Annotated in this window: 59 protein-coding genes, 1 tRNA gene and 1 pseudogene; 37 read left to right on the top strand and 24 right to left on the bottom strand. The window is 67.8% G+C overall.

Features of this window, described 5'->3' with window-relative positions; genetic code table 11:
• The first annotated feature begins 87 nt into the window (after positions 1-87).
• Complete coding sequence (locus AB0B96_RS10045; protein WP_362897455.1) at positions 88-1,236, top strand: NAD(P)/FAD-dependent oxidoreductase; 1,149 nt, start codon at positions 88-90, stop codon at positions 1,234-1,236.
• Positions 1,237-1,242: 6 nt separating this feature from the next.
• On the opposite strand, the gene AB0B96_RS10040 is transcribed toward AB0B96_RS10045, so the two are convergent.
• The 5 genes from AB0B96_RS10040 to AB0B96_RS10020 all read right to left on the bottom strand — a co-directional run bounded on the left by AB0B96_RS10040 (position 1,243) and on the right by AB0B96_RS10020 (position 5,176).
• Positions 1,243-2,157, bottom strand: a complete 915-nt coding sequence (locus AB0B96_RS10040) for a sugar isomerase (protein WP_362897454.1) — start codon at positions 2,155-2,157, stop codon at positions 1,243-1,245.
• A gap of 52 nt (positions 2,158-2,209) precedes the next feature.
• The gene (locus AB0B96_RS10035; RefSeq protein ID WP_362897453.1) at positions 2,210-2,836 is read right to left on the bottom strand and encodes a methyltransferase domain-containing protein; all 627 of its coding nucleotides are present in this window, start codon (positions 2,834-2,836) and stop codon (positions 2,210-2,212) included.
• A gap of 296 nt (positions 2,837-3,132) precedes the next feature.
• Entirely contained in the window at positions 3,133-3,705 is a 573-nt protein-coding gene (locus AB0B96_RS10030) for a hypothetical protein (protein WP_362897452.1), read from the bottom strand.
• A gap of 193 nt (positions 3,706-3,898) precedes the next feature.
• On the bottom strand, positions 3,899-4,669 hold the full coding sequence (locus tag AB0B96_RS10025; RefSeq protein ID WP_362897451.1) for a neutral zinc metallopeptidase: 771 nt from the start codon (positions 4,667-4,669) through the stop codon (positions 3,899-3,901).
• Between the two features lie 168 nt (positions 4,670-4,837).
• Positions 4,838-5,176: a hypothetical protein gene (locus AB0B96_RS10020; RefSeq protein WP_362897450.1), complete on the bottom strand. Its 339-nt coding sequence runs from the start codon at positions 5,174-5,176 to the stop codon at positions 4,838-4,840.
• A gap of 436 nt (positions 5,177-5,612) precedes the next feature.
• Between AB0B96_RS10020 and AB0B96_RS10015 the strand changes: the two genes are divergently transcribed.
• From AB0B96_RS10015 to AB0B96_RS09990, 6 genes are read left to right on the top strand one after another with little or no spacing between them, the layout of a single operon-like run.
• Positions 5,613-6,779 carry a glycosyltransferase gene (locus tag AB0B96_RS10015; RefSeq protein WP_362897449.1) on the top strand — a complete coding sequence of 389 codons (1,167 nt, stop codon included), beginning with the start codon at positions 5,613-5,615 and terminating at the stop codon, positions 6,777-6,779.
• On the top strand, positions 6,776-8,095 hold the full coding sequence (locus AB0B96_RS10010) for an aromatic ring-hydroxylating dioxygenase subunit alpha (protein ID WP_362897448.1): 1,320 nt from the start codon (positions 6,776-6,778) through the stop codon (positions 8,093-8,095). Before AB0B96_RS10015 ends, AB0B96_RS10010 begins: the two co-directional genes overlap by 4 nt.
• Complete coding sequence (locus AB0B96_RS10005; protein WP_362897447.1) at positions 8,092-8,604, top strand: aromatic-ring-hydroxylating dioxygenase subunit beta; 513 nt, start codon at positions 8,092-8,094, stop codon at positions 8,602-8,604. Before AB0B96_RS10010 ends, AB0B96_RS10005 begins: the two co-directional genes overlap by 4 nt.
• Before the next feature lie 7 nt (positions 8,605-8,611).
• Positions 8,612-9,838, top strand: coding sequence for an MFS transporter (locus AB0B96_RS10000; protein ID WP_362897446.1), 1,227 nt, complete (start codon positions 8,612-8,614; stop codon positions 9,836-9,838).
• Positions 9,835-10,239: a carboxymuconolactone decarboxylase family protein gene (locus tag AB0B96_RS09995; protein WP_362897445.1), complete on the top strand. Its 405-nt coding sequence runs from the start codon at positions 9,835-9,837 to the stop codon at positions 10,237-10,239. The genes AB0B96_RS10000 and AB0B96_RS09995 overlap by 4 nt, the downstream gene beginning before the upstream one ends.
• On the top strand, positions 10,229-10,789 hold the full coding sequence (locus tag AB0B96_RS09990) for a hypothetical protein (RefSeq protein WP_362897444.1): 561 nt from the start codon (positions 10,229-10,231) through the stop codon (positions 10,787-10,789). Before AB0B96_RS09995 ends, AB0B96_RS09990 begins: the two co-directional genes overlap by 11 nt.
• On the opposite strand, the gene AB0B96_RS09985 is transcribed toward AB0B96_RS09990, so the two are convergent.
• Positions 10,732-11,388 carry an NAD(P)H-dependent oxidoreductase gene (locus tag AB0B96_RS09985; protein WP_362897443.1) on the bottom strand — a complete coding sequence of 219 codons (657 nt, stop codon included), beginning with the start codon at positions 11,386-11,388 and terminating at the stop codon, positions 10,732-10,734. The genes AB0B96_RS09990 and AB0B96_RS09985 overlap by 58 nt on opposite strands.
• A gap of 71 nt (positions 11,389-11,459) precedes the next feature.
• On the opposite strand from AB0B96_RS09985, the pseudogene AB0B96_RS09980 reads away from it, so the two are divergent.
• The 4 genes and pseudogenes from AB0B96_RS09980 to AB0B96_RS09965 form a co-directional block, all read left to right on the top strand.
• Positions 11,460-11,924 (top strand): annotated as a pseudogene (locus AB0B96_RS09980) (transposase); the annotation flags it as partial.
• A gap of 219 nt (positions 11,925-12,143) precedes the next feature.
• Positions 12,144-12,764, top strand: a complete 621-nt coding sequence (locus AB0B96_RS09975) for an SLATT domain-containing protein (RefSeq protein ID WP_362897442.1) — start codon at positions 12,144-12,146, stop codon at positions 12,762-12,764.
• Positions 12,754-14,175, top strand: a complete 1,422-nt coding sequence (locus tag AB0B96_RS09970) for a reverse transcriptase domain-containing protein (RefSeq protein ID WP_362897441.1) — start codon at positions 12,754-12,756, stop codon at positions 14,173-14,175. Before AB0B96_RS09975 ends, AB0B96_RS09970 begins: the two co-directional genes overlap by 11 nt.
• Before the next feature lie 306 nt (positions 14,176-14,481).
• Positions 14,482-15,315 (top strand): hypothetical protein, encoded by an 834-nt coding sequence (locus AB0B96_RS09965; protein ID WP_362897440.1) that lies wholly within the window; start codon positions 14,482-14,484, stop codon positions 15,313-15,315.
• A 57-nt stretch (positions 15,316-15,372) separates the two neighbouring features.
• Here AB0B96_RS09965 and AB0B96_RS09960 read toward each other — a convergent pair whose 3' ends face one another.
• Complete coding sequence (locus AB0B96_RS09960) at positions 15,373-16,041, bottom strand: GntR family transcriptional regulator (protein ID WP_362897439.1); 669 nt, start codon at positions 16,039-16,041, stop codon at positions 15,373-15,375.
• 389 nt (positions 16,042-16,430) lie between these two features.
• Here AB0B96_RS09960 and AB0B96_RS09955 point away from each other — a divergent pair, with 389 nt between their 5' ends.
• The 14 genes from AB0B96_RS09955 (at position 16,431) to AB0B96_RS09890 (ending at position 26,630) form a co-directional block, all read left to right on the top strand.
• On the top strand, positions 16,431-16,766 hold the full coding sequence (locus AB0B96_RS09955; protein WP_362897438.1) for a WhiB family transcriptional regulator: 336 nt from the start codon (positions 16,431-16,433) through the stop codon (positions 16,764-16,766).
• Entirely contained in the window at positions 16,766-16,936 is a 171-nt protein-coding gene (locus AB0B96_RS09950) for a hypothetical protein (protein ID WP_362897437.1), read from the top strand. The genes AB0B96_RS09955 and AB0B96_RS09950 overlap by 1 nt, the downstream gene beginning before the upstream one ends.
• Before the next feature lie 18 nt (positions 16,937-16,954).
• The gene (locus AB0B96_RS09945) at positions 16,955-17,407 is read left to right on the top strand and encodes a DUF3307 domain-containing protein (protein WP_362897436.1); all 453 of its coding nucleotides are present in this window, start codon (positions 16,955-16,957) and stop codon (positions 17,405-17,407) included.
• Between the two features lie 16 nt (positions 17,408-17,423).
• Positions 17,424-17,576, top strand: a complete 153-nt coding sequence (locus AB0B96_RS09940) for a hypothetical protein (protein ID WP_362897435.1) — start codon at positions 17,424-17,426, stop codon at positions 17,574-17,576.
• Entirely contained in the window at positions 17,573-17,962 is a 390-nt protein-coding gene (locus AB0B96_RS09935) for an RRQRL motif-containing zinc-binding protein (RefSeq protein ID WP_362897434.1), read from the top strand. Before AB0B96_RS09940 ends, AB0B96_RS09935 begins: the two co-directional genes overlap by 4 nt.
• The gene (locus tag AB0B96_RS09930; protein ID WP_362897433.1) at positions 17,959-18,915 is read left to right on the top strand and encodes a hypothetical protein; all 957 of its coding nucleotides are present in this window, start codon (positions 17,959-17,961) and stop codon (positions 18,913-18,915) included. Before AB0B96_RS09935 ends, AB0B96_RS09930 begins: the two co-directional genes overlap by 4 nt.
• An 18-nt stretch (positions 18,916-18,933) precedes the next feature.
• Positions 18,934-19,104: a hypothetical protein gene (locus AB0B96_RS09925; protein WP_362897432.1), complete on the top strand. Its 171-nt coding sequence runs from the start codon at positions 18,934-18,936 to the stop codon at positions 19,102-19,104.
• 127 nt (positions 19,105-19,231) lie between these two features.
• Positions 19,232-21,451, top strand: coding sequence for a hypothetical protein (locus tag AB0B96_RS09920; protein ID WP_362897431.1), 2,220 nt, complete (start codon positions 19,232-19,234; stop codon positions 21,449-21,451).
• A gap of 251 nt (positions 21,452-21,702) precedes the next feature.
• Positions 21,703-21,999 (top strand): hypothetical protein, encoded by a 297-nt coding sequence (locus AB0B96_RS09915; protein WP_362897430.1) that lies wholly within the window; start codon positions 21,703-21,705, stop codon positions 21,997-21,999.
• A gap of 24 nt (positions 22,000-22,023) precedes the next feature.
• Complete coding sequence (locus tag AB0B96_RS09910; protein ID WP_362897429.1) at positions 22,024-22,737, top strand: DNA cytosine methyltransferase; 714 nt, start codon at positions 22,024-22,026, stop codon at positions 22,735-22,737.
• Positions 22,734-23,633 carry a bifunctional DNA primase/polymerase gene (locus AB0B96_RS09905; RefSeq protein ID WP_362897428.1) on the top strand — a complete coding sequence of 300 codons (900 nt, stop codon included), beginning with the start codon at positions 22,734-22,736 and terminating at the stop codon, positions 23,631-23,633. The genes AB0B96_RS09910 and AB0B96_RS09905 overlap by 4 nt, the downstream gene beginning before the upstream one ends.
• A gap of 32 nt (positions 23,634-23,665) precedes the next feature.
• Positions 23,666-24,880 carry a DUF3631 domain-containing protein gene (locus tag AB0B96_RS09900; RefSeq protein ID WP_362897427.1) on the top strand — a complete coding sequence of 405 codons (1,215 nt, stop codon included), beginning with the start codon at positions 23,666-23,668 and terminating at the stop codon, positions 24,878-24,880.
• A gap of 172 nt (positions 24,881-25,052) precedes the next feature.
• Positions 25,053-25,247, top strand: coding sequence for a helix-turn-helix domain-containing protein (locus AB0B96_RS09895; protein ID WP_362897426.1), 195 nt, complete (start codon positions 25,053-25,055; stop codon positions 25,245-25,247).
• A 12-nt stretch (positions 25,248-25,259) separates the two neighbouring features.
• Entirely contained in the window at positions 25,260-26,630 is a 1,371-nt protein-coding gene (locus tag AB0B96_RS09890; RefSeq protein ID WP_362897425.1) for a site-specific integrase, read from the top strand.
• A gap of 131 nt (positions 26,631-26,761) precedes the next feature.
• Here the strand turns inward: AB0B96_RS09890 and AB0B96_RS09885 are convergent.
• Positions 26,762-26,833 (bottom strand) — tRNA-Arg (locus AB0B96_RS09885).
• A 241-nt stretch (positions 26,834-27,074) separates the two neighbouring features.
• Positions 27,075-27,494 (bottom strand): C40 family peptidase, encoded by a 420-nt coding sequence (locus AB0B96_RS09880; RefSeq protein ID WP_362897424.1) that lies wholly within the window; start codon positions 27,492-27,494, stop codon positions 27,075-27,077.
• Positions 27,495-28,712: 1,218 nt separating this feature from the next.
• Between AB0B96_RS09880 and AB0B96_RS09875 the strand changes: the two genes are divergently transcribed.
• The 3 genes from AB0B96_RS09875 to AB0B96_RS09865 are packed head-to-tail and all read left to right on the top strand — an operon-like array spanning position 28,713 to position 31,562.
• Positions 28,713-30,665 (top strand): hypothetical protein, encoded by a 1,953-nt coding sequence (locus AB0B96_RS09875; RefSeq protein WP_362897423.1) that lies wholly within the window; start codon positions 28,713-28,715, stop codon positions 30,663-30,665.
• Positions 30,662-31,255, top strand: coding sequence for a hypothetical protein (locus tag AB0B96_RS09870; RefSeq protein ID WP_362897422.1), 594 nt, complete (start codon positions 30,662-30,664; stop codon positions 31,253-31,255). Before AB0B96_RS09875 ends, AB0B96_RS09870 begins: the two co-directional genes overlap by 4 nt.
• Before the next feature lie 4 nt (positions 31,256-31,259).
• The gene (locus AB0B96_RS09865) at positions 31,260-31,562 is read left to right on the top strand and encodes a hypothetical protein (protein WP_362897421.1); all 303 of its coding nucleotides are present in this window, start codon (positions 31,260-31,262) and stop codon (positions 31,560-31,562) included.
• 168 nt (positions 31,563-31,730) lie between these two features.
• Here AB0B96_RS09865 and AB0B96_RS09860 read toward each other — a convergent pair whose 3' ends face one another.
• Positions 31,731-32,417: an SDR family oxidoreductase gene (locus AB0B96_RS09860; protein ID WP_362897420.1), complete on the bottom strand. Its 687-nt coding sequence runs from the start codon at positions 32,415-32,417 to the stop codon at positions 31,731-31,733.
• Positions 32,418-32,535: 118 nt separating this feature from the next.
• Between AB0B96_RS09860 and AB0B96_RS09855 the strand changes: the two genes are divergently transcribed.
• The gene (locus AB0B96_RS09855) at positions 32,536-33,081 is read left to right on the top strand and encodes a TetR/AcrR family transcriptional regulator (protein WP_362897419.1); all 546 of its coding nucleotides are present in this window, start codon (positions 32,536-32,538) and stop codon (positions 33,079-33,081) included.
• A gap of 89 nt (positions 33,082-33,170) precedes the next feature.
• Here the strand turns inward: AB0B96_RS09855 and AB0B96_RS09850 are convergent, their stop codons facing one another.
• Together AB0B96_RS09850 and AB0B96_RS09845 are read right to left on the bottom strand one after the other, a co-directional pair.
• Positions 33,171-34,409, bottom strand: coding sequence for a glycosyltransferase 87 family protein (locus tag AB0B96_RS09850; RefSeq protein WP_362897418.1), 1,239 nt, complete (start codon positions 34,407-34,409; stop codon positions 33,171-33,173).
• A 140-nt stretch (positions 34,410-34,549) separates the two neighbouring features.
• Positions 34,550-35,035 carry a DUF5946 family protein gene (locus AB0B96_RS09845; protein WP_362897417.1) on the bottom strand — a complete coding sequence of 162 codons (486 nt, stop codon included), beginning with the start codon at positions 35,033-35,035 and terminating at the stop codon, positions 34,550-34,552.
• Positions 35,036-35,124: 89 nt separating this feature from the next.
• On the opposite strand from AB0B96_RS09845, the gene AB0B96_RS09840 reads away from it, so the two are divergent.
• Positions 35,125-35,349 (top strand): hypothetical protein, encoded by a 225-nt coding sequence (locus AB0B96_RS09840; RefSeq protein ID WP_362897416.1) that lies wholly within the window; start codon positions 35,125-35,127, stop codon positions 35,347-35,349.
• Here the strand turns inward: AB0B96_RS09840 and AB0B96_RS09835 are convergent.
• The 4 genes from AB0B96_RS09835 to AB0B96_RS09820 form a co-directional block, all read right to left on the bottom strand.
• A complete protein-coding gene (locus AB0B96_RS09835) occupies positions 35,346-38,081 on the bottom strand; it encodes a PQQ-binding-like beta-propeller repeat protein (RefSeq protein ID WP_362897415.1) in 2,736 nt (911 codons plus the stop codon). The genes AB0B96_RS09840 and AB0B96_RS09835 overlap by 4 nt on opposite strands.
• Positions 38,075-38,719, bottom strand: coding sequence for a hypothetical protein (locus tag AB0B96_RS09830; protein ID WP_362897414.1), 645 nt, complete (start codon positions 38,717-38,719; stop codon positions 38,075-38,077). Before AB0B96_RS09830 ends, AB0B96_RS09835 begins: the two co-directional genes overlap by 7 nt.
• A gap of 682 nt (positions 38,720-39,401) precedes the next feature.
• On the bottom strand, positions 39,402-39,719 hold the full coding sequence (locus AB0B96_RS09825) for a hypothetical protein (protein WP_362897413.1): 318 nt from the start codon (positions 39,717-39,719) through the stop codon (positions 39,402-39,404).
• Positions 39,716-40,075 carry a hypothetical protein gene (locus AB0B96_RS09820; RefSeq protein ID WP_362897412.1) on the bottom strand — a complete coding sequence of 120 codons (360 nt, stop codon included), beginning with the start codon at positions 40,073-40,075 and terminating at the stop codon, positions 39,716-39,718. The genes AB0B96_RS09825 and AB0B96_RS09820 overlap by 4 nt, the downstream gene beginning before the upstream one ends.
• 864 nt (positions 40,076-40,939) lie before the next feature.
• Between AB0B96_RS09820 and AB0B96_RS09815 the strand changes: the two genes are divergently transcribed.
• From AB0B96_RS09815 to AB0B96_RS09805, 3 genes are all read left to right on the top strand, one after another.
• Positions 40,940-41,218, top strand: coding sequence for a winged helix-turn-helix domain-containing protein (locus AB0B96_RS09815; protein ID WP_362897411.1), 279 nt, complete (start codon positions 40,940-40,942; stop codon positions 41,216-41,218).
• Between the two features lie 167 nt (positions 41,219-41,385).
• Positions 41,386-42,231 (top strand): helix-turn-helix transcriptional regulator, encoded by an 846-nt coding sequence (locus tag AB0B96_RS09810; protein ID WP_362897410.1) that lies wholly within the window; start codon positions 41,386-41,388, stop codon positions 42,229-42,231.
• Positions 42,218-42,418: a DUF397 domain-containing protein gene (locus tag AB0B96_RS09805; protein ID WP_362897409.1), complete on the top strand. Its 201-nt coding sequence runs from the start codon at positions 42,218-42,220 to the stop codon at positions 42,416-42,418. Before AB0B96_RS09810 ends, AB0B96_RS09805 begins: the two co-directional genes overlap by 14 nt.
• A gap of 97 nt (positions 42,419-42,515) precedes the next feature.
• Here AB0B96_RS09805 and AB0B96_RS09800 read toward each other — a convergent pair whose 3' ends face one another.
• A complete protein-coding gene (locus AB0B96_RS09800) occupies positions 42,516-42,734 on the bottom strand; it encodes an RICIN domain-containing protein (RefSeq protein ID WP_362897408.1) in 219 nt (72 codons plus the stop codon).
• 71 nt (positions 42,735-42,805) lie between these two features.
• Here AB0B96_RS09800 and AB0B96_RS09795 point away from each other — a divergent pair, with 71 nt between their 5' ends.
• Positions 42,806-43,207, top strand: coding sequence for a response regulator (locus tag AB0B96_RS09795; protein ID WP_362897407.1), 402 nt, complete (start codon positions 42,806-42,808; stop codon positions 43,205-43,207).
• Between the two features lie 163 nt (positions 43,208-43,370).
• On the opposite strand, the gene AB0B96_RS09790 is transcribed toward AB0B96_RS09795, so the two are convergent.
• Entirely contained in the window at positions 43,371-46,169 is a 2,799-nt protein-coding gene (locus AB0B96_RS09790) for an AAA family ATPase (protein WP_362897406.1), read from the bottom strand.
• A gap of 144 nt (positions 46,170-46,313) precedes the next feature.
• On the opposite strand from AB0B96_RS09790, the gene AB0B96_RS09785 reads away from it, so the two are divergent.
• Positions 46,314-46,934, top strand: a complete 621-nt coding sequence (locus tag AB0B96_RS09785; protein ID WP_362897405.1) for a LysE family translocator — start codon at positions 46,314-46,316, stop codon at positions 46,932-46,934.
• Positions 46,935-47,003: 69 nt separating this feature from the next.
• On the opposite strand, the gene AB0B96_RS09780 is transcribed toward AB0B96_RS09785, so the two are convergent.
• Entirely contained in the window at positions 47,004-47,732 is a 729-nt protein-coding gene (locus AB0B96_RS09780) for an alpha/beta hydrolase (RefSeq protein WP_362897404.1), read from the bottom strand.
• 107 nt (positions 47,733-47,839) lie between these two features.
• Here AB0B96_RS09780 and AB0B96_RS09775 point away from each other — a divergent pair, with 107 nt between their 5' ends.
• Entirely contained in the window at positions 47,840-48,394 is a 555-nt protein-coding gene (locus AB0B96_RS09775) for a TetR/AcrR family transcriptional regulator (protein WP_362897403.1), read from the top strand.
• 205 nt (positions 48,395-48,599) lie between these two features.
• Here AB0B96_RS09775 and AB0B96_RS09770 read toward each other — a convergent pair whose 3' ends face one another.
• From AB0B96_RS09770 to AB0B96_RS09755, 4 genes are all read right to left on the bottom strand, one after another.
• Complete coding sequence (locus tag AB0B96_RS09770) at positions 48,600-49,811, bottom strand: hypothetical protein (protein ID WP_362897402.1); 1,212 nt, start codon at positions 49,809-49,811, stop codon at positions 48,600-48,602.
• 31 nt (positions 49,812-49,842) lie between these two features.
• Positions 49,843-50,229 (bottom strand): Rid family detoxifying hydrolase, encoded by a 387-nt coding sequence (locus AB0B96_RS09765; RefSeq protein ID WP_362504357.1) that lies wholly within the window; start codon positions 50,227-50,229, stop codon positions 49,843-49,845.
• Between the two features lie 25 nt (positions 50,230-50,254).
• Positions 50,255-51,361, bottom strand: a complete 1,107-nt coding sequence (locus tag AB0B96_RS09760; protein ID WP_362897401.1) for an alanine racemase — start codon at positions 51,359-51,361, stop codon at positions 50,255-50,257.
• Positions 51,362-51,572: 211 nt separating this feature from the next.
• Positions 51,573-53,096 carry an amidohydrolase family protein gene (locus tag AB0B96_RS09755; protein ID WP_362897400.1) on the bottom strand — a complete coding sequence of 508 codons (1,524 nt, stop codon included), beginning with the start codon at positions 53,094-53,096 and terminating at the stop codon, positions 51,573-51,575.
• Positions 53,097-53,299: 203 nt separating this feature from the next.
• Between AB0B96_RS09755 and AB0B96_RS09750 the strand changes: the two genes are divergently transcribed.
• On the top strand, positions 53,300-55,009 hold the full coding sequence (locus AB0B96_RS09750) for a glycosyl hydrolase family 8 (RefSeq protein ID WP_362897399.1): 1,710 nt from the start codon (positions 53,300-53,302) through the stop codon (positions 55,007-55,009).
• Between the two features lie 220 nt (positions 55,010-55,229).
• On the opposite strand, the gene AB0B96_RS09745 is transcribed toward AB0B96_RS09750, so the two are convergent.
• Entirely contained in the window at positions 55,230-55,439 is a 210-nt protein-coding gene (locus tag AB0B96_RS09745; RefSeq protein WP_362897398.1) for a hypothetical protein, read from the bottom strand.
• Positions 55,440-55,647 lie beyond the last annotated feature (208 nt).

Raw genomic sequence — 55,647 nt, 5'->3', positions numbered from 1 at the left:
TACCCGGGTGGGTCACGGTGGCGTGCGCCACCCGGAAGATCCACCGCGTGGAGGTTCCCCCCGGGCGTACGGGGAAGGCTCCCCGGGGTGGATGACGTCTGGGATCTGGTGGTCGTCGGCGGCGGGCCCGCGGGGGCGGCCGCGGCCCTGCGCGCGAGACAGCTCAGGCCCGAGGCGCGGGTCCTGCTGCTCGACAGGGCCGACTTCCCCCGCGACAAGGCCTGCGGTGACGGCATCGCCGCCCACGGACGCGACGAGCTCGCCCTGCTGGGCGTTCCCGACCTCATCGCCGACTACCGGCCCACACGGCGCCTGGCGGTGGTCTCCCCCGGCGGCGCCCGCGTCTCGGCCACCTCCGCCAGGTCCAACCACGTCGTGCCTCGCAAGGTCTTCGACGCCCGCCTCGTCGACGCCGCCCGCGCCCGCGGTGTCGAGGTCCGCCGCCACCAGGTCCGCGCGCTCGCCGCTCTCGGCGATCACGTGGTTCTCGACGGCACCGTCACCGCCCGCGCCGTGGTCGCCGCGGACGGGGCCAACTCGGCCGTACGGCGCCTCATCGGCGTTCCCCCCTCCCCCGAGAAGCACACCGCGATCGCCGTGCGCGGCTACGCCGACGTGCCCGCCGACGACGACGTCCAGTCGATCTTCATGCAGCAGGACGGGTGGCCCGCGTACGCGTGGTCGTTCCCGATCGGCGACGGGACCGCCAACGTCGGCTACGGCATGCTCCTGCCCCGGTTGCACGCCACCGGCCTGCCGGGCAAGGAGGTGCTGCACGGACGGCTCGCCGAGCTGCTGCCCCACGTGAACGCCCGCGACCTGCGCGCCCACCATCTTCCCCTCTCCCCCGGCCGTCCCGGGCCGGGTTCGGGGCGGGTGCTGCTCGCCGGTGACGCCGCGGGTCTCATCAACCCGCTCACCGGCGAGGGCATCTTCTACGCGCTGCTTTCCGGCCGGCTCGCCGGGGAGGCCGCCGTCCAGGCGGCGGACGACCCGCTGCCCGCCTACCGGCGCGGCCTGAGAAAGGCTCTCGGCCGGCACCTGCGTACCACCGACGTGCTCGCCCTCGCCTCCCAGTCACCCGGCTTCATCGACGCCGCGATCGACACCGCCGCCCGCCGCAAGGAGGTGTTCGACCTGCTGGTCGACGTGGGCCTGGGCGCGGGCACCGTGCCGCTGCCGCTGGCGCTGGCCGTGGTCCGCCGCTGGCTGCTGAACGCCGCCCGGCGCCGCTGAGGGCGACTACCCGAGGATCACCGAACGGGTCAGGTTGCGCGGGTTGTCCGGGTCGAGGCCGCGCGACCGGGCCAGTTCCACCGCGAGCCGCTGGGCCCGGATCAGGTCGGCCAGCGGGTCGAGGGTGGTGGCCGTGGTCAGGGCTCCGGTGCGGGCCACGTCGTCGAGCAGTCTCTCCTGACCGCCGAAGAACCACACCAGGCTGTTCTCGTCGGCGACGCTGATCGGCCCGTGCCGGTACTCCATCGCGGGGTAGGCCTCCGACCAGGCGAGAGCGGCCTCCCTGAGCTTCAGCGCCGCCTCCTGGGCGAGGCCGTTGGTCCAGCCGCTGCCGAGGAAGGTGAACTGCCGCCGCGAGATCGCCCCCTCGGGGAGCGGTGTGGTGAGCGCGGTCTCGGCCTGGGCCCCGAGGTCGGCGGGGGCCTCCCCGAGGTGCGCGCGGAGCAGGGCGAGAGCGCTGGTGGCGAACCGGGTCTGCACCACGGAACGCTCGTCGGCGAACTCCAGCGCGATCACCGTCTTGGCCAGGCCGGTGACCGGGGTCGCCGGGTCGGCGGTGACGGCGACCGTCGGGACGTCGCCCGCCGCGTCGAGGGCGCGCAGCACCTCGGTCGTGGTCCCGGACCTGGTGATCGCGACCAGCCGGTCGTAGCGGCGCGCCGGCAGCTCGGAGGCGGGGAACGCGTCGGTCTCCCCCTGCCCGGAACGCTCGCGCAGCACCGCGTACGCCTGCGCCATGTACAGCGAGGTGCCGCAGCCGATCACGGCGACGCGCTCACCCGTCTCCGGCAGCCCCGCCGGACTCGCCGCGCCGAGATCCAGCGCCTGCCGCCAGCACGCGGGCTGGTCGGCGATCTCCTTCAGGACGTACTCCACGGGTGCCTCCTCGTCGATGCCCGTTCCCTCTCGTACCCCGCTCATGAGGGTGCAGCGCCTCACCGGCACCGGAATCACGCGGGTGGAAGGCGGCGGGTCACGGCCGGACGGCGAGCACCCGGAAGTCGACGCCGCGTGTCATCCGGGACACCGACTCGATCCGGAACCCCGCCTGCTCCAGGAACGGCCGGGGGTCGCGGGTGAGGTGGTCGGCCGCGAACCGCACGAACAGCGGTTCCACCACCCGCATCCCAGTGCGGACGATCGGGTTGCTCGACGGCCCGTGCTCGGCCAGCACGAACCTGCCACCCGGTTTGAGCACGCGGTATGCCTCGCGCGCCGCGGCCGCCGGGTCCGGGATGGTGCACATCGTGAACGTGGACAGCACGGTGTCCGCGTGGCCGTCGGGCAGCTCCAGGCGCTGCACGTCGCCCTGCCGCAACTCCACCCGCTCGCCGAGCCCTTCCCGCGCCACCCGCCGCCGCGCCAGCTCCAGCATCCGCTCGGACAGCTCGATGCCGACCACCGTGACGTCGGCTCCGTACAGCGGCAGGTTGAGCCCGGTGCCGACCGCGATCTCCACCGTACGGCCGCGCGCCTGCCCGACGGCCCACTGTCTGCTCCCCGGAAACAGGCGCCGCTCCCAGACCCGCATCTGGTCGTCGTACCGATCCGCCATCCGGTCGAACACCCGCCGCACGTCGGCATCCGTGGTGGTACGCATCAAGCACCCCTTCTGGAACGGAACCCCCGCGAGATCACTTCGCCGCCGTGAAGCGGCGAAGGACCGCCTCTGTCCGGACGACGACCGTCATCCGGCCGAGACTCCGCCCGCCTGTCGTCACACCCCGTCGTCTCGGCCGGTCGCCTGGTTTCCCTGCCAACGAACCGGTCCCCGGCCCCGTTCCCGTGCCATTCGCCGCGAACCGGCCCCGTTCCTATGGCATCCGCCGCGAACCGCCTGCCGGACCCGGATCGGCGGCCCACGGCGATGCCCGAAATCGATGCCCGAAATGCGGTCTACTGCACCCTGAACTTCTCCCAGGGTCCGACCTTCGAGCCGCGGGCGCGCAGCATCCCGTACTTGTCGCCCTTGTTGCCGAGTTCCGCCGACACGTAGTTCTGGGAGGGGACGGCGAGGTTCCTGATCGACACACAGCCCGTCCCGCAGGAGGCGATGTGGAACCTCTCCCAGGTGCCGGCCGAGGACGCGCGGGCGCGCAGCATCCCGCGGTCGCCTCTTGACCAGCCGAACTCCGCGGACACGTACTTGCCGTTCGCCAGGGACTTGATCGTGTAGTTGCGGCCGTTGTAGCAGATCGAGAACCTCTCCCAGGGGCCGACCTTCGTGGCGCGGGCGCGCAGCATCCCGTACTTGTCGCCCGACCAGCCGAACTCCGCGGACACGTACCTGCCGTTCGCCGGCGACTTGAGGCTGCGGGTCTGACACTTCACGACGGCCGCCTCGCCTCCCGCCGTGACGAGCGACGACGCGGCCCCCGAGGTCGTCGACCGGGCCAGCACGGGCGCGGGCGCGGCCACCGTGCCGACACCGGCCAGGACGAGAGCCGTGGCGACCATGAGCTTCTTCACAAAACCCCCTATTGATCGGCAAATGCCGTCGATCATTATGGGGGTCGCCGGACAGGAGCCGCATGCGGTGCTCCGCCCACGCCCGGCACGACTGTCATGGCACCGCTGACAGGCGGGAGCGGAGCGACGAAGCTGCCCCCGGTCCCGATTCAGCGCCTCGCCGCCGGAAGAGGCGCGGGCGCCAAGACAGCGGTCAAGACACTCTGGACTTGGCGGCGAAGGTATTGCAGGCGTCGGGCCCCTTGGCCAGGAAGCCGCGGTTCAACCAGTAAGAGTAGTTCGCGGCCTTGCCATGAGTCGGAGAACTCTTCTCAAAGCGCCGCAGGTAGGAAAAATCCGAGTCCGGCCGCTCCAGGGAGGACCAGACGCTGCCGATGAAGGCGCCGCTCAGACAGTCGGCTTGCAATTCGAGGCGACGTGAGGCTGCGTTGTAGTCCTTCTTGGAGCGGTACCTGCGAGAGTCGAAGGTGGTCATGATTCCGGAGAGCTCTTGGACGTGGTGGCCGTACTCATGGCCAAGGACTGAGAATAGCCACAGGTCGCTTACGTCGGCCAAGGCTTTCTTGTCGAGATGAAAGACGATCGTCTTGTTCGCCGAGCAGTAGATCGCCTGGGCGCTCTCGGGAAATTCGGAGCAGCCGGTTTTCACACCGGCGTGGCGTATGACCCGCAGCTTCGGTGTGCTGAAGGGAAGTCTCGCTGTTGCGAACTGGCGCTTCCAACTGGTGTTGAGGCAACGGAGGAGACCGTTGAGGTAGTTGGTGGCGCCTTTGAAGTCGTCGTTGTCAACTGGCCGCTCCGGGCAGGTGTCCGGTTTCAGTTCGCCGGTCTCGTAGATCGGGTTGGCTGTGAGGGCGGCTGTGCCGGTGGGGATCGGCCGGAGTCGGTCGGCGTCGGCTGTGGCTGTACCGACCAGGAAAAGGCTCACCAGTGCGCCGGAGAGCATTGCGAGGAGGGGGCGCATAAGATCAACTTAGCAAAAGGGAAAGATGCAGCAAAAGGGAGTATTAGCCCAGCTCCCCTCGCGGGGGTCGAGATCGATGATCAGGGACTACCTCGGGAACCTCACGGCGCGGAACAGCGGAAACCCTTCACCTGAAACAAGGTGAGGGCCCCTTCAGACACAGCCGAACTACGCTTCGGGCAAGTCTCCCAGCCTGCGCCGAAGGGAACTCGCGTCGACTTTCGCGGCGACTATGCGCTCGTAGCGCTGGTCGGCATCGCAGTCGTTGACCCGGCCGATCGCGTGGAGGGCGTCGCAGAAGCGATCGGAGTGGTCAGCGAAGTCCGGGTCGAGGGGCAGCATGATCCGGGCGATGAGGTTCCCGCCCTCGACGAGCCGCCAGACCTCCTTGACCTGCCCCCTGTACTCAAGGTTCCAAGCGTTGGAGGCGAGGAACCGCGAGACGGTGGCGGGAGTCAGGGCGGTGGTGAGCTCAAGCAGTGAGGGCTCTTGGGTGGACCGGTTCACCGGTTGCCTCCCTCGCCAATGGTCTTCACGATGCCAAGAAGCTGCTTGACATCAAACCGCGTCAAGACGCTCAAGCGACAGATGTATGGCCTGGCCAACTCTGTTTTCCTGCGCAAGCGCATCCTCTTTGCCCGCTTAAACAGGTCGATATCATGAAATTAGCGTCAAATCCAGGATTTAGACGTCGTTGACATGATGTGTCCCCTCGGCGATGGTGGGGAATGCGTAGAGCTTCACAGCAGTGCCCAGACGTCGACGGCCCCTTTCGCCTGCCGGGCGTTTTCGCCTGTCCGGAGGCGGAGTCCCGTCGTTCGCCCGTCGCCGTCTCGACTCGTTTCCGAAGGCAGGAGGGTGTCGCGGTCGTAGCTGCTGTGGTGCACCCGGAGCCGGATTCTGAGTCGGCCTGGTCGTCTTCTTTCCATGAATCGGAGATTTGATGCGCGTTGCCCTCCTCACCACGACTCAGCATGGTCACCTGAACCCGTATATTCCGGTGGTCAATGCGCTCCGAACCGCCGGCAGTGAGGTCGCGCTGCTGTTGTTGTCCGCCGACGGTGGCACGCTCGACGAGCAGCGTCGCCAGGCCCTGGGTGAGACGCCGGTCCACGCGATCGGGAAGGTCGAGATGGCGCCGTGGAGCGGCGACCCGGCGAAGATCGGCCCGATGCTCCGGTCGTCGCCGGTGGCGGAGCAGACGGCCAAGGCGCTCCGTGAGACGGCGCCGGACTTCGTACTCGTCGATTCGCTGCCGGTCACGGCGTCGGCCATGGTCGGCGCGGAGGCGTCCGGCGTGCCGTACGGGATGATCTGGGCCAACCTGGGCGGAGTATGCCCGCGCGAGCATCGACGAGGTCGCTGGCCGTACGACGAGCAGGTCGGCGCCTATCTGACCGGGCACGGGGTGTTGTGGTCGACCCGGACCCATTCGGCGCGTTCGCCGATTCTCAACCTGATGCCGACGATTCCCGCCCTCGTCGGGGACGACGCGGTCACCGACGACGGTGTGCAGCTGGTCGGGTTGCCGGGTGCGGTGGGGACCCGCGGCGACGAGGTCGCCTTCTCCGGCCTGGATCGGATCGACCCCGACCGCCCGCTGGTGTACGTCTCCTTCGGCACGATCTTCTACCGGCGGCCGGACCTGCTGCGTACGGTGATCACCGGGGCGGCGGCGACCGGTGCGCAGGTGATCGCCGCGGTGGGAGATCTCGCCGAGGAGCTCGCGCTGCCCGACGAAGTGCTCACCGCCCCCTATCTACCGCAACGTGAGGTGCTCGAACGCGCCGACGTGTTCATCACCCACGGCGGCTACAACTCCGTGGCGGAGTCGATCCGGGCGGCGACACCGATGCTGGTGATCCCGCTGGCCGTGGACCAGCCCATCCAGGCGTACTTCGTGGACAGGGCGGGCTTCGGGACGGCGCTGGAGCCGGCCGGCGTCACCGAGCAGGCGGTCGCCGACGCCGTCACCGACCTGCTCGATCCCGCCCGGGACCACCGGGCCCGGCTGCGCGCCGCGCAGCCGGAGTGCGGCGATTCCGCCGTGCGCACGGCCGAGCTGGTCATCGGCGCGGTCGAGACGCTACAGCGAAAGAGGGAGCAGTGACGATCGAACCGCGGCGGCCGGTGGGCGACCCGATCGTGCTCGACGATCTTGAGCGCCTCTCGTTCCGGGTGGATCGCCGCGCCTACACCGACGACGACCTGGCCGCACAGGAGATGACCAGGATCTTCGATCGCTGCTGGTTGTACGTCGGGCACGAATCGGAGGTGCCGGGACCGGGCTCCTACGTGTCGCGCGACGTCGGCGGGCGCCCGGTGGTCATGGCGCGCGGGTCCGACGGGGTGATCCGGGTCTTCGCGAACAGCTGCACCCACCGCGGTGCCCTGATCTGCTCGCAGCCGGCCGGGCAGGCCAGATCGTTCCGGTGCCCGTACCACGACTGGACGTTCTCCAACCAGGGCGACCTGGTCGGGGTCCCGATCCCCGACGGGTACGGGCCGGGCTTTCGCAAGGCGGACTTCGGCCTGGCACAGCACCGCAGTGACGGCTACCGAGGTTTCGTGTTCGTCACCTTCGATGCGGAGCAGCCGCGCACCCTGACCGAGTACCTGGCGGGCGCGACGGAGTACCTCGACCTGATCGACGACCAGTCCGAGGTCGGGATGGAGGTGATCCAGGGGGCGCAACTCCACGGAGCTCGGGCCAACTGGAAGCTCATGATGGAGAACAGCGTCGACATCTACCACTTTCGTGCCCTGCACAAGCGCTACGTCGGCTACATGGAGTCGCTGGGGTCGGTGCCACCACGGCGACGAGGCGGCTTCGGCCGCGCCCTCGGACTGGGGCACGGAGCCAACGAGCTGCCACCGGCGGCGGCCCGCCCGCTCGCCTACTGGACGCCGATGTTCGGCCCTGAGGTCCGGCCGCGGATCGAGGCGACGGCCGCGCGGTTCGCCGACCGGTTCGGCGCCGAACGCGCCGAACGCATCACCGGCACCAATCGTGCGGTGCTGATCTTCCCCAACCTGATGATCATCGACGCGATCGCGATCACGATCCGCAAGATCGACCCGGTCGGCGCCGGCCAGATGGCCATCACCTCGGTCGCCCTCGCCCCCAAGGACGAGGATCCGGACATCCGGGAACTCCGCAAGAGTCACTACCTGACGTTCCTCGGCCCCGCAGGCTTCGCCACCCCCGACGACATCGAGATCGTCGAGTCGTGCCAGCGGGGTTATCTCAACCGCACGGTCCGCTACTCGGATCTGTCCCGCGGTATGAACAAGGAGGTCCCGGAGACGACCGACGAGCTTCCGGCCCGCGAGTTCTGGCGGCAGTGGGACCGGTTGATGCACGGCGACGACGGTCACCTCGAAATCGCCCACCGGGCCGAGATGCAAGGGGCGCAACCACAATGACCATCGAGCTGACGGTCGACGAAACGGCCCAGGTGCGGTTGTGGCACCGGGTGAGCCGGTTCCTGTTCCGTGAGGCGCGGCTGCTCGACGAGTGGCGCCTGCGCGAGTGGTACGACGAGATGCTGACCGACGACATCCGCTACTCGGTGCCTGCCACCGACGTCCGCGGCGAGACCGCCGACGCGCTCGGGCTCATCGACGACGACGCCGCCCGGCTGCGCCAGCGAATCGAACAGCTCCTCAACGGCGAGGTGTGGTGCGAGAACCCCCGGTCGCGGACGAATCGGATGATCGGCAACGTGGAGATCCTGACCGATCGGGGCACGCACCTCGACGTGGCGGCGAACGTCGTCGTGTACCGGTTCGGGCACGGACGCTCTGACGTCTACGTCGGAAAATACCGGTTCGAGCTCGTGGTCGAGAGCGAGTCGTTCCGGATCAGGAAACGGGTCGTGGTGCTCGACCACGAGACGTTGTACGAGCACGGAAAGCTCAGCATCATCCTGTGATCGGACAGTGACGGCGGCCGGCCCCGGCAGCGTCCCACCCGTTGCCACCGCCCAGCCGAGTCTCCCCCGCGAGGTCTACGTCCTCAGTGTCGTCGGTGGCTGCGTCATGCTGGGCCTGGGACTGGTGCTCCCGTTGCTCCCGGTGTACGCGGCGACGTTCGGGGCCGGGCCCACCCAGATCGGGGCGCTCGTCGCCCTGTTCGCGTTGACGCGGCTGGCCACCAGTCCGTTCTGCGGTCGGCTCGGAGTTCGTTTCGGGGAGCGGCGGGTCCTCGTCGCCGGCCTGCTGCTGTGCGCGGTCTCCTCGGCCCTGACCGCGTTCGCCGGGTCCTACGGGCAGTTGCTCGCCTTCCGCGGCCTCGGCGGCGTCGGCTCGGTGCTGTTCTCGGTGTCCGCACTGGCGACACTCCTGGCGATCGCGCCCGCCGACCAGCGGGGCCGGGCCGGCGCCGTGTTCGAAGCGGGCTTCCTGCTCGGCGGGATCTGCGGACCGGCGCTGGGCGGGCTGCTCGCTCTCATCAGCCTGTCCGCACCGTTCGTGGCGTACGCCGTGCTGTTGCTCGCCGCCGCGATGCTGGCATCGACGGTCCTCCACACCGGCCGAGGCGCCGGCGCGGAGCCCGGCCGCGACGTGGTCCGGCTACCGGTCCTGCTGCGGGACCGACGCTACGTGGTGGCCTGCCTCGCGGCGTTGGCGCAGGGATGGGTCCTGTTCGGGCTGCGCGGCGCACTGGTCCCCACGGTGATCGTGGCGTGGCGACATGACGTGACATGGGTCGGGTGGGCGTTCACGACATCCGCCGTCGTCCAGGCGCTGCTGATCATGCCGGCCGGCCGGGTCGTCGACCGGGCCGGCCGCCGGTTCGCCATGATCGCCGGCACCGGTGTGGCCGCGGCGGCGATCACGGCCCTGATGTTCGTGGACGGGTACGCCTGGCTCGTCGTCCTGCTCAGCGTGTACGCGGCGGGATCGGCGCTGCTCAACGCCGCACCGGCCGCGCTGATCGGTGACGTCGTCGTCGGCAGGGCCGGCAGTGGCGTCGCCGTCTTCTCGATGTGCACCGACGTCGGCGCCGTCGTCGGACCGGTCGTCGTGGGACTCATCGCCGAGCGGGTGAGTGTTCCGGCCGCCTTCGGCAGCGGCGCCGCGCTGCTGCTCGTCGCCTTCGTGGCGTCGTGGACGTTGACAACTGTTCGACCGGTGTTCGACCAACACGAGGGAGTTGATCGATGAATCAGCCGTCTGCCCGGCACGAGCGGGGCGAGGCCATGTTCCAGCAGGTCTTCGGCCGCGAACCACGCCCGGGCTCCTACCCGGAGTTCCTGCGGATCACCGTCGACCACCTGTTCGGCGAGATCTGGACCCGCCCGCACCTGAGCGTCGAGGAGCGCGAACTGGTCGCGCTGACCGCGGTCGCGCTGGCACGGACCGACTGGGAGTTGCGCGGCCACATCGGCGCGGCCCTGCACCTCGGGATGTCGCGAGAGAAGATCATCGAGGTCATCATTCAGCTCGCCTACTACGGTGGCTGGCCGGTCGCCAACAACGGGCTGCGCGTCGCCCAGGAGGTCTTCGCCGAACTGGACGACGCCGCCGGGGACGCCGCCGGGAAGGACGCGGACCATGACCGATGAACCGGCTCCTCTCGACCTGACTGAAACGTCTCCCCTCGACCCGGCCGAGAAGGTCGACCTGTGGCGCCAGCGGTTCTTCGAGGCCCAGGCGGCCGCGGAGGAGTTCATCCTGGGAGAGCACGGCGAAGAAGGGCTGACCGCGTGGATCCAGGCGAACTCCCGCATCACCGCGGAGCTGCTGCGGGCGCAACGGCCCGCCGGGGTGTCCGCCACCGATCACTTCATGACCCGGCTGCGGCGTCAGCTGCTGCTGTACGACTCGGCGGTGACCAGTGAGCCCCAGCCGTCGGGCACCGTCCTGCGCAACGCCGACTGCGGGATCCTCCGGTACCGCAAACGGGCCGCCCGCGACGGCGTCGTACTGACGTTCCCGTCACCGTGCCCGTACTGCCAGGAACTCAACACCGCCATCGCCGCCCGCTACGTGGAACCGGGCGTCACGGTCTCGTGCGAACAGGTGGGCGACGGGTGCACCTGGCGCGCGGAATCCCCTCACTCTCCGGAAGAGGACGCGGTCGGGTCGCCGCACCGCGGACGAGCCGGTGACTGAACCAACGGCAGTGCCGTGCGCTCGTCGGCCGGCGACCGGCCGCCGCCGAGCGTCATGCCGAGCTGCCGGCCCACGGCCACGCACAGGTCGGGCGCCGCGGTGCGGGTCAGGTCCTGGTGATCGTTCTGGGTGAAGCACGCCGACGCCACGTTCCTGTTCCGTAGGCGCAGGTACCACGGGAACAACGATCCCAGTGCGGGCTCGGTCAGCATCGTGCGCGAATGCACGATCGTCCCCACCAGCAGGTTGCCGAACGGGCGTTGCCCGGCGTTCATGAAGCTCTTCAGGCGTTCCTGGAAGATCTTCAGTATCGCGGGCACGTTCCCCGCGTACACCGGCATGGCGAGCAGCATCGCCTGCGCGCCCTCGGCCAGACCGACGACGTGCTCGAAGTCGTCGTCGAGCGTGCACCGGCCCACCTCGGGATCAAGGCAGGTGTCCTCGCCCTCGCACATCGCGATGCGATGGTCGATCAACCGAATCCGCTGGATCTCCGCGTCACCGACCTCCCGGAGGACGCCGGTGATCGCCGCCTCCAGCAACGCGTCGGTCAGCGACGGGAGACGCTTCTGCGTGCAGGACAACGCAACGACCTTCATCCGAAGGGCCTCCCCTGTCCGCTCAGCGCCATCCAGGACCGGCCACCTGACGAAGCACCCACGGCCGCACGCTGAGGCAGCCTCAAACTACCCACAATCGACCACCCCCCAAACGGGTTGAGCGCCGCTGGGCGAGGGCGAGACGGACGCCGCTGGAAGGACTCAGGAAAGCAAAAAAACGACCCGCGTCTCCGCGGGTCGTCTCCGGGTTTCCCCTTGATGGATCGCTGGTGCCCCCTGCAAGATTCGAACTTGCGCTCCCGGCTCCGGAGAGGATTGCAAATATACCTAGCGTTACTCGGTTGACCTGCGAAAACATCCTGGCAGCTCGTAGTGGGAACCTCTCTGGTCCACGATGGGTCCACGGGCAGGGCTGTGTCCCTCTCCAGGCCATGATCGAACGAGTGCTCGCGGTCGGCGTGCCGTTCGGCTGGGTGACCGCCGATGAGGCCTACGGCGACAATGGCCCGTTACGCCGCTACCTGGAAGGCCAGCAGACCAGCTACGTGTTCGCGGTCTCCCGCTCCCACCAGATCACCACCGGAGCAGGCAAGGTCCGCGCCGATGTGTAGGGTTAAATGCGGCTCGGCCACTTGCCCATGCGCCGCCGCTTCGGGGGACGTCTCGCATGGGTAGCAGTAGTAATAGGTCGTAATGCTCCGGCATTGCGGTCTACCCTAGAACTCAATCTAGGGTAGTGCTCGCGCCCATAGGGCGCGAGTGATTTTGACGAGAGGTCAGTGTAAGGGAGACCAGTGGCCGGGCTGCCAGACGACATCTCGCCAGCGATGGAACGGCTGGAGAGAAGAAGTTATAATACATACCTGAGTCGACTCAACGCCTACCGCCGTCTAGCGCACGCAAATATGGCCTGGAATGTTGCTCTTGTTGCATTGTCGACTTCGACGGTAATTGCTTCCGTTGGAATGCTCATCGAGAAAGAGATGTACGGCAAGGGTGGCGACGCCCTAATGGTCGCATTGGCAGTTTTTTCTCTATCAATCTCGCTCGTAGTTTCCAGTGTTGGGTACGGAACGAGAGCGAAGGCGATGGAAGAAAACTATAAAAGAATACAGCAAATTTCTGTCTCGGCAGAGAACTTGAAAGAATATGCTGGCCCGGATAGGCGCGAAAAATACCAGAAGTTACAAGATGAGTATGACGTAGCGATGACATCTTCCGAGAACCATACTGAGCATGATTATCGGAGGACGCAACCTATACCACCCTATTCCGGATTTGGCTTCTGGCGCCGCGTGCGTGGGTTCTTCGGCTGGCTAGGGCATTTCGCAGCCATGGCCTTTCCTTACGTAAGTTTGGTCGTTCCAGTTGCACTTCTAGTTCCGTTCGGCGTTTGGTTCGTCAATGGTCTTTGAACCGGCTAACGAAATCTCGACGGGTACTTCCGCTCCCCCGGCGTCGCATATAGAGTTGCCAAATCCCCTGTCAGCGCGAACGTCAGCTTCAACACTCTTTCGATCAGTAACGTCGCCATCCAATCTCAGGCGTCTTTATCATGATTATGTTGAGGACAAGGGAGCTCGCGGAAGGGACGGAATCCATCCCAAATCGCTTGCTACCGATCTTAACGAAGTCACGAAACTCATCTCGCGAAAAATGCGGGCGGGATCGTATCGGTTCACTGGGTATCGCGAAGTACTGGAACTCAAAGGCGCGGGCAAGGCGCCGCGGGTTCTTTCGATTCCGACCGCTCGTGACCGAATAGCACTTAGAGCGCTTGCTGACTGCCTGACCAGGTTGTTTCCGCAAACGCGAGGCGTTATACCCCATCAGCGAGTGTCCGAGGTAGCCACTGTGGTTGCCGCTGGCACGTACGACTCGTATGTCAAGCTTGATGTAGTAAACTTCTATCCATCAATTATGCATAGTCAAATTGAGCAGGAATTGCGGACCAAGATCCGAAAGAAGGAGATCCTTGGTGCTGTTCTAGGCGCTGTGAGAACGCCAACGGTCCCGATTGGTCAACGGAACCGCACGCCGAATAAGCGAGGAGTGCCGCAAGGGCTGGCTATCTCAAACATCCTCGCCGAGCTAGTAATGGGCAAAATTGACGCCGCCGCCTCGGCGTTAGATGACTGCGTATATTTTCGCTATGTAGACGACATCTTGATCCTTTGTAACGGTGCTTCAGTTAATCGAGTTCGAGATAGCATAGCTAGCCAATGCAAAGAAAGTGGTCTGAGGGTTCACTTGGCGACCGCCGGCGAAGCAAAGTCGAGTAGTGGCTCTATTTCGAACGGGTTCAGTTATCTCGGTTACACGTTTAGCAGCAAGAACGTTTCCGTCCGCAAGAAGAGTATCAGTAATATCGAAGGATCAATTGCGCGAATTTTCACTCGCTACAAGCACGACAGGAATCTCCAGCAGCTGCAGGACCGGATAAATATAATCGTCACTGGCTGCATTTATGAAGGCATCTCATATGGCTGGCTTAATTATTTCCGTCAGATGAATGACATCGCGCTACTTAAGCACCTAGATGTCACGATAGAAATTATGAAGCGCCGCCACAATGTGCCCACAACCTTTAGGAACAAGTGCTTCGTTCGGGCGTATTGGGCGATTAGGTATCCGTTCGGGAAAGATCAGAACTATGTGCCAAACTTCGACCTGGTAAATATGGCGCGGATGCGCCGGGTGTTGGAAACTCATCTCGGTGAAGAAGAAGTGGCCAAGATGCTCGACAGCGATGTGCCCACTACGTTCAAGCGCATAATGCGGAGAGTGATTATTGATCTGGAAAAGGACATCGGCCACATCTCCTGAGCTTTCCGTCACCGTGGTGACCGTCATCGCCGTTAGCGTCGAGGTGGCAGGATGAGCAACAGCGCTGCCAGCGATAGCCGAGCGGCCCATCTGGTTGTCACACGCGCCTAGCCGTACCACCAACGGTGCCACCACCGGGCAGGTCTCGCGAGCCTGTCGGAGGTGTGGGAGGGCTGTCGAGCATCGATCGCCATGTCTCACTCCTGCCATGGCCAGGGGTTCCTGTCCCGATTTGCCGCGTCTGAAGCTTCCCGTCTATCACAGGAAGCGTGGCGCGGGCGGGTTCAGTGCGAGAAACTCGTCTGCATGGCCCAGCTAGCAATGACAACAGCACGATGGAATGAACTCACTTCGCTGCTGAACGATGAGCGGCGACTTCAGGCCGAGTATCCCAAGGTGGCCGAGTACCTGGACATGGCAACAGGGCTATCGGGGACCGGTGACATTGAAGCCGACGGGGCGTTCGACTTGCGGTTTGTGCACTACATGACCGGCGGCAGTGCTGTGAGCCCGAACCCCTACTGGGACATCGTTGAGCCGTTCGTGTTCGAGCACGAGGGCCGCCGGGTGGTAAACGGTGGTCGGGCAGAAGGAAGCGCGCGACTCGCCTTTGCACAGATGATCCTGCAAGCGACCTACGCCTACGCGGTGCCTTCCCCGCAAACCATCGAATGGATGTCCAGCTTCTGCGCTGATCTCCCAATCGTGGAGCTAGGGGCAGGTCGAGGCTACTGGGCTGCACAGCTGGCCCGTTCAGGGCTGACTGTTGAGGCGTACGACCTGGAGCCGCCCAACAGGGCCGAGAACGCCTCATTCCTTGGAGTTGCCGGCCAAGCGGACGTGTGGCACCTCGTCGGCGATCTCGGCGAGTTCGAGGCACGTGCCCGAACAGCGGATCACGTGCTGTTCCTCTGCTGGCCGCCCGGATGGGGCGACACGATGTCGTCCGAGGCGCTGGCCTCGTTCGAGAACGCAGGAGGCGAACGACTCGTCTACATCGGAGAGCCGAAGGGCGGCAAGACCGGTAACGATGCCTTCTTTGATGCCCTTTCGGCCCGCTGGAAGTTGGACTCTGTAGATCCGCACTTCGTTTCGTGGTGGACGGAGACGGACGCCGCGCAGGGCTGGGTTCGGCGCTGAGAGCGCAGCAAAAAGGGGGTGCCGATCAGATCGGCACCCCCTTTTTTTGCTGCGCTCTTACTGCTTGAGAGCCATGCGGAACACGAACGCGTCGTAGCGGTCCCGCGGGTACGACACATCGGAAATCATGATGACTCGGTCATCGGCGGACAAGAATTGCTGGTGGATCGTCTTGACGAGATCGCCGGGAGGAGTGCGCAACCACTCGGCGTGCGGCGCTGTCGGGAGCTGGTCAGAGATGGTCTCTTCCAGGAAGGCCGCTCCCGACACATCGGCGACATCCACCGGATGGTAGGTGTCCGAGATCGAGATTGGCCGCCCGTCCTCGGTGGCTCGGGTGATGACGTAGGTGACCAGCTCGCCCTCTGAGAGCCCGAAAGCCTCCGCGAGTTCGCTGGTGGCAGGGACCTGCTCAACCTCCCGTTCTACCTGGATGTCTCGATCGGATTCGTTCCGGAACGAGCGCTCAGCGCTTTCCATCTGGCGCTCGGGAGAAACACGAACGAGGTTGGGCCGGTCGGCGACGAAGATGCCTCGCCGCCGTACGGATCGAACGAGCCCCTGGCTCAGGAGCAGTTCGAGGGCCTTCCGAACCACGATGTCCGACACGCCGTTCTTCTGGGCGATCTCGGCATAGCTCGGTAGTTGCACGCCGGGAGGAAGCTCCCCCCCGCGAATACGTCGGGCGTACTCGCCTGCGATGCGGACGTAGGCCGGTTCTGGCACTTGATGATCATCCCTTCAACTGCTCTTCGGTGATGCCTCCAACGTATACGCATCATCGTATACCGAGGTCTTGTGCGTATACGAAGTTACGTATACGCTCCTGCTTGTGACTCCTCCACACGGACGGGTCACCGGAAGCACTCGGAAGGCGGTCCGACGGGATCGCGCGCCGACGCTGACGAAGCCGCTTCGACCGACGGGCCGAACGCACTCGACGCCTGACAACTTCATGGGTTACCGCCTCCCGCGAAAAAGGCGGCCCGCGCAGGTCACGACCCTGCGCACTGATCTTTCGTTCACCGAATCCACCTGGGTCGGGGACGGCCCTGCCCGCCAAGACACGAGCCGCCCCCTCGACTCCCACCACTGCATGCAGAAGGAGCTTCACCATGGTTACCCGCTTGAACAGCCTGCGCCGCGCCTACCTCAAGCGGCGTGAGCAGCTGCGTACGGCGATGTTCGCCGCCGGACCGGCCTGTGACGACACCACCGCCGACCTGTTCACCGCCCCCGACGTCTTCGAGTCCGAGCCGGACACAGTCCGCCAGGAGCGCGAGGCCGCGGCCAAGCGGATATGCCGCACCTGCCCGGCCCGCCCGCAGTGCCTGGCCTACGCCCTGGACATCCGCCCCACCGAGGGCGTGTGGGCGGGGTTGTCGGTCGAGGAGATCCGCGCCCTGTCCCTGTTCGGGATCGCGCCCAACGTCGAGCAGGAGGTGGCGTGATGAGTCGCTTTCAGTGCATCGACTGCGAGCGCGAGCACGGCACCGCCACCAGCTGCCCGCGCTGCCGTACGCCGCGCGGCCAGGTGGAGCTGTGCCGCTCCCACGGCGCCCGGCACGTCTCCCGCTGCGGCACCTGCCGCACCTTGGCCCGCTCCCACTCCGGTTTCTAGCCCAAGCAGGTGAATCCCATGACCAGCAATCTCGCGACCTTCGCCGCGGTGTTCGCGGCCCTGTACGCCGCTCACTCGGTTGGTGACCACTGGGTGCAGACCCACGGCCAGGCATGCGCCAAGGGAGCCCCCACCACCGCCGGACGGCTGGCCTGCATCCGGCACGTGGCCACCCTCACCGCCACCAAGACCGCCGCCCTGGCCGCGCTCGCTCTGGTAACCGGCCTGGCGCTGTCCCCGCCGACGCTGCTGGCCGGACTTGCGGTGGACGCCATCAGCCACTACTGGGCCGACAGGCGGACCACCCTCGCCCGGCTCGCCGACCGGCTCGGCAAGCGCGGTTTCTACGAGCTGGGCGTACCCCGGCCCGGCACAACGGATGCCCCGCACCTGGGCACCGGCGCCTATGCCCTGGATCAGTCCTGGCACATCGGGTTCCTGTTCGTCGCCGCCCTCATCATCGCCGCCTGAAAGGCAGGTGCGCTCCATGCCCGTCTACAACCACCACGGCCCGGTCAAGGTCACCAAGAACGGCCGGATCATCATCGACGGCCGGCAGGTCGGCATCACCGCCCTCACCATCGACACCACTACCGACACCACCGATGACGACACCGAGACGGAGACGGAGGAGAAGTGAGCCGCATCCGCGCCGCCTTCTGGGACCCGGCCGGTACCCGGTACGGCATCCCCACCTACCCCTGGCGCATGTCGCCGCCGCACCTGCTCACCCGCCGCCAGCTCACCGCCGCCGGGCTGCGCCCCGCCGGACAGGGCGTACAGGCACAGGTGCTGTGGCGCTCGACTCGGCACGGCGCCCCCGGCGTACGCGCCGCCTACCTCTACGACATCCGGTTCGCGCTGCCCAAGCGCACCGCCACCCCCGCGCAGCTGGGCGCGCTGGCCAAGGCCAACGCCGCCCGCCGCACCTGCCCCGACTGCCGGCGCGACGCCGGTTACGTGCTGCCGCGCCACCTGGGCACCTGCCTGGACTGCGCGATCACGACAGGAGAGATAGCCGCATGAGCCTCACGACCCCCACCCCGGAGCCGACCCCCGACGACGTCGCGCGTGGCCTGGCCGAGTTTGAACGCCACCTGGCCGAGCAGATTCCTGCTCTGCCCGCGGTGCTGCCGGTGGAGACCGGCGGAGAGACCAAGCGCGTGCAGCGACTGCGCGCCGAGGTGGCCGAAGCGCACCTGCTGGCCGATCTCCAGGACGACGCCGCGCCGCTGTTGCTGGACACGGCCAAGGTTCGTAAGCGCCGCAAGGCCGCTCGCGAGGCCGCCCGGCTGCACGAGCTGGCCCAAGACCCGGCCATGCGCGCCTACCAGGCAGCGCGGATGCGGCGGCTGCTGGTCGCCGCGGGCATGGTGTCGCTGAGTCTGGCGCTGGCCTGGTCGACGGCCGGTGTGCAGACCTTCGCCGCCGACGGCGCCCCGGCCTGGTCGCCCTCGTGGGTGTTCGCCTGGCTGGTCGAGCCGTTCATGTCCCTGGCCCTGCTGGTCGTGGTCGGCGCCCGCGCCTACCTCGGCACCCACGGCCAGCCGATCCACTCGCCCACCCTGGTCCGCATCGAGTGGCTGTTCCTCGCGCTGACCCTCGGCATGAACGCCTGGCCCTACCTACCCGGCGTCGCCGAGACGTTCAGCGTCTCGCGGCTGGTGCTGCACATCCTCGGGCCGATCGTCGCCGTCGCCATCGTGACCGCGCTGCCGATCATCTTGGCCGCGTTCACCGGCCTGGACCACGGCGACGCCGGACGGCTTACCGGCCTTACGTACAGCGCAAACGCCCATGATCCGGTAAGGGCGCCCGGACCGGACGTGGCTCACCTGATCGACCGGGCGCGGACACTCATCGCCACCGGAGAGCTTCCGGAGGTCCCCAGCGCCTACCGCCTTCAGCGCGCGCTCCGGTGCGGCATGGACGACGCCCGCGCCGTCCGTGACGCCCTCAACCACCCCACCACCAACTAGGCCAAGGAGCCACCCGCCATGTTCACCTTCGCCCTCATCCTCAGCCTCGCGTGCCTGGCCGTCCCGGTGTCCATCTTCGCCCGCATGGTCATCACCCGCCGGCGCGTCGTTGCGCAGATTCACGCCCACATGTCCGAGCACCGCCGGACCTGCTGCGGCCACAGCGCCACCCGCGGCGCCGACCGATGAACCCGAGCAACGAGCCGAACCGCACACCGTCACCGACCATCACGCAGGGCGCGGCCCCAACTCCGCCAAGAACCGTGACCGCGCCCTGCAACCCCGCCCGCTCGATCGCACACGAGGTGACCCCATCATGACCGACATCCCGACCACCACCAACGGGCACCGCCCCACTCCGCCGGACCTGACCCTCCTGCCCGATCAGCAGGCTGACCCGACCTTGAACCTGACCGCCCCCACCCCTTCCCCTCTCGGCATCAACCGCGCCCCCTCGACCGGTCCCGCCGCCGACCGTACGGTGTCCGAGACCTCGTATGAGATCAACCTCGATGAGGAACCCTCCGCCCCGGCCTCGCCGGTCCCGGTGGACCTGCCCGGGGACGGCATCGTGCCCGGGAGCGTGCCGACCGAAGGGCGCCGGCCGATCATCCCGGCTGGTCTGCACCGAGGTAACCGGCTGGCCAGCGCGCAGGCCGCCGCGCACCGCTTCGGGTACGTGGCCGCCTTCCACGCCGTTCGTCTGCCCTGGTACGGGGTGCAGGCCGCGTGGTGGTCGGTGGTCGGCATGGCCCGGCTGATCAACCGTCAGTTGCGGTGGTGGTGGGTCAGCGAGCAGTACACGCTTCAGCAGCAGGCCGCCAACGACAACGACCCCGCGATGTGGCTCAAGCTGCACCGCGAGGGCAAGTCCACCCGCCGTTGGCGTGGCGTGGTGCTGGCCCTTCAGGTCATCGCGCTCATCATCGCCACCCTGATCGTCGCCGGGCTGCCACTGTGGATGCAGCTGCTCACCGTCGCTGCCCTGATTCCGTTGCTGGCCCACCGTGGACGCCCCGCCGGGCAGCCGATCATCGCGCCTGCGGTGGTGACCCGCCGCTACCGCAAACTCAACTCAGACGTGGTGCTGCGCGCCTACTACGCCGCTGGCCTGGGCCACCCGGACCGCGCCGATCAGCAGATCGAGTTCGGCGCGCAGATGGCCCGCGACGGCAACGGCTCCAAGGTGCTGATCAACCTGCCTTACGGCCGTACCTTCGCCGAAGCGGTCAAGGCCCGCGAGAAGATCGCCTCCGGCCTGGATGTCTCTATCGCTCAAGTCACCCTCAGCAGGGATCCGGCCAGCAACCGCAGCCACTGGCTGTGGGTGGCCGACGCCGACCCCCTTGCCTCCCCGGCAGGGCGTACGCCGCTGCTGGCGTGCAGGGAAACCGACATCTGGCAGCCCGCCCCGCTCGGCATCGATGAGCGCGGACGGCAGGTTTCCCTGTTCATGCTGTGGGTGTCCATCCTGGTCGGCGCACAACCCCGCCGCGGCAAGAGCTTCACTGCCCGCCTGCTCGCCCTGTACGCCGCCCTCGACCCCTACGTGCGGCTCGACGTGTTCGACGGCAAGGGCTCGCCCGACTGGCGCAAATTCGCGCTCGTCGCGCATTCGTGCTCGTTCGGGTTCGCCATGACCCGCGACGGCGACCCGCTGGAGATCTTCGTGCAGATGCTGCGCGACCTCAAAACCGACGTTCAGCACCGCTACCAGCGTCTGAGCGAACTGCCGGTGGAGGTCTGCCCCGAGGGCAAGCTGACCCGCGAGATCGCCCGCGATCCGAAGTACGGGATGCCGGTGCGGCTGGTGGTCATCGACGAGTGCCAGGAGTATTTCGACACCGGCGACAAGGAGCTGAACAAGGAGATTTCCAATCTGCTGGTCTACCTGGTCAAGGTGGCCCCGGCCGCCGGGGTGATCGTGCTGGACGCCACCCAGAAGCCCGGCGGGGTCGGCACCGGTGATGTCGCGACCGCCTTCACCAGCTTCCGCGACAACCACCAGGTGCGGTTCGCGCTGCGCACCGGTTCCTACACCGTCTCGGACATGGTGCTCGGCGCTGGCAGCTACGCCGAAGGCTTCGACTCTTCGGTGTTGCTGCCCAGCTACAAGGGCGTCGGCATCCTGCGCGGCGCCTCTGACGAGACGCCTACCGTGCGCTGCTACCTGGCCGATGCCGAGGACGCCGAGAAGATCCTGACCGCCGCCCGCGCCCTGCGCCAGAGGGCCGGAACCCTGTCCGGGCACGCCGCCGGACAGACCATGATCCGCGAAACCCGCGACGTACTGGCCGATGCCGCGAGCGTCTTCGCCTCCGGAGAGACCGGCCTGGACTGGGCACAGATGGCCACCCGGCTGGCCGAGCGGATCCCCGAGCACTACACCGACCTGACCGCGGAGACCATCTCCGCCCAGCTGCGCGCCCTCGGGGTGTCCAGCGTCAACATCAAGCGCGATGGCCAGGTGCTCAAGGGCGCCAAGCAGGCCGCCATCACCACCGCCCTGGCCCAGCGCCAGACCCCCGCCGCCTAACCCGCACCCCCGCGGCGAACCCCGCGCGAGCCCTGCCGGCCACCCGGCAACCGGCCCTCAAAACGGCCGGCAGGGCTCCCTCTCCGCCCCGGCCCGGTGGGGTCGGCAGGTAGCGGCGGCCCCGCTACCGGTAGCGGGCAGGCTACCGCCCCCGCTACCGCCCACATATCCCCTGAGCTGCCCGAATACCCGCAGGTAGCGGGTAGCGGGCCACCCTTCCCTCGCCCGAAACGCCCTCTGGAGACCCTGCCATGCCCTTCCTGGCCGCTACCGCTACCCACCCCGCCGCTACCGACCTCACCGCCTACGCCGCCCTGATCGGCTGGCTGATCCTCGCCGCCCTCGCCTGGCTCGCCTTCTACCTCCTGCGCTGCGCGCTGGCCCCGTTCGGCCCCTGCCGCCGCTGCGACGGCGAAGGCAAGCACGCCCCGCGCCTCGGCTCCAAGCGCCGCTACTGCCGTCGCTGCGACGGCACCGGCCTACGGCTACGCACCGGCCGCCGCGCCTGGAACTACACCCGGCGCCTGTATCGCGACGTCACCCGCTGACCCCTCGGATCGGAGGAACCTGCCATGACCACCCCGACCACCACCCGCCCGGCGCGAGCGGCCAACAGGCCGCGCCTGCTGGACCTGTTTTGCTGCCAGGGCGGTGCGGCCCGCGGCTACCAGCTCGCCGGCTTCCACGTCACCGGCATCGACCTCAACCCCCAGCCCCGCTACATCGGCGACGCCTTCCACCAGGGCGACGCGATCACCTTCCTGCACACCCACCGCGAGCAGATCCGCGCCGCGTTCGCCTTCATTCACGCCTCCCCGCCCTGCCAGCACGACAGCGACACCCAGCGCCTGCACGGCAACACCCACCCCGACCTGATCGGCCCCACCCGCCAGGCACTCAACGCCACCGGCCTGCCCTGGGTCATCGAGAACGTGGCCGGCGCCATCCCCAAGCTCAACAACCCCGTCATGCTCTGCGGCGCCATGTTCGGCCTGCACACCTACCGGCACCGCTACTTCGAAACCGGCGGCGGCTTCCACCTCACCACCCCCGCACACCCGCCCCACCACGCCCCGCAGGCCAAGATGGGCCGCCCGGTCCCGCCCGGCCACTACGGCCAATTCATCGGCAACTTCTCCGGCGTTCCCCTCGCCCGCACCGTCATGGGCATGCCTTGGGCCAGCCGCGACGGCTTGCGCGAGGCCATCCCGCCCGCCTACACCCACCACATCGGCCGCGCCCTCCTCACCGCCCTGCGATCTGTGCGAACGGAGCAGGCCGCATGAGCACCCCCGCGCAGCTGCGCTATGCCCTGGCCGCCGCCGCCCGCGGCTGGCACGTCTTCCCCGTCTCCATCGGCGACAAGCCCCCGCTCAAGCGCTTCACCGACTGGGAGACCAACGCCACCACCGACCCCGAGACCATCCGGCGCTGCTGGTCAAGCGCCCCTTACAACATCGGCATTGCCACCGGCCCCTCCAACCTGGTCGTGATCGACCTGGACACCCGAAAGGAGGGGCAAAGCCCCCCGCCTTCCTGGGACCTGCCGGGGGTCAACGAGGGCGCCGACGTGCTGGCCGTACTGTGCGAACGCGCCGGGCAACCCCTGCCGTTCGAGACCTTCACCGTCCGTACCCGGCGGGGAGGGCTGCACTTGTACTTCACCGCGCCGAACGGTTCGGCCCTGCGCAACACCGAAGGTGCCTGGGGTGGACTCGGCTGGCTAATCGACACCCGGGCAGGGGGCGGGTACGTTCTCGGCCCCGGTAGCTATGTGGATCTTCCGGACGGCACCGGCGCCTACGAGGTAGTTCACAACACGACCCCGGCCCCGCTGCCCCCCTGGTTGTTCCAGCAGCTCTCACCCCCGCCCCGACCGGCGCCGCAACCGGTACACCTGGCCCTGCCCGACACCCGGCACGGCGCCTACCTACACGCCGCGATCACCTGCGAACTGGACCGCGTCGCTACCGCCCCGCAGGGCCAACGCAACGGATCGCTCTACCTGGCCGCCATCGCCCTGGGCCAACTCGTCGCCGGGGGCGCGCTCGCCGAGAGCGAGGTGACAACCCTGCTGGAACAACAGGGGGTCGATGCCGGGCTGAGCCGCGCCGAGACCATCCACACCATCGCCTCCGGCCTGAAAGCCGGTGCCAAGCGGCCCCGGACGGTCGCCGCATGACCACCACACCCACTCGCACAGGAGCAGATCCCATGAACCAGACCGAACCCATCAGCCACGGCGCGATGTTGCTTGACGCCCTGCTGGCCGCCCTGACCCGCTACGTGATCCTGCCGACCCCGCAGGCCGCGGATGCGGTGGTGTTGTGGATCGCCGCCAGCCACGCCCAACCCGCCTGGGCGCACGCGCCCCGGCTGGTGATCCGCGCCCCGGAAAAGCGGTGTGGTAAGTCCCGGCTGCTGGACGTGGTCGAGGCGTGCTGTCATGACCCGTTCATCACCGTCAATTCCAGCAGCGCCGCAGTCTACCGCTCCATCAGCGAGGACCCACCCACGATGTTGGTCGATGAGGCTGACACGATCTTCGGGCCGAAGGCGGACGGGAATGAGGATCTGCGCGGGCTGCTGAACGCCGGACACCAGCGCAATCGGCCGGCCAAGCGCTACGACGCCAACACCGGCCGCGTGGAATCCATCCCGACCTTCGCCATGGCCGCACTCGCCGGAATCGGCGCGATGCCCGACACGATCGAAGACCGCGCCGTCGTGGTCCGCATGCGCCGGCGCGGTCCCGGTGAGAGCGTCGCTCCCTACCGGCACCGCAGGGACCGGCCTCTGCTGCGCCAGCTGGCCGAAGACCTGTCCGCGTGGCTGCGCGCCGACCTGCCCACCTTGGAGCAGGCCGAACCGCCCATGCCGGTGGAAGACCGCGCCGCCGACACCTGGGAACCCCTGGTCGCCGTCGCCGACCACGCCGGGGGCCACTGGCCCGAGCGCGCCCGCGCCGCGGTGCTCGCCCTCACCGCTGAGGCCGACGACCAGGGACAGCCCTCACCTCGGATTCGGCTGCTGGCCGACTGCCGCGCCGCGTTCGGTACCGATACCGCTCTGCCCACCGCGACCTTGCTGGAACGGCTCAAGGCCGACCCTGAAGCACCGTGGGCCGAGTACGGGCCGACCGGTCTAACCGCGATGAAGCTCGGCGCGATCCTGCGTGAGTACAACATCCGCTCGACCACCGCCCGCTTCCCCGACGGGCAGGCCAAGGGCTACCAGCGCGCCGACTTCCTCGACGCCTGGGCGCGCTACTGCCCCGCCATCGACCTGCCCGAGGACGGCGAAGTGCTCTCCTTCGGCAGGGGTAGCCGTACCAGCCGTACCAGCCTCAATTCCGCAGCTCAGGAGCGGTACGACTTGCCGCCTGGTACGGCTCAAGCCGTACCACTCCCCGATCTTGGTACGGCTTGAGCCGTACCACCGAAAAAGCCGTACCAGCCCTGACCAGCCAAAACGAGGCTGGTACGGCTGGTACGGCTACCCCTCCCCTGCTGCGTCTGAACATCCTCGACGGCAAGCCACCAAACACCCACCGAGGACTTCACACACCACCGATCACGACGCCCGAAAGGCAGCCACGACCATGGCGACGCGAGCCAAGAACATGCTCACCATCGCAGAGGTTCTTGACGAGATCGACGTACCCAAATCCACCTTTTACCGCTGGCTGCACACCGGCCGTGGCCCAAAGTCCCTCAAGCTTCCGAACGGCAAGCGCAAGATCCGACGCACCGACCTGGACACCTGGCTCAGCACCTTTGAGAACACTGCAGCGTAAGGAAGGGCATCCATGTTGACCCACGACGTGGTGGTGTGGAGCATCCGCAACCGAAAGGGGCGCGCCAAGCCCTACCAGCTTCGATGGAAGGTTGGCACGGAAGCGACGTCCAAGGCGTTCCTGACCAAGGCACTCGCCGACAACTTCCGTGCCGACCTACTCAAGGCCGCGAAGAAGGGCGAGCTGTTCGACACCGAGACCGGCCTGCCCGCCTCCATGCTGGCCCCGGAAGCCGAAGATCCGCCTATGAGCTGGTACGACTTCGCTGCCAAGTACACCGCCATGCGCTGGCCCGGCGCCGCGGCGAAGACCCGCGAGAGCATCGTGGACAGCTTGGCCGTGACCACGTTCGCAATGCTTGACGGCGAGGCGCTCGACCTGCCCCGTAAGGAGATCCGCGCCGCCATGCAATGGGCGCTGATCCCCCGCGAGGACGGCGAGGCCGTACCCGCTGAGTTGGCACCGACCGTGCGGATTCTCCGGAAGTCCACGCTCCCTCTCGCTGATATGGCCGACCCCATCGTTGCGCGCCGCGTGAGCGAGGCCCTCAGCCTCACCCTGGACCGGCGAACCGCCGCCGCCGACACCACGGCCCGCCGTCGCCGGGGGTTGAACACAGCGCTGGAATACGGCATTGATCTCGGCGAACTCAAGGAGAATCCGCTCAAGCGGATCAAACAGAAGAAGATCGCCAAAGACGATGCCGTAGACAGGCGCGCTGTCGTCAACCCCGAACAGGCTCGGGAACTGCTCGCCTCCGTGTCCTACGTTGGGAGCTGGCACCGTGCCCGGGGTCGCCGCCTGGTGGCCTTCTACGCCACGCTCTACTTCGCGGGTGTCCGGCCTGCCGAGGCCGTAGGGCTACGGCAAGACGACTGCCACCTTCCCGGGGAAGGGTGGGGTCTGCTCACCCTGGCCAAGACCCGTCCCAGCAGCGGAAAGCAGTGGACAGACACGGGCACGGTTCATGACCTGCGCGGCTTGAAGCAGCGTGACGTGAAAGCCGTCCGAGAGGTTCCCATCCCGCCTGCACTGGTCATCATGCTCCGCGCTCACCTGGACGAGTTCGGGGCCGCTTCCGACGGACGTCTGTTCCGCAACGAGCGTGACGGCGTGCTGGGCGCTTCCACCTACGCGCGGGTGTGGAGGGAGGCGCGTTATTTCGCCCTCACCCCTCAGCAGGTGGCCTCTCCCTTGGCCAGACGGCCCTACGACCTACGACACGCGGCGCTGTCCACCTGGCTCAACGCAGGGGTGGACGCCACCGAGGTAGCTGCCCGTGCGGGCAACAGCGTAGAAGTGCTCCTCAAGCGCTACGCCAAGTGCCTAGATGGCCGCCAAGATCAGAACAATCGTCGCATAGAGGCCGTGCTGACCCCGTGAGATCTGGTCCACAGCTGGTCCACAACTGGTGAGCGCCAATGAGAACGGGCGGGACTCCGTGAGACTGGAGTCCCGCCCGTTTCGGCGTTCTACCTGCAGGTCAACCCACATTCGGGCTGGCCTGGCTTGTGTGCCCCCTGCAAGATTCGAACTTGCGCTCCCGGCTCCGGAGGCCGGTGCTCTATCCCCTGAGCTAAGGGGGCCAACGCGTGATTACATTACCAGCATCCTGGGGGGAACCGACACTCGGTTGGGCGGGCGAGTGATCTCCGAGACGGAGGCGAATCGAGTGCGGCCTGGGCCGGACGGGGCGAGTCGGCTCGGAGTGGAGCGGACGAGGTCGGGCGAGCGGAGCAAGTCAGCGCGAGATGGGACGGATGGGGCAGGGCTGACGAGGTGAGTCGGCGCGGAATGGGGCAGATCAGGTAGGCCGGGCGGGGCGAGTCAGCGCGGGACAGGGCGGACGGCGCCTCGATAGCGGGAGAGGTAGTAGGGCGAGGCGGTGAAGTCGATCGTCCTGACGACATCGCCGGTCTTGGGGGCGTGGACCATGACGCCGCCCTTGACGTAGACGCCCACGTGGGTGGGGTCTCCGCCGCCTCCGCCGAAGAAGACCAGGTCTCCCGGGCGGAGCCGGGAGAAGGCCACCCGGCGGCCCTGTCTGAACTGGGTGCCGGTGTAGTGGGTGAGCCTGGCTCCCGCCCTGGCCCAGGCGTGCAGGGCGAGCCCGGAGCAGTCGAAGCCCCCGCCGGTCGGACCCGCGATCGAACCGCCACCCCAGACGTACGGCCTGCCGACCTGGCGGAGCGCGGCGGCGGCCGCGATCCGACCCCGCAGGCCCTGGACACCTTCGCGCGAGGACACCGCTCTCCCTCGCGCAGGTGCCATCCGCCCACCGGAGAGGGCCTTCCCTGGGGAGGACGCCACCCCGCGCGGGGGCGCCACCCCACGGGAAGACGCCGCTCCACGTGGAGGCACCGCCCTGCGATCGGAGGGCGTTTTTCGTCCCCCGGAAGGGCGCTGCGGCCGTTTGGCGCGCGCCCGCGAGGACTCCGGCCGAGAGGAGGCCCGGGGATCTCTCAGTCCCGCCCAAGTTTCCGAATTCATCCAGGAGGCCGAGGCGTCTCCCTTGTCACTTGAGTCGGCCGCCGGCTCCACTGCCCCTCCCGCCTCCGGACCAGAAGGGGCAGTGGAGCCGGTATCCGCTCCCGGCAACTCGGGCGGCCATTCGCCGACCGCACCCAGAACCGAGGCCAGGACCGGATTCGCAGCCGAGGCCGGGAAGGAGCCCTGCGGGGAGGCCGAGGCAGGGGAACCCTGTGAGAAGGAGCCCTGCGGGGATGTCGATCCGCCGCCACCCGCATCCGGCGAGAGCAGCGCCCAGGGCGCGCAGATGGCGGAGAGAGCGATGCGAATCTTCTCCGGCAGGAAATCCTCTTCCACCAGCAGGTGCTGGGTGCCGCCCGGCGGGGCGATCGGAGGAAAGGAGAGAAGGTGGCCCCAGGTCTCGCAGGCTTCCGGGGAAAGGCGGGGCGCGGGGAAGGGCGAGTTTCCCGCGAGGGCCGCCGAGAGGATGGTGACGGTGACGAGTGCCGTGATCACGCACGCCCTCCTTGGGCTCGATGAAGGATCGAGGCCCCAGGATCAGCGGGATGGAGCGATCGCCAACGAGCCGAACCCGATTCTGGGGATAACTCGTGAAGCACCACCTCCCCGAGCACGGCGAAACAGTCCGTCCGAGCGGCGACACAGGCCGAGGAGCTGTGAGCACTTACACCCGGCAAGCACCTATTTCAAAGCGACACAATTATCAATTATGTCCATTTTAGGAAATATCTTGGCGGGATAGGCGGATTGAAATTAATATGTCCGCTGGAGCTGTCACCTTCACGGACCAAGCCGGAGTCCAGCGCCCTCATGACCCATCCGTATCCCACACCCTCACCCTCTCCCCAGTCCGCCCCTGACCAGCGGTCTCCCTCTCCACCGACCGACACCGCCCAGCCGACCGGCACCGCTCAACCCGCTCCCGCTGTCCCCTCCCCCGCACCGCACAGAGCCCCGGCGACTCCGACTCCGAGCGTGAACGGCGAGTACTCGGGGATCGACCCCGAGCGGATGAACGACTTCGAGCGAGGGCTCGGCCGGGCGCAGGACGCACTCGGACGCAACGAACCGCAGATCCGCCGTACCCTGCAACGGTTCGACCTGGACGCCTCGGGACTGGGCGCGCTGCGCGAGATGCAGAGCTGGATCGAAACCAGTCGCCCCGACCTGCGACGTCGCAACGAGACGATCAGCACCAAGCTCACCGAGTGGGGTGCCGCCACCGAGGCGCCCAGCGGGCTGGCCGCCTTCGACGAGGCGCTGTACGGCAAGGCTAATCGGGACCCGAACGTCTACGCGGCGACCCTCGGTCTCGGCAAGACCGCCGAAGACGGTGAGATCGACGAGAAGCTCCTGAAAGGGCTGGAGAAGCGAACGGGCGACGCGACGTTCGCCGTCACGTTGATGACCGCGCTGGGCACGGCGAGGTTCCGCGAGCTGATGGTCGAGACCGCGAAGCGCAAGGACGACAAGAAGGCTGAGCGCCTGCAGGCCGCCCTCGGAAAAACCCTCGGTACGGCGACCCCCCGTCTGGGTGACGCCTGGCACAAGGAGCTCCTGTCCGACCTCGAAGTCGGCCGGACGACCGGCTACATCGGCTGGGAGAAGGGCTATGCCATGGCGGCGGCCCTCAAGCACGGCACCTTCAGCACCGCCTTCCTCCTCGCCACCGCCAAAAAGATCGAGGCCGCCGATCGCGGAAGGGTGATGTTGGATCCGCGTGTCATGGTGGCCCTGCTGGAAGGGCTCAGCCGTGATCCGGTGGCGGCCCAGGACTTCTTCGCAGGCGACCCGACCATGCTGAAACGCTTCCTGACCGAGCGACGCCTGGGCGACGACGGCGTGGCCCTGGGCAAGGCACTGGAAGCCGCGACGCTCACCTTCCGCGACCACGACGGCTCACCACAGAACCCATCACGCGGCTTCCTGTCGGCCAAGCTCGCCTCGGAGGCCATCCACCTGGAAGCCGTACGGATCAAGGAAAGCAAGCTCGCCGACTCCTTGGTGAACGCGGCCTCGACGGGGCGCATCCTGGCCGGTTACATCAGCGACATCAACTACATCGCTCAGCGCGGCCGCGACCCCGAATCGTTCGGAGTACGAAGTGCTGACAACCTCGCCACACCGGGACCTGACCCTTGGGGCGCAGAGTTCAAAATGGGGGAACTACGTCAGGTGATGAAGGAGACGTTCACAGATTCCAAGGCATTCGCCCCTGTTTTAGCTGCTCAGACGGCATTCACCAGCTTGCTCCTTAATCACGGCGCCACTGAGATGGCTGCTGGTCGGGGCGACAAAAAATTCCTGACCAATGCCATGGTGATTGGGACAGGTTTCGGAATGATCACCGATGCGGCGGGCCTCGCGAAGATCAAGGAAGGCAAGGATCTGGACGAGGCACAGCAGCGCAACATGAAAATTTTCCTGGCTGCGGTCAATACCGGTCTCGCCATCCCCCAACAGGGGGCCTGGCCAGTCGCCGCTGGTGTCATCGGAGCCTGGAGCGGGGTAGTGGAAGAAATAGCCAAGGGAAAGGCGCAGGATAATGCCACCATTGAGGCCAATGACGTTGTCAACAAGACCCGAAGGCTTGTACATGACCTCACCGTACAGGCCATGCTTAAAAACGGCCTCTTCGGCTCCGTCGAGCCCGCCGGCCAGAACCACCCCTGGGCCAGCCTGGAAGGGTTGAAGAAGGGGGATGACCCCCGCGACAACCCCAACAACTTCCTCAAGGACGACGGCCAGACCCTCATGACCAGGGACGAGATGACCGACAAAACAGCTACCAACATCACCGACAAGGACCGACGGATCAATGCCTACGAGCACTGGCTCGACCAGGGATTAGCAGGAAAACCCTGGGTGGATGTAAAGATTCGTCTGAATCAGGGATTCACTGACGGCTTCGCCCTGTACGGGTCGTGATGCGAAAAGCATTCGCCGTAACCAGTGCGCTGGCTTGCGCCCTGGCTACGTTGACGGCCTGCCAGAGCGATGAGATGCCGGTCGATCGCAGTCCGATGCCGACGGTGGCCGCCGCACCGTACCTCTGCGAGCACGTCCCGCTGAAGGCGGTGGAGTTGATGACCGGGGTGCGCAATCCACTGGTCCGTGGCTTCTTCGACCTCACGAGCGCAGGAGGACTTGGAGACGGAAGCTGTGCGATCTACCAGCGCGAGGGCGAGCAGCCGAAAGTGCTGCAGATCAGACTCACGCCGGCAGGAAACCCAGAGGCGGTTGAGGAGCAGATCGAAGATGGGGCTTTGCCGTTGCCGGAGATATTGCCTGGGGTTGTCGGCTCTTACTTCAAGCCCTTGGACAGCGAAACCAACGACGCATACGCGCTGCTGGTGCGTGGCGAAGCTGAGATAAGCATCCAAATGGAGATCGGCGCCGAGGGACGGGACAACGCCGCCGATGTGCTGGCGCTCATGAAGCTGATCGCTCCAAAACTGCTCACCGACGCCAGCGCACCGTCCCCGACACCGAAGACCTCCACTCCGAAGGAGGACTGATCTCATGGCCAAGCTGGTGCCCAATCCGCTCCACGCGGCGTTGGGAGAGGCCCTCCGAACGGTCGAGCCGCTGGTCCAGGAGATCGAGAGCGGCATCGACCCCCCGTACCGGGACTTTCACGAAGGCAGGGTGTGGACGGGACCGGCCGCCAAGAAGTTCGACGCCCAGCTCGTTCAGCACCGCACTCGGGTCCGGGGCGCGGGCGAGAAGATCATCTCCGACCTGCGAAGGACCTTGGCCGTCACCCCCCTCCAGGTGAGCGAGGAGGAGGCCAAAATGATCAAGCAGCGGTACGGCCTCCCCTGACGAGGCCCAGAGAGCTTCAGGTCCGGTTCCGCGACCCGCCGACTCCCCACCGCCGAACCAGACCGAGCAGGCTCGACATGGACTCCGGCCGTATCCGGTGAGAAGACGAGTTCCTAGTCGGGTCGACGCCACCGAAGGCAACGTGTGACGGGCGCCGCGGGCTGCGCCTCAGACCGGGGTCGGCGTCGCGGCCAGGTTCTGCTTGACCTGCCGGGTGATCTCGTCGGCGAGGATTTCGGGAAGGCCCTTCTCGATGGCATCCAGGGCCTGGGCCGCAACCTCGGCCGGGTCGGTCTTCCGCTCGGCGGGAACGTCGGCGGCCATGTCGGTGTTCATGTACCCGACGTGCAGTGCCGAGACGGAGATGCCGCGAGGTGCCAGTTCCTCGCGAATCGCGTTGCTCTGGGCCCACGCGGCGGACTTGGCCGCCGAATAGGCCCCGGAGCCGGCCGGGTGCAGCCAGGACAGCACGGACAGGACGTTGAGCACGGCGCCGCCGCCATTGCTCTCGATGATCGGAGCGAAGGCCCGCGTCACGGCGAGCGGCCCGAAGAAGTTCGTCTCCATCTCCAACCGCACCGAGTCCAGATCACCGGCGACCAGGGGGGTGCCGGTGAAGATCCCGGCATTGTTCACCAGCAGCGTCGCGTCGGAGGCGACGCCGGCCGCGGCTCGGATCGACTCCTCGTCGGTCACGTCCAGGCGGAGCGGGATGACACCGACCACGTCCACGCTCTCGGGGCGGCGGGCCGCCGCGTAGACCTTCGCTCCACGTTCCAGGAGCTGGATGGCCAGTTGGCGACCCAACCCCCGGTTGGCGCCGGTGACCACTGCGACCGCGTCCTTCAGTTCCATGCTTGCTCCCAGCGTCGTGGACGGTTCCGATGACCGAGTCCCGAATTTAGATTACATCCATAATCTAAACCGAAGGGTAAGATAGATGTCAACCGACATCCAACTTGGGAGGTGGCCGATGGGCCGCGTGTCGCAGGCGCAAGCGCAGGAGAACCGCAAGCGGGTCGTGGAAGCCGCCTCCCGGCTGTTCCGCGAACGAGGCACGCAGGTCAGCGTCGCCGACCTCATGAAGGAGTGCGGTCTGACCCACGGTGGTTTCTACAAGCAGTTCGCCTCCAAGGAGGCACTCGTCGACGAGGCCACCGCCCACGCCTTCGACGAGTTCGCCCGGCACCGCACGACAGGACCGGAGTCGCACGCCGCCCAGCAGGCGTTGATCGACACCTACCTCTCCGTCGAGCACCGCGACAACCCTGCGGACGGTTGCCCCGTCGCCGGGCTCGCCACCGACATGGCACGGGAGCTCGGTGATCGCGAAGCCCACCGCGTCTACGCCGAAGGCGTAAGCGACTTCGCCGAGCGGCTCGCCACCGAAGACCAGGACGGCCTCGTCCGGCTGTCCACGATGCTCGGCGCACTCGTCCTGGCTCGGGCCACCAAGGGCTCCCCTCTCTCCGAGGAGATCCTCACCGCCGCACGCGCGGCCTTGACGGCGAACAACTGATCCCGGATACAGCGCGGTATGCCGTGGCCATACAACCGATTGCCGACTCACGCCCAGGTCAGGCCGTATTCTCCTGCCCCTCGAAGGTCCTAGCCGTCGACCGACCCGTGCCTTCTTCGCCGCCAATCGCTTCGGCCGAAACGAACCGCAAGCGCCAGCAATATCGACAGTCCACCGAGCACGTAACTACCCGTCAGCGACATCAGCCACGTTCCGACGTGGGACGGATATATGAAAAGCGTCGCCAGGACGATATATCCGGGCAGCAGAAAGACGAACCACAAGAGCCCCACACCCACCTTCTCAAGCGTGGAGTCCACGCGCTGAGCACGCTGCGCCCAGAGCACCAGGAGCGGTACGCACCAGACCCAGTGGTGTGGCCAGGAGACGGGTGAGACAAGTAGTCCCACGATGGCGCAGGCGGTGATTCCGGCGAGCTCTCCCACCTCCTTCGCGGTCCGTGCGGCGACCCAAAGTCCACCCGCGCCGACCACCGCGCACAGGGCGAGCCAGAGGGGCACGGTGGGCCAGGAGCCGGACACGAGCATGAGCATGCCGCGAAGCGACTGATTGAAGAAATTCACCCCCTGCCCGGCGATCACCCGTTGCGTGTCGAGAAATTCACCACCCCAGTAATCACGTGAATCAGCCGGCAGCACCAGGAATCCGAGGGCCACCGTGCCGAGAAAACCGAGGCCCGCCATCAGGGCGGCCCGGAAGCGACGCGTGACGAGAAGGTAGGGGATGAATATCAGCGAGGTGAGTTTGACGCCGGCGGCGACTCCCGTTCCTATGCCCCGCCACTTCTCTTTGCCGTGCGTCAGGTCTACAACTATCACCAGTAGCAGGATGATACCTATCTGCCCATTCCACAACGTCAGCGTCACCGGATACAAGGGAAGCATCGCGACAACGACCAACAACGTACGGGCAGTCCGGCGGCTATGGCGCCCCACCGCAGCGCGACCGACGAGAATCCATATCAAAACCTCAAGGGCGAGTATGGAGATCAGCACCCATAGGGCGACGGCGGCCTCCATTCCCACCAACGCGAGAGGTGTGAACAGCATCGCCGCGAACGGCGAATAGCTGAACTTCAACCAATTGTCACCCACGATCAAGCTGTAGACAGAGGTACGCTGCAGTACCGCTGCTCCGCCTTCTCGATAAACCTCCAGATCGATCCAGCCCCTCGCGTAGATCGCGTTGAAGGCGAAGGCTGCCACCGCGCCAATCAACGCGATCAATACTCCGCATGCCATGTGGAAAGAGCTGCCATCTCCGCTGCCCAGACGAATTCGCGGACCGACTGGCGCTGAAGAAGGCATGGCGGCTCCCGACTTAGCTACGGTGCACGTTAGCCACGCCGGCTTGTCCAAAACTTGTCGTGCTGCGTCGACCGTCTACCGGTCAGGGCTCTGATGCGCTCGGCCGATGTCTACGCACCCCTCACGCCGACTTTCGAGCATCAGCTCTGAACGGATCTCCAGGACTCCACCGTCGCTTCGGCGATGGCTTTGATGTGATCCCCGTACGCCGGATGTCCGTCGAACACAAAACTGCCGTCCCTGAACGGCATCCCGCTGAACGAGGCGCGGAAGCCGGAAGGTTCACCCTTCGGGAGCGGCGCGTATGCCGCCAACAGTGTCATGTCATAGCCCAGGCGTGCCCGGTGGTTGTTCCGTGCCACCTGATGAGCCGACAGGCGGAGCCACGCGTCAAGGCCCTGATCCACGTAGAGCTGCAACTGGCGAAACTGGCCGTCGAGGTATTTCTCATGGGCTCTGGAAGGATGCTGCAGAAGATATGTCATGACCACGGGCCCGTGCCATTTGTACATCTGCGGATCCGACTGCTCCTCGGCCAGGATCCCGTGGTAATAATCCACGCACATGCCCAGTGGGCCGGCCGCCGCACCGCAGTCGCACCGATCCGTCATGGAGATATTTGCCATGGGCTGCAACATAGATGGCCGGTCCCGACCTTGGCGACATGTTATCGGCGTCGGCTCATGCTCTACCTACCGCCATGCTGGGATTCCCCATGAACGTGAACATCGATTTCAGGCGGCAGGCTTCGGGCTACCTGACCGAACAGAAGATCCGCTGCGGGGCCCACAAGAGCGTCCGGACCCGGGAGAAGGACATCCGGGCCTGGATCACCGACTGGAACGCCGGCCCCAAGCCGTTCGTATGGAAGGAGGCCGCTGACGAGATCCTCGACCCACTCGCCCGATGTCCACAGCGAATTTCTGGCGCGAGACACTAACCGCCTGCCGTGGGCAATGCGTACACGTTGCCGTTCGCGCTGCCGACGTACACGAAGTCACCTGTCACCACCGGTCTGGTTTCGATGGTGCCGCCGGTTTGGAAGCTCCATCGCACCGCGCCGGTGGCGGCGTCGAGCGCGTGAAGCGTTCCCCCGCTGTGTCCGACATAAATGCTCCCGCCTTCCGCCACGGGACCGGAGGTGAAGCCCTTGCCCACCGGGAAGCTCCATCGCGCCGCGCCGGTGGCGGCGTCGAGTGCGTACAGCCTGCTGTCGTCGCTGACGTATACGAGTCCCCGGGCCGCCGCGACATCCCACTTGAAGCTCGACCTATCGCCCTCGGTCTGGAAGCTCCATAACCGCGTGCCGGAGTCGGCGTCCAGTGCGTATGTCGCGCCGTCCTTGTTGTCGAGGTACACGGCCCCGTCGGCCACCACCATGCGGAAATCGACAAGACCGTCGATTCTTGAGCTCCATCGGACTTTCCCCGAGGAGCCTTCCAACGCGTGTACCTCGCCATCGGAACTCGCGGTATAGACGACCCCTCCGGCCCGCACCAGATAAGTGTGATCTCGTTCTCCGCCGACCCGGAAGCGCCACTTCCGGGCCCCCGAGCCGGCGTCCAGCGCGTACACCATGCCATGGTCGCTGCCGACATGGACGACTTCGCCGACCAGCACGGGATCGGGGTTGAGGACATAGCCCTCGGGCTGGAAGCTCCACAGCCTCTTGCCGGAGGCACCGTTCAGCGCGACGACCTCGGCGTTCGTCGAAAGGAAGGACTTCTTGGCCCAGACGTAGAGGCGACCGGCCGCGGCCACGAGGTCGCTGATCACATCGATCCTGCGGCTCCATCTCACGCGGCCGGTGGCGGCGTCCAACGCGACCAGCCTGCCGAAAGTGTTCGCCACGAACACAGTGCCATCCACCACCACGTGATCGACCACCAGGGAACCGCCTGTCTGGAAGCGCCACCGCATCACGCCGGTGGCGGCGTCCAGCGCGGACACCGTGCCATCGCCACTTGTGGCGTAGACGACACCGCCGACCACCACCGGTTCGGCATAGACGATCGCGTCGGTCGGATGGTTCCAGCCGCTCGCGCGCGCGGGGCCGGAAGCGCGGACGCCTGGCTGATACCGTGCGAGCAGATTGCCCTGCAGCGACGGGGAGACGAGTCGCACCGCCTGTCGGGAGAGCGATCTCAGCCGGACGATGACGGGGCCCACGTTGATGATCGTCGCACCGTAGAACCCGTTCGTCTCGGCCACGGTATAGGAGAGGAAGCCCGGGCTCTCCGTGGTGGGATCGAAGGCGTCCGCCTCTTTGATGGCGCCGACCTCGGCGGTGAAGAGCTTCCGAGCGCCCGCGTTCGACGAGGACACCCATTCGACGGAGAGCGAGACGACGGCGCCGTCGTCCGTGGGCGGTATCCAGTCGCATTTCGCCGGCTTCGGCAGCGGTGTTCCCGCCGGATCGTCCGCTCTGGGGACTGCGCGGTAGTCGTCCGCGAGGACCGACAGATCATGGCTGGTAAGCAGGGCACAGGCATCCGGCCAGGTGCTCGCCGGGATACCGCCGAAGCGGGCAGGCCCGCGCGCAAGTCCGTAGATCAGCTTGTACGCGGTGATCCGGCCATCACCGGGGACATCGCTGTGCACGAAGGCCATACCCCGGATCGCCCCGATAAGGGACGCACGATGGTAGGGCAGGTCGAGCGGCAATCCGCCGAGTTGTCCGGTCTCGGGGTCAACGGAGAACAGGTAGGCGGGCAACGGCCATTCGTTTCTCAGGGGGCCCTCGCCATAGTCGGCTGCCGCGGAGTACGAGCCGGCGAACAAGGGCGGGCTCCAGCGGCTCGGGTTCACGACCCTCATGGCTTCCGGACCGGTGGACAGCAAGCGCCCGTCTGCCCCGTAGAAGAAATCATCGTTTCCCACCGAGGCGTGAACGTATCCCTCCGCATTGGCCGTAACGCGCATCACAGCGTCTCCGCCCGGCGGCGAGGAGGACGACAGTGGACGCGTCCAACCGTGCCGCAGTGTTCGCGGGTCCATCGAGGTGAGCCGATACCCGTCTCCCGTGCAGGAGCTGAGCAGCGCCACCGATCGGACGGTTGCCGCGCCTCGCAGGTGGCAGCCCCGCGGATATGTCATCCGTGCCGTGGTCGCCCCGGTCCGGAGATCAAGGGCACGGATGTCGAAAGGCTCGGCCCGCCGCTCCAACACCACGATGCCGCGCTCGGTCACCATGATCCGCGGGCCCCGGTACAGACCGATGTCTTCCGTCCGGGAATGATCATCGGAGACGGTGATCGTGCGCCGCCACAGCGCGGCGCCCGTGGTCAGGTCGTGGCCGTTCAGGGCGTGGTCGACGATGTCCCGCGTGCCTCTCGACACGACCAGCGTGTTCGCCACGATCCACACGCCGGTGATGGGCGCGGTGAGAGCCGGGTCGGCGGGGATGGTGCGCCGGAGCTCGCCTGTGCGCGGATCGTGGATCCGCACGGTGTCCTGGCGCGTCGCCACGGCGATCGCGTGGTCGGACACGGCGTAGCGCGGAGTCTCGGAGAACAGCTCACCGGTGTCGGCGTCCGCGGGGACCGACCACGCCGCACGCCACTCGACGGGCACGAGCGGGAGCCGCGGAGTGTCCGCTACCGCGGTCGAGCAGGCCGCCAGCACCACCGCGAACAGAACCGCGACCGAGCGACGCCCGTGCACGGTCAGCACCCTTTGCTCTCTTGGATCTTCCGCTCGATCACGCATGCCTGGTTACGAGAGGTCGGCTGCCAGCCACGGAGCGGGGAGAGGGTGTAGTAGGTACGGTAGGCGTCGGCAATGCCGGTTACCCGAAACGGGTTGTTGTCTGGCCCTTTGATCGTAATTTGCTCGGTCTGGTCCTCCGCGAGCACGGTGACCAGGAGATCGAACTCGTAGTACGCCGCCGTGCCCTTGACCGACATGGAGAGCGTGACCCGCTCACCCCGTTTCAGGTCTATCTGCTTCTTCCTGAAATACGAGGTGTCCGGGTCCTTGCCCGTAGCGAAGCGGGGAGCCGGCTCATCGAGATCGGCGGAGAGTTCGATGGTGTCGACCTCTCCGCCGGCGGGGGTGTAGACCAGCAGCGCGCCGTCCGAGACCGGCTTGCGGTCGAGGACGCGCGGCTTGATGTCGACGATGCGTAGGCTGCTGCGGTTCCCGACGAGGACGACGGTGACATCCGTCTTTTCGAGAGGTGCCCGGTGATGGCGCGCCATGACGGCGTCATGGCGCGACCCGGACGCGCTGCTCAGCAGAACCGCTCGTTCTCCGGGGTCGGTCACCGGCTCTCTCAGGGCAGTGTCCTGCGTGGAGTGGTCGACGGCCACGTGGCCGACCTTGATCGGAGGCTCCCCGCTGATCCGGTCGACCGCGTCGGGTCCGCGTGCGTTGAACCAAGCGGTGAACACGACACCGATTACTGCGATGATCACCGCGCTGAGGATTCCCGCCAGCCACGCCCACGCGGCTTTCCATCGCCCCGACCTGGCCGGCTCGGCCTCCTCGGCCCGAGGGGCGGGAGTCGCATCGGCTCGACCCGGTTTGGCACGCCTGTTCTGGCGCGCTTTGGCCATGAGACGCCCCCTACGAACGGCGACCGGCAGCTGACTCCCCTTCGCTAGATAGCTATATAGCGCTGGACGGCCGCAGCGTTGAGTTATCGAGCAATTTCCTCTGCGGCGGGCAGGTTCCCAAGTGCCTCGCGGCGGCTCAGGCCCGAAATCCCCTTCGCCTTTACATGCCGAACGACCTCGCAGAAATCAGCCCTGGCGTGTTCGCGTGACGCCCACCTTGTCGCTTTGCGCTCGAAGAGGTCGTTATCCGACAGGATCGGCTCGATGCGCGCGTACAGCGGAGGGCGAGTTCGCTCTCAGCGCTCTTAAGTTCCCGCCGGGCCTGTTCCATATGGCTTCCCTCGGCGATGTACGGCGATGTTTCGCCTTCGCGCGGTATGTCGTGGGCGGCACGGCGGCCCCTGGATCGGGGAAGGGGGGCCGCCGTGCCCGTTCGTCAGAAGTGGCCGATGGTGACCGAGCTGGAGGTGAGGGCCCAGCGGTGCAGGACGGCCGTTTCGGCCTCGTACATCTGGGTCTTCAACCCCTCCAGGGTTCGGTCGCAGATGATCAGCGGCTCCGGGGTGGGCCAGGTGGCGATGGCGTGGAAGAGGCGGCTTCCGGTGCCGTAGAGCACCGACCAGCCTGGGCGGGTGGCCTGCAGCATCGCGGCCTCGGCGCGGGCCTCGTGATCCCAGGTGTAGCGCGGCACCGCGATGACGGCCTGGCCGTCGCGGTGACGGCCCCTGGCGGCGGACAGGCAGCGGCGGATCATGAGATCACCTGCCTGGCCTGCTCCCGCTCCGCCGCCTGTCGCTCTCGCATCCGCTGTTCCCTCTCGTCCGGGGCAGGAGCCTGCCGCGTCCGCTGTTCGCGTGCCGCCTGCTCCTCCTTCGCTGCCTGCTCGTCCGCCTCGCGGGCGAAGGTCTCCTGCCGGTCGGTCTCGGCCCGCAACGCCTCCAGGTCGTCGGCGTCGACGGTCCTCTCCGCCCCGGCGTTGGTGGCCGCCGGGGAGAAGGGCTTCTCGCGGCTGGCCCACAGCCGTCCGGCGTCGCTGAGGATCAGCCGCCAGCCGGGAATCGTCGTCGTGGGGCTGGTGGGCTCTGGGTGGGTGGAACTACCATCTGTCACTGATTGGACCTCGATCCGATCAAGGGCCCGCCCGGTCGTTTCCAGCGTGGGGCGGGCCTGCCTCATGAAACAGGGACGGTTCTGGAGGGGTTCGCCGTACCGATCAGGTGACCGGCACGAAGACGGAGTGACCGCTGAGCGGTTCGGTGCGCAGGTGGTTCTTCGCCCGAAGCGAGACACCAAATGGCGTCCACCTCCGAGCCGGGGCGGCCCAGTGAGAGCGGCCCCTGACGGCGACGCCGGACGCGAGCGACAGGGCATCCGCCGAGGCGACGACACCGGTACGGGCGGTTCGACGGCCGGGGTCCGCTCGGGACGACACCGCTCGGTTGCCGCCGCAGCCCCCTCGACCGGGTCCGACCCGGCACACCGCCGAACGGATACCGGCGCGACCACCTCAACGGACCGCTGAACGGGGATCACGGCAGCCGAGGTCGCAGGGACGGGCTCGAAGCACCGCAGGGAACGGTCTCCGGTACGACGGGCCCGCAACCGGACCTCCAGCAGGTCACCTGAGGGTTGGGCGTACTCGTGATCGGCGGGCCGATCAGGGCAGCCGTGCGCGTAGGGGGCATGCCCGCAGGTCGCACACCCCATCGGCAGCGGCGGCACCTCAGCGAAACAGCCGCAGCCGCCGACCACCTGTTTGTCGAGAACTGGCGTACTAGGGTTGTTCACGGATCAGGACTCCCTTCCTGGTCAAGGACCCGTCCAGACGCTTGCCTCGTCGGACGGGTCCGTTTGTTTGAGAGCAGTCAAAGCGGACATCTCGTAGGCATGCCCATGCGTGTCCATGCGTGCCTAGGCACGTCTAGGCACGTCTGATATCGCCCAGGCATGCTGGCAACCAATACGGTCGCTAACATGATCGATTTCGAGCCGGGCCGACCCAAGTGGGAGCAGATCGCCGAGACGTTTGAGCAGCGCATCCGCAGTGGCGAGTGGCCACCTGGCCACAAGATCCCGAGCATCGTGGCGATCATGGGTGACTACGACGTCGGAAACAACACCGCCCGTCACGTTCTTCGCTACTTGCGCGACCTGGGGCTCGTCAAGCTCGTCTCCAGCCTCGGAACCTTTGTGTTGCCCCCAGAGCACAGCACGCAAGAGCCTTCCGGAGGCACGCGAACCGCGAAGTCCTAACAGAGGCTCAACAACCATGGTCAGCTCCGCTCGCGGAGTGGCGGTCTAGCACGACGGCACCCCATTCAAAGTAGCGATGTTGTCGAGCCATCATGCAGTTACACTGTGCGAGCGCGCAAGCGCTGTGCGTATAGATTTTTTACCGGATCCCTAGCACACTGAGCAGCATGACGAAGAGCCCCACAGTCCGGCAGCGTCGTCTGGGCCGTGAACTACGACGACTCCGGGAGCAAGCCGAGCTCACGCCCGAGGCGGCAGCTCGCCCGCTTGGGTGGAGCCGATCCAAGCTCAACAGGGTTGAGAACGCGCGGATCACAGTGACCCCCTCGGACGTCGCCAACGCCTGTGACCTGTACCGCGCGGACTTCGCGACGAAGAGCGAACTGATCCAGCTCTGCAAGGACGCCGCCGTACGTGGCTGGTGGACCGCCTACTCGGATGTCTTCACCGGCTACTACATCGCGCTCGAAACCGAGGCGACGACTATCCGCAAGTGGGAGCCGATCCTGATCCCGGGTCTGCTCCAGAGCGAGGAGTACGCCTATGAGGTCATCCGTGCAGCGCGACCCGAGCTAACCAAGACACAGCTCGACCGGCACGTCAGCGCCCGCATGACCCGAAAGATCAACCTGCTCGGCCCAGGTGCGCCAACCCTGCACGCCCTCATAGACGAGGCCGCGCTACGCCGCCCAGTCGGATCGCCCGGCCTCATGGTCCGCCAGCTCAACAACATCCTCCAGGTCTCCGATTGGCCCAGCATCACAATCCAGGTCCTCCCCACTGCGGTCGGCGCACACAGCGGCCTGGAAGGCGCCTTCTCCGTACTGAGTTTCAGCGACGATGACCCGGAAGTGGGCTACACCGAATGCTCCAGCGGAGACGTTTACGTCGAAGCATCCGACCAGGTGCTCCGACTTACCCTAAAGTTTGAGCGCCTTCGCGACGTCTGCCTGTCCCCCGAGAAGTCTGCGGCATTCATAGCCGCAGTGAGGAGCAGCCATGATCTCCCCTGACCTGTCCGACGCCGAGTTCCGCAAGTCCAGTCTCAGCGGTGGCGGCAACGACTGTGTGGAAGTGGCGACGAACCTGCCCGGTCTCGTCGCCGTCCGCGACAGCAAGGACCCTGCCGGCCCTGCACTGACCCTCTCCCCCACGGCCTGGAACAACTTCCTGACAGGCATTCGCAGCGGAGAAATCTAACCGATCGCGAACACCTTGTGGCCGGAATCGCCCAGAGCTATCCGGCCACAAAGCTCCTACCCGAAGTTCGAAGAACGGATGGTACGGAGTCGTCGTTTCAGACGAGCCGCCACTGCTGGTTGGACTGCGGCTGACATGTCCACTGAATGACGTTGGCGCCGTCGGCCCTGCCGGCACCGTCCGCGTCCAGGCACTTGCCGCTGTGCTGGGCAAGCAGGTCCTGGAGCCGCTTCGTCGGACGCGTTTGACGACTCGGGGTGGCCGCGATGCCGCCGGGGACGCAGAGGGGAGGGCTCGGCCCTGGGAAGCCCGTCACGCGGTGACGGTTACGCGTACACATCTTCGGAAAGCCGCGCGTGGACGGGAGAGAGGAGTTAGCCTCACGCCGTGGGAGAGGTTCTCGGCAAGGTCTTGGTAGTGGATGATGACGACGTCATCCGGCAGCTCATCGCGGTCAACCTGACCCTGGAGGGGTTCCAGGTGGACACGGCCTCCGACGGGCAGGATTGCCTGGATCGGGTGCTGGACGTGATGCCAGACGTCATCACTCTGGACGTCATGATGCCCAGGCTGGACGGCTGGATGACGGCCACCAGGCTGCGGGGTGACGAGGGGACCAGCCATATCAAGGTGGTCCTGATCACCGCGCGGGCACAGGAGGACGACAAGCGGCGGGGCCTCGGGATCGGGGTCGACGCCTACCTCACGAAACCCTTCGATCCGGCCGAGCTGATCCAGGTCGTACGGGACCTCGCCCTGACCGCGCGCAGCGGCCAGGGCAGAGCCTGAACTCACGGGACGACGTCGCAGAACACGTCGGCCGCAGGCCACCCGTCGCGGGCCGCACCGACCACGGGTCACGCCGGTCAAGGGCCGTACCGGCGCGGGTCACGCCATCGGCCGGCCCTGCCGAGGTCACCTGAGCCATGCGGCCCACGCGGATCCACCCGGGTCAGACGAGACCGTCCCGGTGGGCCACGGCGGCGGCCTGGGTGCGGGAGGAGACGCCCAGTTTGCCCAGGATGTTGGAGACGTGCACGCTCACCGTCTTCTGCGCGATGAACAGCCTCTCGCCGATCTCGCGGTTGGGCAGGCCCTCGGCCACCAGGGCGAGCACCTCCTGCTCTCGGGCGGTGAGCAGGGTCGGCGGTGTGGAGGTGAAGCGCGCCCTGCGTCCCAGCTCCGCCAGGGCCGCGCCGAGCGGCCGGGCGCCCAGTGACTCGGCGGCCTCGACGGCGAGCTTCCATTCTTTCAACGCGTCGGCGCGGTCGCCCTCGACGAGCAGCGCCTCGGCCAGCCGCCACCGCGAGCGCGCGACCTCGTAGACGAATCCGAAGTCGAAGGCCTCGACCACCGCTCGCCACGCCGCGACGTCGAAGCGGCCGTGCGCGCGGTGCCATTCGGCCTCGGCTTTGGCGAGCCAGGCCAGCCCTTCCGGACCGAGAGGGCCCCGCCGGACGGAGCCGGGGCCGACGGCGGCGGGCACCCTGGCCCGCTCCAGGAAGGCGTCGGCCTCCTCCGCGCGGCCCAGGTCCGTCAGCGCCCACAGGGCGGTGCCGCTGAGCCGGATCACGGCGGGGTCGTTGGGGAGGATGACGTCGAGCCCCGCGCGGGCGTGTTCGAGCGCCGTCTCCGGGTCGCCGCGCCACAGGGCGTGCTCGGCGGCCAGGCCGCGGCTCATCGCGGCGATCGTCACATCGTCCGGCCAGAAGGGCTCCAGCCACGACAGGCGGTCCTCGACGACGGGCAGGCCCCTGGCCACCTCGACGAAGAGCGCGAAGGACGACAGGAGTGCCTCGGAGGGGGTGCCGACGCGGACGGCGAACCCGGAGGCGACCTTCTCCGCCAGGTCCCACTCCCCCGCGACGTAGTGGATGAGGAGACGCAGGAAGCGCAGGTCGGTGCCGTAGGTGCTCCAGTTGAGACCGCTCTCGCGCGCCAGCCGCAGCCCCCGGTCGGTGGTGGCCGCCGCCTCGGCGAGGTCGCCGTTCTCGTACTGGACCCGGGCGTAGGTGAACATGGCCCGCAGGTCGATGGCGAGGTTGCCCGAGCTCTCCGCGGTCGCGCAGGCGAGCAGGTCCTTGGCGTGGGAGATGTCGTCGGCGAGCGCGGCGAGGGCGGCGAGGGTGATCAGCGCGCTGGTCTCGGCGTCGGCGGCGCCGCTCGCGCGGGCCGCCTCCAGGGCACGCCTCGCGAGGGCCTCGACCTCGTGGTGGCGTTCGGTCCAGTAGAGCGAACGGGCGTAGGTGGCGAGGGCGCGGGCGAGCACGGGCCCCTCCGGCGCGGCCTCGACGGCGGCGTACGCGGCGGCGATCGAGCCCTCGGCGTCCTCGGCGTCGATGAGGTAGTACGAGAGCCGCTCGTTGATCTCGGCGGAGGGCGGGAGGCTTCGGAGCTGGGAGATCGCCCGGTGGTTGTCGCCGCTGTCGGCCGCCGCGGCGGCGCTGCGCGCCGCGAGGGCGATGTGGTCGATCCCGGCCAGCCGTTCGGCGTCGGGAACGCGGTCCCAGAGCCCGAGTGCCTGGTCGAAGTGGCGGTGTGCCTCGGCGGGCGCCCCCAGCCGCTCGGCCCTGCGCCCCGCCTCCACGGACGCGGCGAGCGCCCCCGGCAGGTCGTGGCCCGCCAGGTAGTGGTGGGCGAGCTCGGCAGCCGAACCTCCTCGGCCGGTCAGCAGGCGGGCGAACTCGGCGTGCATCCTGGTCCGCTCGCCGGGCAGCAGGTCGTTGTAGACGACCTCCTGGAGAAGCGCGTGCCGGAAGGCGTAGCCGTACTCCCCGTCGGGGCGGAGCAGGCCGCGCGAGACGATCTCCCGCATGCTCTCCTCGAAGGCGAGGTCGTCGAGGCCCGAGGCCTGCTGGAGCAGGTCGTGGTCGGCCCGGCGGCCCGCGACGGCCGCGCCGCCGAGCACCCGCTGCGCGGGGTCGGAGAGCGGCTCCGTCCGGGAGAGCAGCAGGCCGACCAGGCCGTCGGGGATCGAGGAGCCCTCGGAGGCGGCGTCCAGCAGCTCCTGGGCGTAGAACGGGTTGCCCTCGGCCCGGTCGACGACCTTCCTCATCACGCCGGCGTCGGTGCCGCCGAGCGCGGCGAGGTAGTCGGTCATCTCGTGGCGGTCGAGAGGCTCCAGCTCCACCGGCGTCACCGAGGGGAGGCGCTTGAGCTCCGCGAGGACCCGGCGCAAGGGATGGCGGCGGTGGAGGTCGTCGGTGCGGTAGGTGCCGACGAGGCAGACGCGCTCGGTCTGCAGCATCCGGCTGAGGAAGACCAGCAGGTCGCGGGTGGACTGGTCGGCCCAGTGCAGGTCCTCCAGGACGAGCAGCACGGGCCGCGTGGCCAGGAAGCCGAGCATCGAGCCGAAGAGCTGCTGCTGCGTCAGGCCCGACGTGCTCTCCCTGCCCTGGTCGGTGCCGCCGGGCAGCAGCCTGCCGAGTACGGGCCGCTCGTCGAGCGCCGCGCGCAGCTCCCCTCGTGCCGAACGCAGGGCGTCGGCGAGCGGGAGGTAGGGAAGGGCGTCGCCGAGTTCGGCGCACTGGCCGACGAGCACGGCGAACCCCGCCGCCTCGGCCTGTCCGGCCAGCTCGGTGATCAGGCGGGTCTTGCCGATACCCGCGTCGCCTCCTACGAGGGCGACCCCGGCCTGCCCAGCGGCCGCGGTGTCGAGCACCGCGGTCAGGCGATCGAGCTCCGCCGATCGCCCGATCAGAACACTCCGCGTGCTGTTCCACCCCACGTCGGCGAGTATCGCACGGGGCACTGACGGAATCGACATTCCACCCGCAGGGGATGAACGGGGAACGATTGGTACATCAGTAAGGGGCGAACCTGGACCGATTGGTACACCAAAGGGTCCAGGCATTGGCCCTGACGGCGAGGGCCGGGCCGCCCCTATCGTCGGGGCATGGTCTCCCCGTCCACATTGCTGATCTTCTCGGTCGCGTCGCTGGCACTGGTCCTGGTGCCTGGCCCGAACCACATCTACATCATCGCCCGCGCCGTCTCCCAGGGCCGCGCCGCCGGAGTGGCGAGCGCGCTCGGCGTCGAGGTGGGCACGCTGGTGCACATCGCCGCCGCGGCGGCCGGTCTCTCGTACGTGATCGCACAATCGGCGACCCTGTTCAACGTGATCAAGTGGGCCGGGGTGGCCTACCTGGTCTACCTGGGCATCCGGGCGCTGACGAGCAGGCAGGAGTTCGCGAGCCGGGAGACCCCGCCGCAGCCGCTTCGGGCGATCTTCCTGGAGGGCGTGGTCGTCAACGTGCTCAACCCCAAGGTGATCCTCTTCTTCCTCGCCTTCCTGCCCCAGTTCGTGGAGCCGGAGGCGGGCGCGGTGCCGCTGCAGATCGCCGTCCTGGGCGGAACCCTGCTCTTCCTGGGCCTGCTCTCCGACCTGATCTACGCGGTGGCGGCGGGTGCCGTGGGCGGGCGGCTGAGGAACAGGGCGCCGCTGATCGGCCACTTCAGCGGGATCGTCTACCTGGGTCTCGGCGTCGCGACCGCCCTCTCCGGTCGCTCCGTCTGAACACACGAGACCACCTCGACATACGAGGCATACGTGGGGGTACGCGATCATCTGGACGCGCGGGTCCGTCTAGACGCGCCGTTCCGCTCCGGTGTGCGGACAGTGGTCCACCTGGTCGCACAGGTCGCCCACCAGCCTGGCCAGCGCTCCCGGCGCCGCCAGCACGCCCAGGTGCCCCCTGCGGGGGACGAGAATGAGTCGTCCGTTCCCGCAGGCGCGCAGGAAGGCGCGTTCGTGCACCCGGAACGGGTCCCGGGTGCCGTTGACCAGCCACACGCGTCCCGGGTAGGAGGCCAGTGCCGTGAGCTGGTCCTGGTCGGCGACGGCGTCGACGGCCTGGGGCATCACCTCGCAGAAGACTCCCCCGGCCACCATCGCCTCCCCCACGGGACCCGGCAGGAGACGACGAAGGGCGTAGGAGCTGATCCGGTTCGCGAGCGACGGATTCCGGGCGGCGAGCGAGGCGGCGAACCGGTGGGGGCCCGCCGCCGAGCCGAGCCCGGTGCATCCGATCGCCATCAGCCCGGCCACCCGCTCGGGGAAGCGTTCCGCGGTGGCGATGCCGACGTATCCGCCGAGGGAGAGCCCGGCCACGAGCGCCCGGCCGCCGAGGGCGTCGACGGCGTCCGCGACCGCCGACGCCGCCGCGTCCATCGTGAACGGCTCGCCCCGGCGGGTGCCGTGGCCCGGCAGGTCCACGGCCGTCGCGGGACGCCCCAGGCGGGAGAGGTGGGAGATGACGGGGCCCCACATGGTCGCGCTGAGCCGGATGCCGTGGACGAGAACGACGGGGAGCACGCACGCCTCCAGGGGGTCGGCCCGATCGGGGAGATGGCCCGGCCGGGAATTGCGTTGATTAAAACACAACGCACCGTTGCGTTGCTATGAGTCGCTATAGTCGGCCCATGGCACCGCGCAAGGAACAGCAGATCTTCCAGGCGACGCTCGAACTCCTCGCCACCAAGGGATACGAGGGCCTGACGGTGGAAGGGGTCGCCGAGCGGTCGGGGGTGAACAAGACCACGATCTACCGGTGGTGGACGTCGAAGGCGGCACTGCTCGCCGCCGCCCTGGTCGAGGCCGACCTGCTCGCGATGGAGCCGCCCGACACCGGCGACCTCAGGGGGGATCTGGAGGCCCTGGTCGGCGGGGTCGCCGCCCTGCTCACCCGTCCGCCCGCCGCCGACGTCGCGGTCGCGGCCCTCGGTGCCGCCGTTCACCACCCCGAGCTCGCCGAGGCGACCCGGCGCTTCTTCGCCGACCGATTCGCGCGGGAGAAGGCCGTCTTCGACCGTGCGCGGCGGCGCGGCGAGCTGCCGGCCGGGGCCGACCCCCTGCTCATCGTCGACCTGCTCGCCGGGGCGGTCTGGCTGCGCGCGGTCTTCCGCGGCCTGCCCCTCGACGACGACTTCGCCGCCCGCGCCGTGAGCACCGTCCTGGACGGCGCCCGCGCCTCCTGAACCCGCTCATGGACCCGCTCGCGAAACCGCTCATGAACCTGCTCGCGACCCCACCCACGAACCCGCTCATGAACCCGCCCACGAACCCGCTCGTGGACCCGCCGCAGAACCCGAGCCCCGCCTCGCGAAGACCCCCGGCCGACCAGACATCGGCCTCCTCCGGCCGGTCTCGCCGGACCAGGTCTCTCGTCGGACCAGGCCGGTCTCAGGCGGAGAGCGCCCCCGGGATGCGGTCCAGGATCGGGTAGGGCATGAGCCCGTACGCGTAGAAGTCGACCGCGTCGGCACCCGAGGCCCGTACGGCGCGGACCTTGGCGGCGAGCCGGTCGGCCGAGTCGGTGTCGGGCAGCCCCGGACGCAGGACGACCCGCAACTCCCTGTCCTTGCCCGTGGAGCGGCGGTAGGCGGCGACGTCGTCGGCCACCCTGGCCACGTCCCTGGCGTAGGCGAGCACGCCGAGTGAGGGCACCAGGTCACCGAGGGCGACCAGGTCGACGCCGAGCTGCCAGGAGTCGTGCGCGGCGAGCCCCGGCGAGGGCAGCCCGTCGGTGTAGCCCTTCACCGCACCGGTCCCGTCGAGGAAGACGAGACGCGAGCCCTCGTCGGTGACGGCGGTGGAGACCTCGGAGACCAGCGAGGTCACCGTCTCCGAGCGGGCCCGCGCGTAGGCGACCACCTCGGGCCCCGCGTACGCGGTCAGGGCGGCGCGGGTCACCTCGCCCTGGGCGGGAGGGTCGCCGTCGAACACGGCGCCCACGATCCTGGAGCACTCCTCGCGCGCCACCTCCGCGTTCACGCCCAGGTCGGCGGCGCGGCGCATGCAGAAACCGCAGAAGCACAGGCCGAGCAGGAAGGCGTCCATCGGCCCGAGCGGGACGAAGCTGCGCTCGTGGTGGTAGCCGTGGCCGAAGGTTCCGTAGTGCAGCGCCTCGGCCACCACGCTGTCGACCCCCTGCCTCGCCACCGCCCGACCCAGCGCGACCGCGTACAGACGCACGTCGGGGTGGGAGGGGCACAGGTCGGCGGGCGAGCCGCGGTCGCCGAAGCAGTCGCGTACGGTGACGTCCGGGTTGGCCAGGCCGAGCGTGGTGTTCTGCAGGAAGACGGTCCAGCCGTGCAGGGCGAGCCCTCGTGCGGCGGTGGCCTCGCGCAGGGCGGCCAGCGGCTCGTCCTCGGCGCCGTCCTGGACGGGCGGCACCAGGCGCAGCCCGCCGAACAGGTCGGCGGGCGGCGTGAAGTGCGCGCCGTCGTTGCGGATCGTCACCCGAGGGCGGCCGTGCGGGGTGACGTCGCGGGCACGGTGGTAGGCCGCGGCCACGGTCACGCCCGTCGCGCCGTATCCGGTGATCCGGTCGAGGACCGCCTCAAGGCCCTCCCCGCGCACGTCCTCGACGTAGACGTATAGCGAGCTGTCCAAGCCGCCGCCCTCCCACGAAGTCGGTCAGACTCTAACGCGGCTTGTAGGCCACGAAGTCGATCTCGACGAGGATGTCCATCAGGTCCGAGCCGACGGTCGTGCGAACCGGGTACGGGCGGGTGAAATACGACTTGTACACCTCGTTGTAGGCGGCGAAGTCACGCTTGAGGTGCTCCAGGTGCACGGTCGACTTCACCACGTCGTCGAAGCCCAGCCCGTGGGCCGCGAGGATCGCGCCGAGGTTGCGCATCACCTGGTGGGTCTGCTCGGCCACGTCGGTCCCGACGACCTCGCCGGTCTCGGGACTGAGCGGCCCCATGCCCGAGGTGTAGACGAAGTCGCCGACCACGAGACCCTGCGAGTACGCCCCGACGGGCGCCGCGCCCTCGCTCGTCCTCAGCTCCTGCTTGTCGCTCATCTCACCAATCCTCAGCGATGGAAAATCAGAAAAAGGTGTTTATCAGATCGACGACGACATACTCCTCGTCGACCACCGGGATGGTCCGCCACTTGTCGAAGGCGGTGCACGGGTGGGAGATGCCGAACGACACCAGGTCGCCCGGCCGCACCGGCGAGCCCGGTGCCGGCCTCAGGAGCGTGTGCTGGTCCTGGACCTTGAGCACCGTCGCGCCCGCGACGGCTCCGCGCGGGATCGGCAACCCCTCGTCGAAGGGGGCGTCGCGCTTGCCGAACCCGACCACGGCCAGGTCGGGCTCGGGGACGCTCAGCACGTGCGCCCAGATCTCCAGCGCCGCGCGCAGTTCTCCGTCGATCCGGGTGTACGGGGTGCGCTCGCGGTAGTAGCCGTCGTCGTGGGAGACGTACGCGCCGCTGCGCAGCATCACCCTCGCCTGGCAGGCGGCGAGCTCGCGGCCGATCACGTCGAACCACTGGCTGCCGCCCACCGACAGGATCGGGTCGCGCACCCGCAGGTGCTCCAGCGCCTCCAGCAGCCGGTACAGGTAGGCCCGTACCTCCTCCGCCGACCCCAGCGAGCCCTCGTATCCCGCGACGCCCGCCAACTCCACGCCCTCGACCGCCTGCGCGGCCGAGGCGACCTCCAGCAGCTGGGCGAGCGTACGGCTGCCGCCGCGCCCGCCCTCGTGGCCGAGTTCGGCCAGCACGCGGAACGGCCTGGCCCCCGCGTGCCGGGAGAGCGCCTCGACCCCGGCCGTCGAGTCGACGAAGCACAGGAACTCGAACGCGGGATCCTCGTCCAGCTGGGCGGCGAGAGCGGTCAGCCCCGCCGGGTCGAAGACCTGGTTGGCGAGGACGATGCGGGAGACGCCGAACCCGCGCAGGGTGAGCGCCTGGCTGGGGGTGGCGACCGTCATCCCCCACGCGCCCGCGTCGAGCTGCGCCTTCACCAGCTCGGGCGACATGGTGGTCTTGGCGTGCGGGGCGAAGGTGAGCCCGTACTCGCGGGTGAAGGCCGCGAGGGTCGCGATGTTGTGCTCCAGCGCGCTCCGGTGGGCCACCATCACGGGGAAGGTGAACGCCCCGCCGAACAGTGAGGCCCCCAGCACCGCCCCGGGATCTGCGATATCCACGATGCCCTTCACGTCCCGTCCCCCTCCGCGTCGCCTGACGGATTCGGCGGCTTATCGGCCACCGCATCCGGGCGTGGGGGATCGCGTCCCCTTTCGCCGCCCTGAGGACCCTATCCTCACGGCACCCTCTCCAGGGCCGTGTCCGAAGGGCCGCCGAGGGCGGCGCCGTTCCTCGAAAGCCGGGCGACCTGCCGAGGGGTGACGCCGTTTCTCAGGGGCGTAGTGCCCTGCCGGGGGTGGCGCCGGTGAGTGCTCCCGCGGTGAGCACCGGAACCCCGGAGACGAGGACGTCGCCGATCCCGGTGGCCGGGGTGCGCGGGACGGCGTACGTGGCCAGGTCGGCGACCGCGGTGGCGTCCAGGACGACCAGGTCGGCGACCTGGCCGGGCCGGACGAGGCCCCGCCCTTCGAGGCCGAAGCGGCGGGCCGGGTGCGAGGCGAGGTGGACGACGGCCTGCTCCAGGGTCCAGTCGCCGGTCTCGCGGACGTGGTGGCCGAGCATGCGGGCGAACGCCCCGTAGGCACGCGGGTGCGGGTGGCCGCCCACGTAGATGCCGTCGGAGCCGCCGGTGTGGGCCGCGTGACGCAGGACCGCGCGGACCGACGCCTCACCCTCGGGGCCCTCGTCGGGGCGGGCCGCCACGCATCCGGCCTCCAGCCGGGTGTCGATCAGGATCCTGCGGCAGAACTCCCCCGGCTCCAGCCCGGCCTCGGCCGCGGCGTCGGGCAGCGTCATCCCCTCGGCCCACTCGACACCGGGTAGGTGGGAGAAGGTGATTCTCGGCCAGAGCGCCTCGTCCCACTGGATCGGCTCGGACTCCAGCACCTCCAGCGTGCGCTCGACGTCGGCGGCCGGGACCCACGGCGGCAGCGCGACCATCGCGAGGATCGTGCTGCCCCGCAGGTAGGGGTAGGTGTCGAAGGTCAGGTCGACCCCCATGAGCCGGGCCTCGTCGACGAGCGGCAGGAGCGTGGAGGCCGGACCGTGATAGTGCGAGACGTGCACGGCGGCGCCCGAGCGGCGGGCGATGTCGCTCACCTCGGCCATCCCGGCGGGAGCCGCCGCACCGTACCCGCGCATGTGCGTCACATACGGCAGGGTGCCCAGCGGTGCGCAGAGCGCGGCGATCTCGGCGGCGTCGGCGTAGCGGCCGGGGGCGTACTCCAGGCCGGTGGAGAGGCCGACGGCGCCCTCCGCCAGGCCGCGTTCGACGCGGGCCAGCATCGCGGCCAGCTCGTCGGCGGTGGCGGCCCGCTCGGCGGCGCCCATCACGTCGTGGCGGATCGTGCCGTGCGGGAGCAGGTACGCGGTGTTCAGCGCGGTTGCCCGGTCGTAGCCCGCGAGCAGCTCCGCCACACCGATCGGCCCGTCGGCCGAGGGGTGGACGCCGTTCACGGCGGCGAAGTAGCGGGTCGCGTAGGCGAAGGTCTCCGGGGTGGTGGAGGGGGCGAAGGAGAGCCCGTCCTGGCCGAGGACGAACGTGGTCACGCCCTGGCGGAGCGCGGCGAACTGCACGTTCTTGTCGAAGACGAGGGCGTCGCCGTGGGCGTGGCAGTCGACGAGTCCGGGCATGACGTGGCGCCCGGCGGCCTCGACGACGGTCGCGGCGTCCGCGCCCTCCAGGCGGCCCACGGCGGTGATCCGGTCTCCGTTGACACCGACGTCGGCCCGGTGAGCCGGAGCCCCGGTGCCGTCGAGCACCCAGCCATCCCTGATCAACACATCGAACGACATGCGGGGATTCAATCACCCGAAAGGTCTGCGCCGCATCCAGCGCTCGTCTTCGTTCTCCCTGCCGCTGTCCCGGATTTCCCCGGTTCTGGGTATGGGAGGAATTTGGGCCCCCCATCCCCTTGACCGTAGCGTGTCAGGGATGGTGCCATCTTTCCCTAGTTAGGAACCTTTCCTAACTAGATGATCGCAGAGAGGGCACCCCTGTGCACGCGAGACCGCGCCTCGAACGCCTCCAACGCCCCTCGCCCGTCCTCGCCCTGGCACTGGCGTCGGCACTGATCGCATCGCTGTTCGTACTGGCGGCACCGGCCGGCTTCGCCGCCGACTCCCTGCTCTCCCGTGGCCGCCCGGCCACCGCCTCCTCCACCGAGGACTCCACCCTGCTTCCCGGCGCCGCCTTCGACGGCAACGCCGCCACCCGCTGGGCCTCCGCCGAGGGCCACGACCCGGAGTGGATCCGCGTCGACCTCGGCGCCTCCGCCACCGTCTCCCGGGTCAAGCTGACCTGGGAGGCCGCGTACGGGAAGTCGTACCGCATCGAGGTCTCGCCCAACGGCTCCACCTGGACGTCGGTCTACTCGACCACCACCGGCGACGGCGGCGTCGACGACCTGACCCTCTCGGGCACCGGCCGCTACGTGCGGATGTACGGGACCGCGCGAGGCACCGTGTACGGCTACTCGCTGTACGAGATGGAGGTCTACGGCAGCACGGGCGGCACGACCCCGAGCCCCACCCCCACGGTCACCCCGTCCCCCGGCGCCCCCGGCGTGCCGTTCGGCTCCCACAAGATCCCCTACGCGGCCGGGATGCTGCGCCCGACCGGAACCCAGGCGACACTCGACCAGAAGGTGGTCGACTACTACCGGCGCTGGAAGGCCGCCTTCGTCAAGCAGAACTGCGGCAACGGCTGGTACCAGATCATCTCCCCCGACGCCGACCACCCGTACGTGGCCGAGGCGCAGGGCTACGGCATGGTCATCACCGCCACGATGGCCGGGGCCGACCCGGACGCGAAGAAGATCTTCGACGGCCTGGTGAAGTACGTCCTGGCCCACCCGTCGTCGATCACCCCCGGCCTGCTCGCCGCCGAGCAGAACACCGCCTGCCAGAGCGTCAACGGCGGCGACTCCGCCACCGACGGCGACCTGGACGTGGCCTACGGCCTGCTCCTGGCCGACCGGCAGTGGGGAAGCACGGGCACCTACAACTACCGGCAGCTCGCGATCAACCACATCAACGCGATCAAGGCCGGTGAGGTCAACCCGACCACCAAGCTGATGAAGCTCGGCGACTGGAGCAGCTCCGGCGACCAGTACTACTGGATCAGCCGCTCCTCGGACTGGATGATCGATCACTTCAGGGCGTTCCGCAAGGCCACCGGCGACACGACCTGGGACACCGTCCGCACCAACCACCAGAACCTGATCGCCTCCCAGCAGTCGACCTACGCGCCGAACACCGGCCTGCTGGCCGACTTCGTCGTCAACACCAACACCACCCCCAAGCCCGCGCCGGGTGAGGTCCTGGAGTCCGCCAACGACGGCAAGTACTGGTGGAACGCCTGCCGTGACCCGTGGCGGATCGGCAACGACGCGGTGACCAGCGGCGACGCCAAGTCCCTCGCCGCCGCGCGCAAGCTCAACACCTGGATCAAGGGCAAGACCGGCGGCAACCCGAACAACATCGCGATCGGCTACTCCCTCAACGGCACCCAGATCTCCAGCGGCAGCGCACCGGCCCACTTCGCCCCGTTCGCGGTGGCGGCGATGACCGACTCCGGCAGCCAGGCCTGGCTGGACGCCCTGTGGAACAAGATGCTCAACACCCCGTTCACCGCGAACGACTACTACTCGACCAGCATCCAGCTCCAAGTCATGATCACCGTAACCGGCAACCACTGGGTGCCCTGACCCTCACCCGAACCAACGCGGCCCTCGCCTTCCAGCGGGGGCCGCGTCGGCGTGCCCGTAATCGTCAACGGATTCTTATATCGCCCGGAAGGCTGTTACGGAAAGTGTGGGCACCGATGTGGCGTGAAGCCTCTTCCCACCCTTCGGCCACCGATCACCCGCGTCAACAACCCTGCGGGTCAATACAACTGGCCGTTCTCGCGGGCGGCCTGCCCGAAGGTCAGGCGACCGAGGCCGTACGCAAAGGTGCGAGGTAGTGCCATAGGTCCGGGTCCCGGTCCACCACCTCCCTGATGGCCGGGCAGCTCTTGAACATCTGAAGGCTGTAATCCCTCCAGAGATTCAGACCGTGCCCGGTGGCGGGGATCTGTTCCGCCGCACGCAGACCGATGCTCAGCACGTCACACAGCATCTCTGCCGTCACGAGCACGCGAACCCGTGTCTCTCCGTTCTGCGGCACCGGCTTGGACTCGTAGAAGTAGGGATACAGCTCGGGGTGGTCGATGATGACCCGCAGAGCATTGTGGAGATTGACGAAAACACTGAACGTATTTCATCCTGATTCGCGGGCTTGGAGAGCGAAGATGGCTTTGATGAGCTGACCTGCGCGAAGGGGGCAACAGCGTAGTTTCCGCAGG

This window comes from Streptosporangium sp. NPDC049046 (genome assembly GCF_040649155.1).
GTDB lineage: Bacteria > Actinomycetota > Actinomycetes > Streptosporangiales > Streptosporangiaceae > Streptosporangium.
The sequence above is the reverse complement of the archived record's forward strand: the minus strand, read 5'-3'. Positions and strand labels throughout refer to the sequence as shown.

Excerpts from the sequence above, each read along its gene's own strand:
- AB0B96_RS09775 (WP_362897403.1), top strand. The coding sequence starts at position 47,840 with ATGGCACCGCGCAAGGAACAGCAGATCTTCCAGGCGACGCTCGAACTC.
- AB0B96_RS09945 (WP_362897436.1), top strand. The coding sequence starts at position 16,955 with ATGACCAGCAATCTCGCGACCTTCGCCGCGGTGTTCGCGGCCCTGTAC.
- AB0B96_RS09840 (WP_362897416.1), top strand. The coding sequence starts at position 35,125 with ATGAACGTGAACATCGATTTCAGGCGGCAGGCTTCGGGCTACCTGACC.
- AB0B96_RS09895 (WP_362897426.1), top strand. The coding sequence starts at position 25,053 with ATGGCGACGCGAGCCAAGAACATGCTCACCATCGCAGAGGTTCTTGAC.
- AB0B96_RS09985 (WP_362897443.1), bottom strand. The coding sequence starts at position 11,388 with ATGAAGGTCGTTGCGTTGTCCTGCACGCAGAAGCGTCTCCCGTCGCTG.
- AB0B96_RS09990 (WP_362897444.1), top strand. The coding sequence starts at position 10,229 with ATGACCGATGAACCGGCTCCTCTCGACCTGACTGAAACGTCTCCCCTC.
- AB0B96_RS09900 (WP_362897427.1), top strand. The coding sequence starts at position 23,666 with ATGAACCAGACCGAACCCATCAGCCACGGCGCGATGTTGCTTGACGCC.
- AB0B96_RS09855 (WP_362897419.1), top strand. The coding sequence starts at position 32,536 with ATGGGCCGCGTGTCGCAGGCGCAAGCGCAGGAGAACCGCAAGCGGGTC.
- AB0B96_RS09905 (WP_362897428.1), top strand. The coding sequence starts at position 22,734 with ATGAGCACCCCCGCGCAGCTGCGCTATGCCCTGGCCGCCGCCGCCCGC.
- AB0B96_RS09850 (WP_362897418.1), bottom strand. The coding sequence starts at position 34,409 with ATGCCTTCTTCAGCGCCAGTCGGTCCGCGAATTCGTCTGGGCAGCGGA.
- AB0B96_RS09925 (WP_362897432.1), top strand. The coding sequence starts at position 18,934 with ATGTTCACCTTCGCCCTCATCCTCAGCCTCGCGTGCCTGGCCGTCCCG.
- AB0B96_RS09805 (WP_362897409.1), top strand. The coding sequence starts at position 42,218 with ATGATCTCCCCTGACCTGTCCGACGCCGAGTTCCGCAAGTCCAGTCTC.
- AB0B96_RS10025 (WP_362897451.1), bottom strand. The coding sequence starts at position 4,669 with ATGCGCCCCCTCCTCGCAATGCTCTCCGGCGCACTGGTGAGCCTTTTC.
- AB0B96_RS10040 (WP_362897454.1), bottom strand. The coding sequence starts at position 2,157 with ATGAGCGGGGTACGAGAGGGAACGGGCATCGACGAGGAGGCACCCGTG.
- AB0B96_RS09955 (WP_362897438.1), top strand. The coding sequence starts at position 16,431 with ATGGTTACCCGCTTGAACAGCCTGCGCCGCGCCTACCTCAAGCGGCGT.
- AB0B96_RS09785 (WP_362897405.1), top strand. The coding sequence starts at position 46,314 with ATGGTCTCCCCGTCCACATTGCTGATCTTCTCGGTCGCGTCGCTGGCA.
- AB0B96_RS09765 (WP_362504357.1), bottom strand. The coding sequence starts at position 50,229 with ATGAGCGACAAGCAGGAGCTGAGGACGAGCGAGGGCGCGGCGCCCGTC.
- AB0B96_RS09755 (WP_362897400.1), bottom strand. The coding sequence starts at position 53,096 with ATGTCGTTCGATGTGTTGATCAGGGATGGCTGGGTGCTCGACGGCACC.
- AB0B96_RS09965 (WP_362897440.1), top strand. The coding sequence starts at position 14,482 with ATGGCCCAGCTAGCAATGACAACAGCACGATGGAATGAACTCACTTCG.
- AB0B96_RS09915 (WP_362897430.1), top strand. The coding sequence starts at position 21,703 with ATGCCCTTCCTGGCCGCTACCGCTACCCACCCCGCCGCTACCGACCTC.
- AB0B96_RS09910 (WP_362897429.1), top strand. The coding sequence starts at position 22,024 with ATGACCACCCCGACCACCACCCGCCCGGCGCGAGCGGCCAACAGGCCG.
- AB0B96_RS09930 (WP_362897433.1), top strand. The coding sequence starts at position 17,959 with ATGAGCCTCACGACCCCCACCCCGGAGCCGACCCCCGACGACGTCGCG.
- AB0B96_RS10035 (WP_362897453.1), bottom strand. The coding sequence starts at position 2,836 with ATGCGTACCACCACGGATGCCGACGTGCGGCGGGTGTTCGACCGGATG.
- AB0B96_RS09815 (WP_362897411.1), top strand. The coding sequence starts at position 40,940 with ATGATCGATTTCGAGCCGGGCCGACCCAAGTGGGAGCAGATCGCCGAG.
- AB0B96_RS09995 (WP_362897445.1), top strand. The coding sequence starts at position 9,835 with ATGAATCAGCCGTCTGCCCGGCACGAGCGGGGCGAGGCCATGTTCCAG.
- AB0B96_RS09810 (WP_362897410.1), top strand. The coding sequence starts at position 41,386 with ATGACGAAGAGCCCCACAGTCCGGCAGCGTCGTCTGGGCCGTGAACTA.
- AB0B96_RS09890 (WP_362897425.1), top strand. The coding sequence starts at position 25,260 with ATGTTGACCCACGACGTGGTGGTGTGGAGCATCCGCAACCGAAAGGGG.
- AB0B96_RS10015 (WP_362897449.1), top strand. The coding sequence starts at position 5,613 with ATGCGCGTTGCCCTCCTCACCACGACTCAGCATGGTCACCTGAACCCG.
- AB0B96_RS09940 (WP_362897435.1), top strand. The coding sequence starts at position 17,424 with ATGCCCGTCTACAACCACCACGGCCCGGTCAAGGTCACCAAGAACGGC.
- AB0B96_RS09970 (WP_362897441.1), top strand. The coding sequence starts at position 12,754 with ATGGTCTTTGAACCGGCTAACGAAATCTCGACGGGTACTTCCGCTCCC.
- AB0B96_RS09950 (WP_362897437.1), top strand. The coding sequence starts at position 16,766 with ATGAGTCGCTTTCAGTGCATCGACTGCGAGCGCGAGCACGGCACCGCC.
- AB0B96_RS09845 (WP_362897417.1), bottom strand. The coding sequence starts at position 35,035 with ATGGCAAATATCTCCATGACGGATCGGTGCGACTGCGGTGCGGCGGCC.
- AB0B96_RS10005 (WP_362897447.1), top strand. The coding sequence starts at position 8,092 with ATGACCATCGAGCTGACGGTCGACGAAACGGCCCAGGTGCGGTTGTGG.
- AB0B96_RS09860 (WP_362897420.1), bottom strand. The coding sequence starts at position 32,417 with ATGGAACTGAAGGACGCGGTCGCAGTGGTCACCGGCGCCAACCGGGGG.
- AB0B96_RS09825 (WP_362897413.1), bottom strand. The coding sequence starts at position 39,719 with ATGATCCGCCGCTGCCTGTCCGCCGCCAGGGGCCGTCACCGCGACGGC.
- AB0B96_RS09920 (WP_362897431.1), top strand. The coding sequence starts at position 19,232 with ATGACCGACATCCCGACCACCACCAACGGGCACCGCCCCACTCCGCCG.
- AB0B96_RS09865 (WP_362897421.1), top strand. The coding sequence starts at position 31,260 with ATGGCCAAGCTGGTGCCCAATCCGCTCCACGCGGCGTTGGGAGAGGCC.